The sequence below is a fragment of the Curtobacterium sp. L6-1 genome, from assembly GCF_018885305.1.
In the GTDB taxonomy this organism is placed as follows: Bacteria; Actinomycetota; Actinomycetes; order Actinomycetales; family Microbacteriaceae; genus Curtobacterium; species Curtobacterium aetherium.
This window is the reverse complement of the sequence record NZ_CP076544.1, coordinates 3268553-3325712: the sequence shown is the minus strand read 5'-3', so window position 1 is coordinate 3325712 and position 57160 is coordinate 3268553. Positions and strand designations below refer to the sequence as shown.

General features: G+C 71.7%; 50 protein-coding genes and 1 tRNA gene (1 of these 51 only partly in view). 20 read left to right on the top strand and 31 right to left on the bottom strand.

Going from position 1 to position 57160, the window contains the following annotated elements:
• Window positions 1–189 precede the first annotated feature (189 nt).
• The 5 genes from KM842_RS15410 to KM842_RS15390 form a co-directional block, all read right to left on the bottom strand.
• Window positions 190–393, bottom strand: a complete 204-nt coding sequence (locus KM842_RS15410) for a cold-shock protein (protein ID WP_056120541.1) — start codon at window positions 391–393, stop codon at window positions 190–192.
• A gap of 253 nt (window positions 394–646) precedes the next feature.
• Window positions 647–1264, bottom strand: a complete 618-nt coding sequence (locus KM842_RS15405) for a LytR C-terminal domain-containing protein (protein WP_216259713.1) — start codon at window positions 1262–1264, stop codon at window positions 647–649.
• On the bottom strand, window positions 1261–1560 hold the full coding sequence (locus tag KM842_RS15400; RefSeq protein ID WP_253206161.1) for a DUF3263 domain-containing protein: 300 nt from the start codon (window positions 1558–1560) through the stop codon (window positions 1261–1263). Before KM842_RS15400 ends, KM842_RS15405 begins: the two co-directional genes overlap by 4 nt.
• 119 nt (window positions 1561–1679) lie before the next feature.
• Window positions 1680–2780 (bottom strand): DUF2332 family protein, encoded by a 1101-nt coding sequence (locus KM842_RS15395; RefSeq protein WP_216259709.1) that lies wholly within the window; start codon window positions 2778–2780, stop codon window positions 1680–1682.
• Window positions 2780–3256, bottom strand: coding sequence for a GNAT family N-acetyltransferase (locus tag KM842_RS15390; RefSeq protein ID WP_216259707.1), 477 nt, complete (start codon window positions 3254–3256; stop codon window positions 2780–2782). The genes KM842_RS15395 and KM842_RS15390 overlap by 1 nt, the downstream gene beginning before the upstream one ends.
• A gap of 73 nt (window positions 3257–3329) precedes the next feature.
• Here KM842_RS15390 and msrB point away from each other — a divergent pair, with 73 nt between their 5' ends.
• Both msrB and KM842_RS15380 read left to right on the top strand, forming a co-directional pair.
• Window positions 3330–3731 carry a peptide-methionine (R)-S-oxide reductase MsrB gene (msrB, locus tag KM842_RS15385; protein WP_216259705.1) on the top strand — a complete coding sequence of 134 codons (402 nt, stop codon included), beginning with the start codon at window positions 3330–3332 and terminating at the stop codon, window positions 3729–3731.
• A gap of 72 nt (window positions 3732–3803) precedes the next feature.
• A tRNA-Thr gene (locus KM842_RS15380) sits at window positions 3804–3876 on the top strand.
• A 57-nt stretch (window positions 3877–3933) separates the two neighbouring features.
• On the opposite strand, the gene KM842_RS15375 is transcribed toward KM842_RS15380, so the two are convergent.
• Window positions 3934–4965, bottom strand: coding sequence for an aldo/keto reductase (locus KM842_RS15375; protein ID WP_216259703.1), 1032 nt, complete (start codon window positions 4963–4965; stop codon window positions 3934–3936).
• A 54-nt stretch (window positions 4966–5019) separates the two neighbouring features.
• Window positions 5020–5805, bottom strand: coding sequence for an alpha/beta fold hydrolase (locus tag KM842_RS15370; protein ID WP_216259701.1), 786 nt, complete (start codon window positions 5803–5805; stop codon window positions 5020–5022).
• 35 nt (window positions 5806–5840) lie between these two features.
• On the opposite strand from KM842_RS15370, the gene KM842_RS15365 reads away from it, so the two are divergent.
• A complete protein-coding gene (locus tag KM842_RS15365) occupies window positions 5841–6608 on the top strand; it encodes an NAD(P)H-hydrate epimerase (protein ID WP_216259699.1) in 768 nt (255 codons plus the stop codon).
• 31 nt (window positions 6609–6639) lie between these two features.
• Here KM842_RS15365 and KM842_RS15360 read toward each other — a convergent pair whose 3' ends face one another.
• Window positions 6640–7782 carry a glycerol dehydrogenase gene (locus KM842_RS15360; RefSeq protein ID WP_216259698.1) on the bottom strand — a complete coding sequence of 381 codons (1143 nt, stop codon included), beginning with the start codon at window positions 7780–7782 and terminating at the stop codon, window positions 6640–6642.
• A 94-nt stretch (window positions 7783–7876) separates the two neighbouring features.
• Window positions 7877–8818 carry a 2-deoxy-5-keto-D-gluconate 6-phosphate aldolase domain-containing protein gene (locus KM842_RS15355; RefSeq protein WP_216259697.1) on the bottom strand — a complete coding sequence of 314 codons (942 nt, stop codon included), beginning with the start codon at window positions 8816–8818 and terminating at the stop codon, window positions 7877–7879.
• Between the two features lie 89 nt (window positions 8819–8907).
• Here KM842_RS15355 and ypfJ point away from each other — a divergent pair, with 89 nt between their 5' ends.
• Window positions 8908–9801 carry a KPN_02809 family neutral zinc metallopeptidase gene (ypfJ, locus tag KM842_RS15350; protein ID WP_216259696.1) on the top strand — a complete coding sequence of 298 codons (894 nt, stop codon included), beginning with the start codon at window positions 8908–8910 and terminating at the stop codon, window positions 9799–9801.
• 30 nt (window positions 9802–9831) lie between these two features.
• Here the strand turns inward: ypfJ and KM842_RS15345 are convergent, their stop codons facing one another.
• A complete protein-coding gene (locus tag KM842_RS15345; RefSeq protein WP_216259695.1) occupies window positions 9832–10788 on the bottom strand; it encodes a DsbA family protein in 957 nt (318 codons plus the stop codon).
• Window positions 10789–11051: 263 nt separating this feature from the next.
• On the opposite strand from KM842_RS15345, the gene KM842_RS15340 reads away from it, so the two are divergent.
• Together KM842_RS15340 and KM842_RS15335 are read left to right on the top strand one after the other, a co-directional pair.
• On the top strand, window positions 11052–12152 hold the full coding sequence (locus KM842_RS15340) for an ABC transporter ATP-binding protein (RefSeq protein ID WP_216259694.1): 1101 nt from the start codon (window positions 11052–11054) through the stop codon (window positions 12150–12152).
• Window positions 12153–12297: 145 nt separating this feature from the next.
• Window positions 12298–13590, top strand: a complete 1293-nt coding sequence (locus KM842_RS15335) for a DUF4032 domain-containing protein (RefSeq protein WP_216259693.1) — start codon at window positions 12298–12300, stop codon at window positions 13588–13590.
• Between the two features lie 622 nt (window positions 13591–14212).
• Here KM842_RS15335 and rlmB read toward each other — a convergent pair.
• From rlmB to KM842_RS15315, 4 genes are all read right to left on the bottom strand, one after another.
• The gene (gene rlmB / locus KM842_RS15330) at window positions 14213–15232 is read right to left on the bottom strand and encodes a 23S rRNA (guanosine(2251)-2'-O)-methyltransferase RlmB (protein WP_216259691.1); all 1020 of its coding nucleotides are present in this window, start codon (window positions 15230–15232) and stop codon (window positions 14213–14215) included.
• 28 nt (window positions 15233–15260) lie between these two features.
• Complete coding sequence (cysS, locus tag KM842_RS15325) at window positions 15261–16670, bottom strand: cysteine--tRNA ligase (RefSeq protein ID WP_216259689.1); 1410 nt, start codon at window positions 16668–16670, stop codon at window positions 15261–15263.
• Between the two features lie 103 nt (window positions 16671–16773).
• Complete coding sequence (gene ispF, locus KM842_RS15320; protein ID WP_253206391.1) at window positions 16774–18012, bottom strand: 2-C-methyl-D-erythritol 2,4-cyclodiphosphate synthase; 1239 nt, start codon at window positions 18010–18012, stop codon at window positions 16774–16776.
• 55 nt (window positions 18013–18067) lie between these two features.
• Window positions 18068–18550, bottom strand: a complete 483-nt coding sequence (locus KM842_RS15315; protein WP_017888066.1) for a CarD family transcriptional regulator — start codon at window positions 18548–18550, stop codon at window positions 18068–18070.
• A 188-nt stretch (window positions 18551–18738) separates the two neighbouring features.
• Here KM842_RS15315 and KM842_RS15310 point away from each other — a divergent pair, with 188 nt between their 5' ends.
• Window positions 18739–19326, top strand: a complete 588-nt coding sequence (locus tag KM842_RS15310; RefSeq protein WP_216259686.1) for a hypothetical protein — start codon at window positions 18739–18741, stop codon at window positions 19324–19326.
• Between the two features lie 145 nt (window positions 19327–19471).
• On the opposite strand, the gene KM842_RS15305 is transcribed toward KM842_RS15310, so the two are convergent.
• Both KM842_RS15305 and KM842_RS15300 read right to left on the bottom strand, forming a co-directional pair.
• Window positions 19472–20152, bottom strand: a complete 681-nt coding sequence (locus KM842_RS15305; protein ID WP_216259684.1) for a response regulator — start codon at window positions 20150–20152, stop codon at window positions 19472–19474.
• Window positions 20149–21315: a sensor histidine kinase gene (locus KM842_RS15300; RefSeq protein WP_216259682.1), complete on the bottom strand. Its 1167-nt coding sequence runs from the start codon at window positions 21313–21315 to the stop codon at window positions 20149–20151. Before KM842_RS15300 ends, KM842_RS15305 begins: the two co-directional genes overlap by 4 nt.
• A 146-nt stretch (window positions 21316–21461) precedes the next feature.
• On the opposite strand from KM842_RS15300, the gene phoU reads away from it, so the two are divergent.
• The 3 genes from phoU to KM842_RS15285 all read left to right on the top strand — a co-directional run bounded on the left by phoU (window position 21462) and on the right by KM842_RS15285 (window position 23348).
• Window positions 21462–22133, top strand: a complete 672-nt coding sequence (gene phoU, locus KM842_RS15295) for a phosphate signaling complex protein PhoU (RefSeq protein WP_216259680.1) — start codon at window positions 21462–21464, stop codon at window positions 22131–22133.
• Between the two features lie 115 nt (window positions 22134–22248).
• Complete coding sequence (locus tag KM842_RS15290; protein ID WP_216259679.1) at window positions 22249–22791, top strand: P-loop nucleotide/nucleoside kinase family protein; 543 nt, start codon at window positions 22249–22251, stop codon at window positions 22789–22791.
• A gap of 167 nt (window positions 22792–22958) precedes the next feature.
• Window positions 22959–23348, top strand: coding sequence for a hypothetical protein (locus tag KM842_RS15285; protein WP_216259677.1), 390 nt, complete (start codon window positions 22959–22961; stop codon window positions 23346–23348).
• Between the two features lie 63 nt (window positions 23349–23411).
• Here the strand turns inward: KM842_RS15285 and KM842_RS15280 are convergent, their stop codons facing one another.
• Window positions 23412–24158 (bottom strand): phosphoglyceromutase, encoded by a 747-nt coding sequence (locus tag KM842_RS15280; RefSeq protein ID WP_216259675.1) that lies wholly within the window; start codon window positions 24156–24158, stop codon window positions 23412–23414.
• A gap of 44 nt (window positions 24159–24202) precedes the next feature.
• Between KM842_RS15280 and KM842_RS15275 the strand changes: the two genes are divergently transcribed.
• Window positions 24203–24991: a class I SAM-dependent methyltransferase gene (locus KM842_RS15275; protein ID WP_216259673.1), complete on the top strand. Its 789-nt coding sequence runs from the start codon at window positions 24203–24205 to the stop codon at window positions 24989–24991.
• 96 nt (window positions 24992–25087) lie between these two features.
• On the opposite strand, the gene ygfZ is transcribed toward KM842_RS15275, so the two are convergent.
• From ygfZ to KM842_RS15260, 3 genes are all read right to left on the bottom strand, one after another.
• Window positions 25088–26164, bottom strand: a complete 1077-nt coding sequence (gene ygfZ, locus KM842_RS15270; protein WP_216259672.1) for a CAF17-like 4Fe-4S cluster assembly/insertion protein YgfZ — start codon at window positions 26162–26164, stop codon at window positions 25088–25090.
• Window positions 26164–26766 (bottom strand): heme-binding beta-barrel domain-containing protein, encoded by a 603-nt coding sequence (locus KM842_RS15265; protein WP_111079868.1) that lies wholly within the window; start codon window positions 26764–26766, stop codon window positions 26164–26166. Before KM842_RS15265 ends, ygfZ begins: the two co-directional genes overlap by 1 nt.
• Before the next feature lie 154 nt (window positions 26767–26920).
• A complete protein-coding gene (locus tag KM842_RS15260) occupies window positions 26921–27226 on the bottom strand; it encodes a hypothetical protein (RefSeq protein ID WP_216259671.1) in 306 nt (101 codons plus the stop codon).
• Between the two features lie 99 nt (window positions 27227–27325).
• Here KM842_RS15260 and KM842_RS15915 point away from each other — a divergent pair, with 99 nt between their 5' ends.
• The 3 genes from KM842_RS15915 to KM842_RS15250 are packed head-to-tail and all read left to right on the top strand — an operon-like array spanning window position 27326 to window position 30997.
• Window positions 27326–28006: a response regulator transcription factor gene (locus KM842_RS15915; protein ID WP_253206160.1), complete on the top strand. Its 681-nt coding sequence runs from the start codon at window positions 27326–27328 to the stop codon at window positions 28004–28006.
• A complete protein-coding gene (gene mshD, locus KM842_RS15255; protein ID WP_253206159.1) occupies window positions 28006–28830 on the top strand; it encodes a mycothiol synthase in 825 nt (274 codons plus the stop codon). The genes KM842_RS15915 and mshD overlap by 1 nt, the downstream gene beginning before the upstream one ends.
• 49 nt (window positions 28831–28879) lie before the next feature.
• Window positions 28880–30997, top strand: coding sequence for a serine/threonine-protein kinase (locus KM842_RS15250; protein WP_216259670.1), 2118 nt, complete (start codon window positions 28880–28882; stop codon window positions 30995–30997).
• 243 nt (window positions 30998–31240) lie between these two features.
• Here KM842_RS15250 and KM842_RS15245 read toward each other — a convergent pair whose 3' ends face one another.
• The 9 genes from KM842_RS15245 to KM842_RS15205 all read right to left on the bottom strand — a co-directional run bounded on the left by KM842_RS15245 (window position 31241) and on the right by KM842_RS15205 (window position 48198).
• Window positions 31241–35527 (bottom strand): type VII secretion EssC family protein, encoded by a 4287-nt coding sequence (locus tag KM842_RS15245; protein ID WP_216259669.1) that lies wholly within the window; start codon window positions 35525–35527, stop codon window positions 31241–31243.
• A 155-nt stretch (window positions 35528–35682) separates the two neighbouring features.
• The gene (locus KM842_RS15240; RefSeq protein ID WP_216259668.1) at window positions 35683–37041 is read right to left on the bottom strand and encodes a type 1 periplasmic-binding domain-containing protein; all 1359 of its coding nucleotides are present in this window, start codon (window positions 37039–37041) and stop codon (window positions 35683–35685) included.
• Entirely contained in the window at window positions 37038–39809 is a 2772-nt protein-coding gene (locus KM842_RS15235) for a hypothetical protein (protein ID WP_216259666.1), read from the bottom strand. The genes KM842_RS15240 and KM842_RS15235 overlap by 4 nt, the downstream gene beginning before the upstream one ends.
• A 425-nt stretch (window positions 39810–40234) precedes the next feature.
• A complete protein-coding gene (locus KM842_RS15230; protein WP_216259665.1) occupies window positions 40235–40942 on the bottom strand; it encodes a hypothetical protein in 708 nt (235 codons plus the stop codon).
• A gap of 71 nt (window positions 40943–41013) precedes the next feature.
• A complete protein-coding gene (locus tag KM842_RS15225; RefSeq protein ID WP_216259664.1) occupies window positions 41014–41217 on the bottom strand; it encodes a hypothetical protein in 204 nt (67 codons plus the stop codon).
• Between the two features lie 92 nt (window positions 41218–41309).
• Window positions 41310–41612: a hypothetical protein gene (locus KM842_RS15220; RefSeq protein WP_216259662.1), complete on the bottom strand. Its 303-nt coding sequence runs from the start codon at window positions 41610–41612 to the stop codon at window positions 41310–41312.
• 365 nt (window positions 41613–41977) lie between these two features.
• Window positions 41978–42430 carry a hypothetical protein gene (locus KM842_RS15215; protein ID WP_216259660.1) on the bottom strand — a complete coding sequence of 151 codons (453 nt, stop codon included), beginning with the start codon at window positions 42428–42430 and terminating at the stop codon, window positions 41978–41980.
• A 29-nt stretch (window positions 42431–42459) separates the two neighbouring features.
• Entirely contained in the window at window positions 42460–47808 is a 5349-nt protein-coding gene (locus tag KM842_RS15210; RefSeq protein ID WP_216259658.1) for a DUF6531 domain-containing protein, read from the bottom strand.
• A 108-nt stretch (window positions 47809–47916) separates the two neighbouring features.
• Window positions 47917–48198, bottom strand: a complete 282-nt coding sequence (locus KM842_RS15205) for a pyrophosphorylase (RefSeq protein WP_110824133.1) — start codon at window positions 48196–48198, stop codon at window positions 47917–47919.
• Between the two features lie 210 nt (window positions 48199–48408).
• Between KM842_RS15205 and KM842_RS15200 the strand changes: the two genes are divergently transcribed.
• From KM842_RS15200 to pstB, 6 genes are all read left to right on the top strand, one after another.
• Entirely contained in the window at window positions 48409–50574 is a 2166-nt protein-coding gene (locus KM842_RS15200) for an RNA degradosome polyphosphate kinase (protein WP_216259656.1), read from the top strand.
• On the top strand, window positions 50571–51518 hold the full coding sequence (locus KM842_RS15195) for an NUDIX hydrolase (protein ID WP_216259654.1): 948 nt from the start codon (window positions 50571–50573) through the stop codon (window positions 51516–51518). Before KM842_RS15200 ends, KM842_RS15195 begins: the two co-directional genes overlap by 4 nt.
• A 320-nt stretch (window positions 51519–51838) precedes the next feature.
• Window positions 51839–52948, top strand: a complete 1110-nt coding sequence (locus KM842_RS15190) for a phosphate ABC transporter substrate-binding protein PstS (protein WP_216259652.1) — start codon at window positions 51839–51841, stop codon at window positions 52946–52948.
• Window positions 52949–53108: 160 nt separating this feature from the next.
• Entirely contained in the window at window positions 53109–54059 is a 951-nt protein-coding gene (gene pstC, locus KM842_RS15185; protein WP_216259651.1) for a phosphate ABC transporter permease subunit PstC, read from the top strand.
• Between the two features lie 20 nt (window positions 54060–54079).
• Window positions 54080–55159 (top strand): phosphate ABC transporter permease PstA, encoded by a 1080-nt coding sequence (gene pstA / locus KM842_RS15180; protein WP_216259649.1) that lies wholly within the window; start codon window positions 54080–54082, stop codon window positions 55157–55159.
• A 77-nt stretch (window positions 55160–55236) separates the two neighbouring features.
• The gene (gene pstB / locus KM842_RS15175; protein WP_216259647.1) at window positions 55237–56016 is read left to right on the top strand and encodes a phosphate ABC transporter ATP-binding protein PstB; all 780 of its coding nucleotides are present in this window, start codon (window positions 55237–55239) and stop codon (window positions 56014–56016) included.
• A gap of 170 nt (window positions 56017–56186) precedes the next feature.
• On the opposite strand, the gene KM842_RS15170 is transcribed toward pstB, so the two are convergent.
• Both KM842_RS15170 and KM842_RS15165 read right to left on the bottom strand, forming a co-directional pair.
• Entirely contained in the window at window positions 56187–57053 is an 867-nt protein-coding gene (locus tag KM842_RS15170; RefSeq protein WP_216259646.1) for an anti-sigma factor, read from the bottom strand.
• On the bottom strand, window positions 57050–57160 hold the 3' end of the coding sequence (locus KM842_RS15165) for a sigma-70 family RNA polymerase sigma factor (protein WP_216259645.1). Its footprint extends 489 nt past the window's final position; the window shows 111 of its 600 coding nt (coding positions 490–600); its start codon lies off the right edge, out of view — the gene reads right to left on this strand; the stop codon is at window positions 57050–57052. The genes KM842_RS15170 and KM842_RS15165 overlap by 4 nt, the downstream gene beginning before the upstream one ends.

Below are 57160 nucleotides of genomic sequence, written 5' to 3'. Positions count from 1 at the left end.
CTGGCACTCGCCACCCGAGAGTGCAACACAGTCCGGAGGCTCTCCCCCACTCCACAGGTCGGGTCACCACCCCGAGGGGAACGAACCGCGGGACCGCGCGCACTCCGAACCGCCGGCGCACGAACGGTCGGGGAACGACGAACGCGCCGCCCCCGACGGGACGGCGCGTTCGCGAGTGGTTCGTGACGACTAGGCGGGACGGACCGACTCGGCCTGCGGGCCCTTCGACCCGGTGCCGACGTCGAACGTCACTGCCTGGCCCTCCTCGAGGACCTTGTAGCCGTTCATGTCGATGGCCGAGTAGTGCACGAACACGTCCTGGCCCCCTCCATCCACGGTGATGAAGCCGAAGCCCTTCTCGGCGTTGAACCACTTCACGGTTCCGTTGGCCATGTTCCTTGCTCCCTGCGGTACTGCTGTTGCGAACGACGGCGCCATCGCACGTGGCGTCCCTCGGGTCCGAGCGCGTGTCGACTCACCCGGGCCGCGGCGACGGTCCTCGGGTCGAGGCATCGTCACGATCACGGGGTGACCACCGCTGACTCTGACGGACAGTCAGCATTTCGGCAAGAGGTGTGACCCGCATTTCACGCCGCGGGCCCCGATCTGCAACGTGCCGGAAACACGGGACCCGCGATCGGGCCGATCAGCCGCTGTAGTCCGCCCCGAGCACGACCGACACGTCGGCGTTCGGGAAGGCGGACGACTGCTGCACGGCGGTGACGCCGAGCGACTGCGCGATGCCCTGCGCGAGGGCCGCCTGCGACGCCTGCTGGTAGTAGACGATCGTCTGCGTCGACCCGGTGGTGCCGGCGTCCCCGGTCGAGGTCACGGTCCACCCGGCACCCGCGAGCTTCGCCGACGCGTTCGCCGCCAGGCCCGAGGTGGAGGTCCCGTTCAGCACGACGAGCGTCGTCGCACCCTGGTCGGCGGGCGCGGCACCGGTGGGCGCGGACGGGGACTGCGTCGGCGCGGCGGCACCGTCACCCGGAGCGGGAGCGTCGGAGGCGGAGCCACCGGTCGACGCGCTCGGCGTGGGCGTCGACGAGGCCGACGGCTTCGTGCTGCCGCCGCCCTCCGGGAACTGGACGCTGCCGTTGAGGAGGTTGAGCACGAGCACACCGACGCCGACCAGCACGCCGGTCGCGAGCGCGGCCCAGGCGAAGACGACCCAGCCGCCGCCACGTCGGGCAGCACCGCGGTGCGCGCCGATCCGGGGCCCCTCGGGGACGTCGTCGAACCGGTCTCGCGGGAATCTCGTCATCGTTCCTCTTCACGTCCTTCGTGGTCGGCCGCGGGCGCGACGAAGCTGCGGGCAGCCCGGGCGCTCGTCCGGGCGTGGCGGAGACGCTGCAGCCGGGTGACGAGCTGCGGGTCGTGTGCGAGGGCCGCCGGGGTGTCGATGACCTGGTTGAGCACCTGGTAGTACCGCGTCGGCGACATGTCGAACTCGACCCGGATCTCGGCTTCCTTCGTCCGGTCGTGCCGCGCGCGCTCGTGCTCGAACGCGAGCACGTGCTTGGCGAGCTCGGTGAGCTCGTCGGCGGGCAGCGCGGTCACTCGGGCTCCGATCACGGACGGGTTGCAGGTCTCGCACATCGTAGGGGCGTCCGGCAGGTCGACCCTGGCACGGCGCTGGACTGTCGCAGAACCCGCTCAGCCCCGGCCGCGCGTGCCGGTCAGGCGGTCGTCGACGGGAACCAGCGGACGCGGGTGCCGAACGGATCGGACACGGCGAGCGCCCGGCCGTCGAGCGAGAGCGTCGCGAAGGCGTCCGGGTCCGCCGCGTCGACGTCGTCGGGCAGCGTCGCCGCCACCTCCGTCAGGACGCCGGTGCGCTCGAGCGCCACCCACCGCACGTCGCGCTCGCGCAGCCGATCGACCAGCCGCTGCCGTCCGGCACCCGGCACGTAGACGAGCGTGCCGGTGGTGAGGACGACGGGCTCGCAGCCGTCCGGCACGGCGTCGAGCGCCCGGTCCAGGTCGTCCGGCACGATGCCGCGGATCCGGACGGGAGGCTCCACCAGCGTCGCCCGCAACGCGTCCCGCATCAGGGCGGTCCGGTCCGTCGCCTCGGGCGGGACCGCCTCGGCCAGGCGGTCGAGCGCTCCCGGTGCCGCGGGGTCGATCGGGTTCGGGTCGAGCGCGATCCGCGCTCCGATCCGGATCGACGTGGCGGCGGGGGCCGGTGGGTCACCGGTGACCTCCGCGACGAGGTGCACGGCCGGCCCGGCGACCGCGGTGTGCACCCGCACGAGGCGCGTCCCGGCGATCCCGGACCCGGCACCCTCGACTCCGGCCCCGGACCCGGCGCACTCCGACCCGGCATCCCCGGACGCAACCTGGCCGAGCACGACACGGTGGTCGCGCACGACACGATGGTCGAGCGTGACCCGGTCCGGGATCGAGCACAGTCCGGCGGCGGCGCCCACGTCGACCAGCCCGAGCGGCCGGTCCGAGGCCGCCGACAGCGCGGCGAGGACCGGGACCACCGGGGCGAGCCGTCGCGGGTCGTTGGCCTGCACCGTGGCGGTGGTGAGGGCCGCGACCAGCGCGGGGCGGGCCTCCCGTCCGAGGGCGCGGAGCGCTGCCGGGTCGGACGGGTCGGCGCCGAGCCGTCGGGCGACCGCGAAGAGCAGTTCCGGTTGGCGCTTCGTCGGGGGCACCGCGTCGAGGAGGGCGACGAGGGCGTCGTCGACCGAGCGCGCCCACGCGGCGTAGGTCGGCGAGACGGACGCGACCCGCTCGGCGTAGGCGCGGTAGCGCTCCCGTGTGTCCATCAGGAGCCGGCGCGGTACATGCCGACGTGGGTGATGCCGGCCTCGTCGTAGGGGGCGCCGAAGCGGACGAACCCGTGGCGCTCGTACAGGCCGGCGACGTACTGCTGGGCGTGCAGGACCATCGCGCCGTGCCCGTGGGCCTCGACCGCCGCCGCGACCAGGCGACCGGCGATGCCCTGCCCGCGGTGGTCCGGGTGGGTGGCGACACGGCCGATCACCCGGGTGGGGTCGGCGGTGTCGGCCGGGTGCGGCTCGCCGTCCGCCGGCCGGACCAGACGGAGGTACCCGACGGTCCCGGCGTCGGCGCGCGAGACCCACCAGTGCTCGGTGTCGGGCTCGCGGTCGCGGCCGTCGAAGTCCTCGGCGGAGACGCGCTGCTCGAGCGCGAACACCCGGTTGCGCAGCCGGACGACGTCGTAGAGCTCGTCGGTCGTCAGGTCGCCCCAGCGGGCACGGCGGACGGAATGCTCGGACATCGCTCGGAGTTTACTGGTGTGACGCACGATCACCGGCGGTCACGAGCCCCGGTCGGAACCAGGAGGTACGCACATGGCATACAACGTCGACAAGTCCGACGCCCAGTGGCGCGAGGAGCTCTCCCCGGACCAGTACGCCGTGCTGCGCCAGGCCGGGACGGAGCGCCCGTGGACCGGCGAGCTCCTCGACGAGGAGCGTGCCGGCGTCTACACGTGTGCAGCGTGTGGTGCGGAACTGTTCAAGAGCGGCACGAAGTTCGACTCGGGCTGCGGCTGGCCGTCGTTCTACGAGTCGGTCGAGCCGGAGGCCGTCCAGCTCATCGAGGACAAGTCCCTCGGCATGGTCCGCACCGAGGTCCGGTGCGCCAACTGCGGCGGACACCTCGGCCACGTCTTCCCGGACGGCTTCGGCACGCCCACGGGTGACCGCTACTGCATGAACTCGATCTCGCTGAACTTCTCCGCGGAGCAGTGACGCGGACGACGACGGCGCCCGGGCTGAGCCCGGGCGCCGTCGTCGTGTCCGCCCGGTACGATGGGCGGGTCAGCCGGCATGGCGCAATTGGTAGCGCACCGTACTTGTAATACGGGGGTTGCGGGTTCAAGTCCCGCTGCCGGCCCTCAGGAGGCCCGCGGCCGGCCCGGTCAGCGGCCGACCCGGTCAGCGGCCGACCCGGTCAGCGGCCGCCGGTGATCTTCCGCTCGCGCTGGGCCACACCCGCCGTGCCGTACGGGTAGTCGTCGACGCGGGGTGCGCTGGCCTCGGTGAGCGTCCGTAGTTCGGCCTCGTCGAGCACGAGGTCGGCCGCGCCCAGGTTGTCCTGCAGCTGCTCGACGGTCCGGACGCCCAGGATGACGCTCGTGACGGCCGGTCGTGCGAGGAGCCAGGCCAGGGCGACCTGCGACTTCGACGCACCGTGGGCGTCGGCCACCGCGGCGACCGCGTCGAGCACCTGCCACGTGCGCTCGTCGGCGTTCCGGGCCTCCCACGCCTCCATGCCGCGCCCCGGGTCCTCGCCCAGGCGGGTCGAGCCGGTCGGGGCCTCGTCGCGCTGGTACTTGCCGGACAGCCAGCCGCCGGCGAGCGGGGACCACGGGAGCAGTCCGATGCCCGCGTCGAGGCAGGCGGGCACGACCTCGTGCTCGATGTCGCGGACGAGCAGGTTGTACTGCGGCTGGAGGGTCACCGGCGGGGCCCACCCGTGCGCCTTCGCCTCGTACACGGCCTTCGTCACCTGATAGCCGAGGTAGTTCGAGAAGCCGTACGACCCGATCTTGCCGGCGGACACGGCGTCGTCGAGGAACCGGAGCGTCTCCTCGACCGGGGTCAGGGCGTCCCACGCGTGCATCTGGTACAGGTCGATGTGGTCGACGCCGAGGCGGTCGAGGGACGCGTCGAGGGCGCGGCGGAGGTGGCGGCGCGACAGTCCGAGGTCGTTCGGGCCCTCCCCCTGCGGGAAGCGGCCCTTGGTGGCGAGCACGACCTGCTGCGCCTCGGTCGGGTGGTCGCGGAGCCACCGGCCGATGATGCGCTCGGACTCGTTGCCCGAGTACACGTCGGCCGTGTCGACGAGCGTGCCGCCGGCGGCGACGAACGCGTCGAGGACGGCGTGGGAGGTGGGTTCGTCGGCTTCGCTGCCGAACGTCATGGTGCCGAGGGTCAGCGAGGACACCGCTGTCCCGCTGGAGCCGAGGAGTCTGTAGTCCATGCGGCGGACGCTACGCCCGGCCGCCTCCGCGGCGGGAGGGCCCACGAGTACCCGTCAGCGGCCCGCGGACAGGAACGCGATCGCCGCCTCCCGGAACTGCCTGGACGTCGGGGCGTTGAAGTGGTTGCGCCCCGGGATCTCGAGGAACGTCGCGTCCGGCGCGGTCGCCGCGAGCCGCACCGCGCTGTCCTTGATCCCGTCCTCGGACCCCGCGGCGAGGAGCAGCGGTTGCGTCGGCGCGTTCGCCGGCGTCGGCTCGACGCTGTCGCGCATGCCCTCGACCATCGCCACGAGGGCGCGCAGGTCGTTGCCCTCGACGTTCGCCGCCATCGTGAGGTAGCCGTTCGTGACGCGGTCCTCGACCGGGGTGCCGTCGCTGATGTACGCCCACGCCTGGTCGACCCGGACGCGGCGCATCGGGTCGGCGTCCGGGATCCCGCCGAGCACGGCGCGCGAGACCCGGTCCGTCATGCGCTCCGCCGCGTGCCACCCGACCCGGGCGCCGAGCGAGTACCCGAGGAAGGCCACGTCGTCGAGCAGGTACGTGTCGATGACCGCGGTGACGTCGTCGACGAGCAGGTCCATCGAGTAGCCGTGCGGCGAGTGGGGCTTCCCGCTGGCGCCGTGTCCGCGCTGGTCGAGGGCGACGACGCGGTGTCCGGCGCGGACGAGGTCGCGCGTCCACCCGGAGGCGTGCCAGTTGAGGACGGCGCCCGAGGCGAACCCGTGCACGGCGAGGACGGCCGGCGCGTCGGGGTCGCCGAAGTCGTAGGTGGCGAGCGGCAGGCCGTCGGGCGACATGACGACGCGGGGACGGGGCGCTTCGGGGACGAGTGACATGGCCCGTCCAGGGTAGTGCGGCCACAGTGGCAGGCATGGACGGCTACGGCGGCGACCAGATCCGGGCGGCGGAACGCCCCCACCTCGAGGCGGGGGAACCCCTCATGCAGCGCGCGGCGGACGGGCTCGCCGCGGTGGTCGGCGACCTCCTCGACGACCCGGCGGTCCGCCCCGGGGACGGGCCCGGCTCGGCCCTCGTCCTGGCGGGGAGCGGCGACAACGGCGGCGACGCACTGTTCGCGGCAGCGCGCCTGGCGGCGGCCGGGAGGCACGTCGCCGTCCTGCGCGTCGGCGCACGCGTCCACGAGGCGGGCCTGGCAGCAGCCCTGGAGGCGGGGGCGCGCCTCCTGGACGACCCTGCGGACGACGGGTCGGTCGCTTCCTCGACGGCGGGCGCCGCCGACATCGTGCAGGCCGCGGTGCCGCCGAGCGGCGAGCGCGCGACACGGATCGCGCGCGAGGCCGGGCTCGACGCGGACCTGGTGCTCGACGGCATCCTCGGCATCGGCGGGGGCGGTCCGCTGCGGTCGCCCGCGCGCGAGGTGGTGGCGGCCCTCCGCGAGCTCGCCCGCGACCAGCGGGCACCGTTCGTGGTGGCGGTCGACGTGCCGAGCGGCATCGACGTGGACAGTGGCGGCATCGCGGACGATCACGTCCTGCACGCCGACGTGACGGTGACGTTCGGCGGTGTGAAGGCGGGACTGCTCCGGGGTCCCGCGGCGACGCTGGCCGGGCGGATCGAGCTGGTCGACGTCGGGATCGGTGCGGACCTGGCGACCGTGGAGCCGCTGGTCCGCACCTGACCCGCTGGTCCGTCCCCGTCCGGGGCGGTGCCTAGTGGTGCTCGTACCGGACGGGCTCGGGCAGACCGTGCTCGGCGCGGATGCCGCGGGAGATGCCCTCGAGCGCGACCAGGGCGTCCACGACGATCTCCGGCGTGACCGGGAACGGCATGTTGTGGATCGTCTCGGACTCGACCGTGGCGGCGTCGGCGACGGCGCGGAGCACGTCGGTGTCGTCGACGGTCAGCCCGATCTCGGTGAGGGTGTTCGGCAGCCCGACCTTCGTGGTGAAGACGACGAAGTCCTCGATCTCCTCGGCCGGGGCGCCCTCCATGACGAGCTGGGCGAGCGTGCCGACGTTGACCTTCTGCCCGTGGGCGAGGCCGTGCGCCTGCGGTGCGGCGGTGAGGCCGTTGTGGATCGCGTGCGCGGCGGCCAGGCCACCGGACTCGAAGCCGAGCCCGGAGAGCAGCGTGTTCGCCTCGACGACCTTCTCGAGCGCGGGCGTGACGACCTTCGCGCGCACGGCCTCGATCGCCTGCAGGGCGTTGTCGTGCAGCAGCGTCCACGAGAGTTCGGCGAGCGCGACACCGGCGGCGGTCTGCAGGCCACCGGCCATGGTGTCGGCGTGCGCACGGGCAGCCGCGCGGGCCTCGACCCAGGTGGCGAGCGCGTCCCCGATGCCGGCGACGAGGAACTGCACGGGGGCGTTCGCGACGAGCCTCGTGTCGATGAGCACGAGGTCCGGGTTGTGCGGGAAGAACCGGTACTCGATGAACTCGCCCTCGTCGGTGTAGACGACGGCGAGGGCCGAGGTCGGGGCGTCGGTGCTCGCCGCCGTCGGGACGCTCGCCCAGCGGATGCCGGCGAGGTGCCCGGCGGCCTTGGCGGCGTCGATCGCGGACCCGCCGCCGACGCCGACGACCACGTCCGCGTCGCGCTCACGGATGGCGGTGACGAGGTCGTCGATCGCCGTGGGGGTGGCGAACCGGCCGAACCCGACGCGCTCCACGGGCAGGTCGGCCTCGGCGAAGCTCGTCTCGACGGCCTGCTGCACGATCCCCCACACGACGTCGTCGGCGACGATCAGGGGACGCTTGCCGATGGGCGCGACGAACTCGCCGACGCGGGTGATGGCGTCCTTGCCCTGGACGTAGCGGGCGGGGCTCATCACGGTCTGGATGGGGGTGGCCATGGGGCGGTGTCCTTCCGTTGTGCGACAGGTGTCGTTCGTTCCGACACCGCCGACGGTACGCGGGCCGCCTCCGCGCGCGGTGACCGCCCGGACGTCAGACCGCGCCGGCGTCCACCCCGTGGTCGACGCCGCCACGGGCCTCCAGCCAGGTGTCGACGAAGTGCCGGTAGTTCGCCGCGACGAGCTGCTCGGCGGCCTCGGTGTCCAGGTGCTCGCGGACGACGTCCTCGAGCGGCTCCTCCCAGTTGCTGCGGCCGATCGCGAAGCCGACGAACCCGTCGACCGAGGCGGCCGTGCGCAGCCAGCCGTCGAGCTGCTCCTGCGGGGCGTCCCGGCCGAGGACGATGCACTGCACGGCGTCGCGGCCGTCCCGGCGGGCGGTGGCGACGACGCGCTCGGCGTCCTCGCGGCGGTCGAGTCCCTCGAGCTTCCACACGTCGGCCTCGACACCGTGGTCCTGCAGGTACTCGAGCACCTGCACGACGAGGTCGGGGCGGAGATCGCGGTCGTAGTCCTCGACCGAGGCCTGCTGCTCGTCGGTCCCGGGCACGAGCAGTTCGACCAGGAAGGGGCGACCGGCGTCGTGCAGGGTGCGCGCGACGGCGGCCAGGTCGGACGCCTGCTGCGCGCGACGGTCCGCGTCGAAGGCCGGGTTGTCGCGGACCAGGACCTTCACCCAGTCCGGGTCGAACGCGTCCACGTGCGCGACCCAGTCGTCGCCGTACTCGAGCTCGAACCACTCGCGGCCCGACCGCTCCACCGGCATCGCGAGCTGGAGCCCCGCCTCCTTGGCGAGCCGGGCGACGTCCGCGCCGTACCGCTCGTCGACCAGGACACCGGTGTGCTCGCGCGCCGCCCCCGCCGCGAGGGCGTTGAGCACCCCGCGGTAGACGAGCTGCTTGCCGGCACGGACCCGCTGCGCCTCGGCCTCGTCGGCGGGCTCGCCGGAGTCCTCGTCGTAGGTGTGCTCGAGGAGCGAGGACCGCTGGTCCATCGCGAACAGGAAGAGGGGGTGGGTCTCGTCGAGGATCGGCATGCGCCCCGGTCTACTCCGGGGAACGCACGGTGTCACCGGCGGGCACCCGGTCGTGTGCGTGTCCCGGAGCGCGTCCGTAGGTTCGGTGCATGACGTTCAACGACGACTCGCAGCTCAGCGGCGGCAAGGTCAAGCGGCGCGGTCGCACCACGGCGATCGGCGGTGGCGCGGTCGGTGTCGGCGCGATCGTCGTGTTCCTCATCGCGCAGTTCACCGGCGTCGACCTCACCGGGCTGGTCGGCGGCGGGGACGGGCTGACCACGATCCAGGACGGCGGTCAGCAGGCCGAGCCCGTCCAGGAGTGCCGCACCGGCCGCGACGCGAACGCCGACGTCTCGTGTCGCATGGAGGGCGCCGCCGAGTCGCTCGACGCGTACTGGACGACGGAGGCCCGGGCGCTCGGGACGTCGTACACGACGCCGGACTTCTACCTGTTCACCGGGTCGACCGACACCGGGTGCGGAGCGGCCTCGGCGGCGACGGGACCGTTCTACTGCCCGCCGGACCGCGCGATCTACCTGGACACCGACTTCTACGACGACCTGCAGCGCACCTACGGGGCGTCCGGTGGGCCGCTCGCGCAGATGTACGTCGTCGCGCACGAGTGGGGGCACCACGTGCAGCAGCTGCAGGGCACGTTCGCCGAGACCGACCGCAGCGGTGGCGGCGCCGCGTCGGACAGCGTCCGGGTCGAGCTGCAGGCGGACTGTTACGCGGGTGCCTGGGTCGGGGACGCGGCCACAACGGAGTCCGCGAACGGCACGACCTTCTTCGAGCCGATCACGCAGGCCCAGGTCGCCGACGCCCTGTCCGCGGCGAGCGCCGTCGGTGACGACAGCATCCAGGAGCGGGCCACCGGCCGGGTGGACCCCGACTCGTTCACGCACGGCACGAGCGAGCAGCGGCAGCGCTGGTTCGAGCGGGGTTACGAGCAGGGCGCGTCGCGCTGCGACACCCTCAGCGTCTCCGGCTCGCAGCTCTGACCGGCGCGCCTCGGGCGTCCCCGCGGGCGGTCAGCGGGCGCTGGCCGAGGGGGACGGCGTCGGCGTGCGGGTCGGGCGGGCGGAGCGGGTCGGCGTGCTGCTCGGCGTCGGGGTCGGCGTCGCCTCGGTGGCACCGGCGGCGCTGACCACGAACGTGCGGAACTCGTCGTTGGTGGACGCCGTCGAGTACGGGTACTGCTGCCCGTTCACGAGCACGAGCGGCGTCCCCGGGAACTCGGTCAGGTCGGAGCCCGGGATGTCGCCGCCGGTCACCGCGGTGGTCTGCTCGTCCACCCACTTGCCGTAGCGCTGGTCCTCGATGCACGACTCGATCGTGGAGCCCTTGCGGACCCCGGGGACGCTCGTCACCACGTCGGCGAGCTGCTGGTCGGTGAGCCCGGGCGTGCCCTCCTCCGGCTGCTTCGCGAACAGGGCGCGGTTCACGGCGAAGAACGAGTCCGGCGACTCCTCGGCGACGCAGGCCGCGGCGTTCGCGGCGCGGAGCGAGTACTTCGTGCCCTGCGAGCGGTTCGACAGGATCGCGATCGGGTGGATGTCGAGGGTCGCGGCGCCCGAGGTCACGAGCCCCTCGAGGTAGTCGCTGTTCGTCTGCTCGAAGGCACCGCAGATCGGGCAGAGGTAGTCGACGTAGAGCGTGATGCGCACGGCGTCCGCCGAGCCGGTCGCACTCGGGGACGGCGACGAGGACGCTGCCGGGTCGACGGCCTTCAGCCCCGTGCCGATCGTGATCCCGCCGTCCGTCATCGACTGCGGGCCGGGGCCGGCGGGTCGGGAGGAGTTGACCAGCACGAGCGTCACGATGGTGGCCGCCGCGACCAGGACCACGCCGAGCCCGACCTGCAGTCCGATGCGGGCTCCCCGCTGTCGACGCTTCTGCTGGGTACGGGTGCGCTGGGCGCGCTCGCGGGCAGCGGCACGGCGTGCGTTCCGCTCGTCGCGGGCGGAGCCTTCGGGGCGGTTGGTCATCGTGCGGTCGTCCTCCTGGTCGGTGTCCGCTCGGCCTCCCCCCGGTCGGCGGACGGACCCGGCGATTGTAGTGGCGGCCGATGGGAACCAGCCAACCAGCAGGCAACCGGTGGACGACCAGCAGGGAACCAGTGGCGCGGACCCGAGAACTCGTGTTGTATGAACAGCGATGGTCGACGGCGACCATCCGCCGGCCCTCGCGGGTCGCCGCTTCACAACGGATCGTCCGGCACGTACCTGCCGGTGGAGAGGACCGAACGCTCATGGCGTCCGTCACCTATGACAAGGCAACCCGTCTGTACCCGGGGGGCAACCGCCCCGCGGTGGACTCCCTCGACCTGGACGTCGCCGACGGCGAGTTCCTCGTCCTCGTCGGCCCCTCGGGCTGCGGCAAGTCCACGTCCCTGCGCATGCTCGCCGGCCTCGAAGAGGTCAACTCCGGCGCCATCCGCATCGGCGACCGCGACGTCACCGACGTCCCGCCGAAGGACCGCGACATCGCGATGGTGTTCCAGAACTACGCGCTGTACCCGCACATGACCGTCGCCGAGAACATGGGCTTCGCGCTCAAGATCGCCGGCGTCGGCAAGGAAGAGCGCGCCACCCGCGTGCAGGAGGCCGCCAAGCTCCTCGACCTCGAGCAGTACCTCGGCCGCAAGCCGAAGGCCCTCTCCGGTGGTCAGCGTCAGCGCGTCGCCATGGGCCGCGCCATCGTCCGTCAGCCGCAGGTGTTCCTCATGGACGAGCCGCTGTCGAACCTCGACGCCAAGCTCCGCGTCCAGACCCGTACGCAGATCGCGTCGCTGCAGCGTCGCCTCGGCGTCACCACGGTCTACGTCACGCACGACCAGACCGAGGCCCTGACCATGGGTGACCGCATCGCGGTGCTCAAGGACGGCATCCTGCAGCAGGTCGGCACGCCGCGCGACCTCTACGAGAAGCCGAACAACGTGTTCGTCGCCGGCTTCATCGGCTCGCCGGCCATGAACCTCCTGCCGGCCTCCGTGGTCGAGGGCGGCATCACCTTCGGGTCGCTCAACCACCCGATCGACCGCGACACCCTGTCGAACGCCCGCTCGGGCGCCGTCACGGTGGGCGTCCGCCCCGAGGACATCATCGTGTCCCAGTCGGGCGAGGGCCTGCCCGTCACGGTCGACGTCGTCGAGGAGCTCGGCGCCGACGGCTACCTCTACGGTCACGCCGACGTGAACGGCACGCGCACGGACATCGTCACGCGCGTCGACGGTCGCAACCACCCCTCGATCGGCGACACCATCGTCGTGAGCCCGAAGCAGGGCCACGTGCACGTGTTCGACGCCGAGTCGGGCGACCGCCTCGACGACAAGGCCGTCGTCAGCGCCTGACCAGCACCACCGGGAGCCCGCCAGCCGCCGCACCAGGCGGGTGGCGGGCTCCCGCCGTTCCACCTGTCGGACGGGAGGCGCGTCCACGACCCGTGCCGCGCCTCCCGTCCGGCAGACCCACCGCCGAGCACCCGAGGACCCAGTCGTGCCCGACTCCATGACCATCACCGCCGCCACCGTCGACCCCGGCCTGCTCGACCTGCCGTGGGACCTGCCCCTCGACGCGTGGCCCGACGAGACGATCGTCGCGCTGCCGAAGGGCATCTCGCGGCACCTCGTGCGGTTCGTGCACCTCTCCGGGTACGTCGTGGCGGTCAAGGAGACCAGCGCCGAGCTCGCGCGGTCCGAGTACGACATGCTCCGCACCCTGCAGCGCACGGACGTGCCCTGCGTCGACCCCGTCGCGGTCATCACGAACCGCATCGGACGCGAGGGCGAGGAGCTCCAGCCCGTCCTCGTCACGCGGCACCTGCGCTTCTCGCTCCCCTACCGTGCGCTGTACTCGCAGACGCTGCGGCCCGACACGGCCACGCGCCTGGTCGACGCCCTCGCGCTGCTGCTCGTCCGCCTGCACGTCATCGGCTTCTACTGGGGCGACGTCTCGCTGTCGAACACGCTGTTCCGGCGCGACGCGGGCTCCTTCGCCGCGTACCTGGTCGACGCCGAGACCGGCAAGCTCTACCCGGGCGGCCTGTCGAACGGGCAGCGCGAGAACGACCTCGAGGTGGCGCGCGTCAACATCGCCGGGGAGCTGCTCGACCTCGAGGCGGGCGGCCGACTCGACGAGAACGCCGACCCCGTGGACGTGTCCAACCGCATCGTCGCCCAGTACCGCACGCTCTGGAAGGAGCTGACCGGCACCGAGCAGTTCGACGCCGCCGAGCGCTGGCGCATCAACGACCGCGTCGAGCGGCTGAACGCCCTCGGCTTCGACATCGAGGAGCTGTCGATCCGCACGGCCGAGTCCGGCGCGCAGGTCCGCATCCAGCCGAAGGTCGTCGACGCCGGCCACCACCAGCGACGCCTGCTGCGCCTGACCGGCCTCGACGCCGAGGAGAACCAGGCGCGACGGCTGCTCAACGACCTCGACGCCTACCGGGCGCGGAACGGGCGCGAGGAGCTCGACGAGGAGATGGTCGCGCACGAGTGGGTCTCCCGCGTGTTCGAACCCGTCGTGCGGGCGATCCCCCGGGACCTGCGCGGCCGGCTCGAGCCCGCCGAGGTGTTCCACGAGTTGCTCGAGCACCGCTGGTTCATGTCGCAGCAGGAGGAGCGGTCCGTCTCGCTGCCCGAGGCCACGACCGCGTACATCAACGACGTGCTGCGGCACCGCCGGGACGAGCGGACGCTGATCAACCCGCCGACGTCGTCCATCGCGCTGCCGATCGACGGGGCGGACGACGACGACGACGTCGACGACTGGCGCGCTTCGGTCTGACGTCCGCTGGGCCGCGGGGCGCGGGGCGCGGGGCGGTTGGGCGCGCGCGGCGCGCGGCGCGCGCGGCGGGGCGGGGCCCTGCGCGGGGCGGGGCCCGGGGCAGGGCCCGGCGCGGGGCGCGCGGCGCGCGGCGGGGCGCGGCCGGGCCCGGCGCGGGCCGAAGTCGCACAACACGCCGCAGGCCAGCCGCCGACGTCGCACGAACCGCCACCCCCGACCCGGCCAACCGACCGAACGTGCGACCTCGGCGAACGCGAGCGGCAGGTCCTGCGACCCCGCCCACGACGGCCACCGCACCACCACACGCCCGCACGCAGGCGCCGACGTCGCGCAACACACCGCGGGCGGGCCGCCGACGTCGCACGAACCGCCACCCCCGACCCGGCCAATCGACCGACCGTGCAACCTCGGCGGACGCGAGCGGCGTGTTGTGCGACCCCGGCGGACGCGACCGGCCGAACGCGCGACCTCGGCGGACGCGACCGGCCGAACGCGCGACCCCGGCTGACGCGACCAGCAGGGCGTGCGACCCCGGCGCGTGCGCCGGACCGCGGACAGACGGGAGGCCCGGCACCGGTCCCGTGGACCGGCACCGGGCCTCCCCTGGCTGGCTCCGCCCTCGCTACGCCGAGCGACGGCGCCGCGCGACCTCCCACAGGGTGACACTCGCCGCGATGCCCGCGTTGAGCGACTCGGTCGCGCTCGAGATCGGGATCGACACGATCGCGTCGCAGGTCTCGGTCACGAGGCGGGACAGCCCCTTGCCCTCGGACCCGACGACGATGACGATCGGACGGTCGGCGAGCTCGAGGCCGTCGAGCTCGACGTCCCCGTCCCCGTCCAGACCGAGCACGAAGAGCCCCATCGACTTGAGCGACTTGAGCGTCTGGGTCAGGTTCGGCGCCATCGCGACCGGGGTCCGAGCAGCGGCACCGGCCGAGGTCTTCCACGCCGACGCGGTCACACCGACCGAGCGACGCTGCGGCACGACGACGCCGTGGCCGCCGAACGCCGCGGTCGACCGGATGATCGCACCGAGGTTGCGCGGGTCGGTGATGCCGTCGAGCGCGACGAGCAGCGGGACCTGGTCGCGCGAGAACGCACGCTCGACGATGTCCTCGGCGACGGCGTACTCGTACGCCGGCACCTTGAGCGCGACGCCCTGGTGCACGCTGTCGTGCCCCGTGATGCGGTCGAGCTCCGGACGCATGATCTCCATGATCGGCACGCCGCGGTGGTTGGCGAGCGCAAGGATCTCCTTGACGCGGTCGTCGACCTCGATCCGGGCCGCGATGTAGAGCGTCGTCGACGGGGTCTTCGTGCGCAGCGCCTCGAGCACCGAGTTGCGGCCGGTCACGAGCTCGCTGTCGTCGGTCTTCCGTGTCGGCGGACGGCCGGTGCGGGTCTGCGGCGACGACGAGGCCCCGCTGCCACCACGACGGTTGCGCGCCGCCTCGAAGCGTTCCTTGGCCGCCTTGCGCTTGCCGGCGGGGTGGTACGGACGGTCCTCGGCCTTCGGCGTCGGCTTGCGGCCCTCGAGCGCCTGCGCGCCCTGGCCACCCGAGCCGACCTGCTTGTTGCCCTTGCGGCCGGTGCGGACGGCGCCCGGACGACCCTTCTTGCTCCCCGAGACGTTCTTCATGCAGTTCTCCTGTTCGGCACTGCCGTGGTCAGGCGATGCTCCAGCGTGTTCCGGACGGTGTGTCCTCGATCGTGATGCCCGCGCCTGCGAGGTCGTCCCGGACGCGGTCGGCCGTGGCGAAGTCCCTGGCGGCCCTGGCGTCGGCGCGCTCCTGTACGAGGCGTTCGACGAGGGCGGCGAGCGGTGCTGCCGAGGTGTCGTGTGCGCCGCCCGACCAGTGCGGTGCCCGCGGGTCGATGCCGAGCACCTCGACCATCGCGGCCACCTGATGGTACGCGACACCGAGCGCTTCCGCATCGTCGGCGTCGAGCGCCGCGTTCCCGGCCCGGACGGTCTCGTGCAGGACGGCGAGGGCCTGCGGCACCGCGAGGTCGTCGTCCATCGCGTCGGCGAAGCCCTGCGGCACGGCCGGGGCGTCCGACAGCGGGACCCCCTCGAGCCGCTCGGCTGCGCGGGCGAGGAAGCCCTCGATGCGGTCGAGTGCGGCCTCGGCCTCGGCCAGGGAGCCGTCGTGGTGGTCGATCGTGGACCGGTAGTGGGCGGCGCCGAGGAAGTACCGGACCACCACGGGACGGGCCGCGGCGAGGAAGTCGGCGGCGAAGATCGAGTTGCCGAGCGACTTCGACATCTTCTGGCCGCCGACGGAGACGAGTCCGTTGTGCAGCCAGTACGAGGCGAAGGCGTCCCCTGCCGCGGTGGACTGCGCGAGCTCGTTCTCGTGGTGCGGGAAGCGCAGGTCGAGGCCGCCGCCGTGGATGTCGAACGCGGGGCCGAGGTAGCGCCGGGACATCGCCGAGCACTCGATGTGCCACCCGGGCCGTCCGGCGCCCCAGGGCGAGTCCCAGCTGGCCGTCGACGGTTCGCTGGCCTTCGCGCCCTTCCAGAGCGCGAAGTCGCGTGCGTCCCGCTTGCCGCGGGGGTCGGCGTCGGTGGCGTCGACCATGTCGTCGCGGCGCTGCCGGGTGAGGGCACCGTACCCGGGCCAGCTCGCGGTGTCGAAGTACACGTCCCCGCTGCCGTCGGCGGCCGGGTAGGCGTGCCCGTTCTCGACGAGCCGCGTGATGATGTCCTGCATCTGCGGGATGCTCGCGGTCGCTCGGGGCTCGTACGTCGGCGGCAGGATGCCGAGCGCCGTGTACGCGGCGGTGAACTCGAGTTCGACGCGGTACGCCCGCGCCCACCAGGGCTCGTCGGTGCCGGCGGCGAGGTCGAGCACCTTGTCGTCGATGTCCGTGACGTTCCGCACCAGGGTCACGCGGTACCCGCGGTGGCTCAGCCAGCGACGCCAGATGTCGTAGACCAGTGCGGAGCGGAGGTGCCCGATGTGCGGCGACGACTGCACCGTCGGCCCGCAGACGTAGATGCTGACCTGTCCGTCGACCAGGGGGACGAGGTCGACGACGTCTGCGGCGCGGGAGTCGTACAGGCGAACGGTCACGGGACAAGCCTAGAGCCAGACCCTGCTCCGGGGTCGGGACCGCAGCCGGGAGGCGCGTGGCCGGTCGCGCGGACCGCTCCCGTCCGCGGACCGACCGGTTCCGTCAGCGCGGACGGACGAGCGCGGTCGCGATCGCGGCGAGCCCGTCGCCGCGCCCGGTCGCCCCGAGGCCGTCCGTGGTGGTGCCGGACACCGCGACCGGCGCCCCGACCGCTGCGGCGAGGGCGTCCTCCATCTCGCCGCGTCGGGCGCCGATCCGCGGGCGGTTCCCGATGACCTGCACGGTCACGCGGACGGGGACGAGACCCGCGTCCAGCAACAGCCCGACGGCGCCGCGGACGAAGACGTCCCCGGCAGCTCCGGCGTACCGCGGGTCGGCGGTGCCGAAGCGCCCGCCGATGTCGCCGAGCCCGCCGGCCGAGAGCAGTGCGTCGCACACCGCGTGGGCGACGGCGTCACCATCGCTGTGCCCGGACAGCCCGGGCTCCCCGGGGAAGTCGAGCATGCCGACGCGGCACGGCACGTCGGGGTCGAAGGCGTGCACGTCGATGCCCAGTCCGATGCGGACGTCCGGCAGGACCGACCCGGCAGCGCCCGCACCCGCAGCGAGTGCGGCCCGCTCCGCGACGAGGGCCTCGGCACGCCCGAGGTCCCACCGCGTGGTGATCTTGAACGCGTCGGCGTCACCGGCCACGGTCCGGACCGTCCCACCAGCCGCCTGGAACACCCCGGCGTCGTCCGTCTCGGCCTGCTCCGCGAGCGCGTACGCCCGTCGGAGTCCGGCGAGCGGGAAGCCCTGTGGCGTCTGCACCCCGACCAGAGCCGACCGGTCGACCGTCCCCACGACCCGGTCGCCCTCGACCCGCTTGACCGTGTCGACGACGGGCAACGCCGGCACCACGCCGACCCCGAGACCGTCGGCGTCCGCACGGCCGTCCGGCAGCGCGCCCACCGACCCGCTCGCGACCGCGGCGAACACCCGCTCGAACTGGGAGGCCGGCGTCAGGCAGCGAGCGGCGTCGTGCACGAGCACGGCCTGGACGGAGTCCGGCAGCACTGCCAGCCCGGCCTGGACCGACGCGTGGCGATCCGCGCCTCCCGGCACGACCGCCGTGTACCCGACCGCAGCCCCGGCGACGGCGGCGACCAGCGCGCGGCACTCGTCGAGCCGGTCGGCCGGCGCGACGACGACGACGGTCGTCGGCTCGGCCAGCGTGAACAGCGTCCGGAGGGCTCGCGCGAGCATCAGCTCGCCGGCCACGGGGACGAACGCCTTCGCCGTCCCGATGCCGAGCCGCGTGCCGGAACCCGCTGCGACGACGACGACCGCACGGGCTGCCAGAGCGGGGCTCTGCGCCGGTGCGGTCGTCGTGGTGTCGCTGGTGGTCAAGCGGTGGTCAGGACGCGAGGACCTCGTCGAGGACGGTCGAAGCCTTGTCCTCGTCGGTCTTCTCGGCCAGGGCCAGCTCGGAGATGAGGATCTGGCGCGCCTTGGCAAGCATCCGCTTCTCGCCCGCGGAGAGCCCGCGGTCCTGGTCGCGGCGCCAGAGGTCGCGGACGACCTCGGACACCTTGATGACGTCACCCGAAGCGAGCTTCTCGAGGTTCGCCTTGTAGCGACGCGACCAGTTGGTCGGCTCCTCGGTGAACGGGGCCCGGAGGACCTCGAACACCTTGTCGAGCCCTTCCTTGCCGATCACGTCGCGGACGCCGACCAGGTCGACGTTGTCCGCGGGGACCTCGATCGTCAGATCGCCCTGCGTGACGCGGAGCTTCAGGTAGACCTTTTCCTCGCCCTTGATGACGCGAGTCTTGACTTCAGAGATGGTTGCCGCCCCGTGATGGGGGTAGACGACGGTCTCACCGACCTCGAATTGCATGTATCAGGCTCCGTTCCCAGACCTCCAGTTTACCACAAGGGTGGTACGGGTAAGGGGACCCTGACCGCACTGCCGGCAGCGCAGCCCGGGCCACGGCCGACCCGCCTGACGACGGCCCCCGCCGGGGGCTGGGTAGGATGATCGCCAGGGCCGCACGGTCCGCCATCGTTGACTTCCGGAGGAACCTCTTGCGAGCTCGGGTACTCGTTTCCGTCGCCGTCGCCGCGTCGATCGCCCTCGGCGCGACCGGCTGCGAGTTCTTGTCGCCGGCGCGCACCAAGGAGATCCGCCAGATCACCGACGGTGTGGACGTGACGACGGGCTCCGTCGACGTGCGGAACGCACTGCTCATCTCGGACACCGGTGAGGACGCCCGCTTCGTCGGCACCCTCGTGAACACCGGCGACGAGGAGCGCACCGTCACGCTCGAGGTCGACGGCAACGACCAGACCGTCGTGGTCCCCAGCAACGCCACCGTCGTCCTCGCCGACGACGCCGAGCACGACACCGTCGACTTCGACGACGTGACCGCGAAGCCGGGCTCGCTCGTCAAGATGTACTTCTCGTACCAGGGTGCCGAGGGCGCCTCCGCCACCGTGCCGGTCCTCACCAGCTCGCAGGAGGAGTACCAGAACCTCGCGCCGACCCCCACGCCGACCATGACCGAGACGTCCCCGTCGGTCAGCGGCACGCAGCCCACCGGCGACGCCTCGGCGCCCGGCACGCAGCAGGGTTCGCAGACCGACTCGTCCGAGGGCGACAACGGCACGAACTGACCGCGGTCAGCTCGCACAGGAGGCCCGGGGCCGGTTCCGCAGGACCAGCCCCGGGCCTCCTCCGCGTTCCGGCCGCCGACCCGTGGCCCGCGACCCGCGCCGGAGCGGCGGCTCCGCCGCCCCGGCGCCCGCGGGATCGACGCGACTAGGCCTCGATGCGGTACCCGAGCCCACGGACGGTCACGAGGACCTCCGGAGTGCTCGGGACGCGCTCGATCTTCGAGCGGATGCGCTTGATGTGCACGTCGAGCGTCTTCGTGTCGCCGAAGTAGTCCGACCCCCACACGCGGTCGATGAGCTGCCCGCGCGTGAGCACCCGGCCCGCGTTGCGCAGCAGCAGCTCGAGCAGCTCGAACTCCTTGAGCGGCATCGGCGTCTCGGACCCGTCGACCGACACCGTGTGCCGCTCGACGTCCATCCGGATGCCACCCACCTGCAGGATCCCGACGTCGCCCGGGTCGTCCTCGGTGCGACGACGGAGGACCGCACGGATGCGGGCCAACAGCTCCCGCGTCGAGTACGGCTTCGTCACGTAGTCGTCGGCGCCGAGCTCCAGCCCGACGACGATGTCCACCTCCGAGTCCTTCGCGGTGAGCATGATGATCGGCACGTTCGACCGGGTCCGGATCTGCCGGCACACCTCGGTACCGGACAGCCCCGGCAGCATGAGGTCCAGCAGGACGAGGTCGGGGTTCTCCGTGTCGAACTTCGACAGGGCGGTGACGCCGTCGGCAGCGACGGAGGTGTCGTACCCCTCGCGCTGCAGCAGGAACTCCAGGGGTTCGCTCAGGGCCGGCTCGTCGTCGACGATGAGGATCTTGGTCACGATGGCTGCTCTTCCAGTTGCTCTTCGAGTGCTGTGGTCAGTTCGGGGTCCGCCTCGGGGAGACGGATCGTGAAGGTGGAACCCTTGCCGGGCTGCGACCAGACGCGGACGTCGCCACCGTGGTTGCTCACGATGTGCTTGACGATCGCCAGGCCGAGGCCCGTTCCCCCGGTCGCCCGGGACCGTGCCGGATCGACGCGGTAGAACCGCTCGAACACACGGTCGAGGTCGGCCTCGGGGATGCCGACGCCCTGGTCGGTGACCGCGATCTCGACGAAGCCCTTCACGGCGCGCACGCCGACACCGACCCGGGTGTTGTCCGGCGAGTACTTGACCGCGTTCGCGATGAGGTTCGACACCGCGACCTGCAGCAGCCCCGGGTCGCCGATGACCCGACGCTTCGACTTCTTCGCACGGACCAGCTCGATGCCCCGGGCGCGGGCGACGACCTCGTTGCCGTCGACCGCTGCCTGCACGACCTTGTCGACCGAGGTCTCCTCGCTGGCCTCGAGCGCGTCGACGGACTGCAGCCGGGACAGTTCGATGATGTCCTTCGTCAGGGCGCCGAGGCGCTCGGACTCGGTGACCAGCTGCGCGGCGAACTTGCGCACGTGCACGGGGTCGTCCGCGGCCACCACGAGGGTCTCGGACAGCAGGCCGATGGCGCCGATCGGGGTCTTCAGCTCGTGGGAGATGTTCGCGACGAAGTCCCGCCGGACCTCGTCGATCCGCCGGGTCTCGGTGAGGTCGTCGGCTGTGACCAGGACGTAGCGGTTGCCGAGCTGCGCTGCCCGGAAGCTCAGGTAGCCCATGACGTCGCCCCGGCCGCCGCGTGGGAGTTCGAGGTCCTCGGAGCCCATCTCGCCGCTGTGCCGCACCCGGTCGACCAGCGCCGCGAGGTCGGCGTGCACGAGCTTGCGCCGCACGACCAGCCCGACCGCGAGGGCCTGCGGCGACGCCGCGACGACGGTGTTCGACGGGTCGACGACCACGGCCGGGTTGTGCATGGTGGCGATCACGGCCGCGACCCCGTCCGGCAGCGCACGGTCCGCCACGTCGGCAGCCCGGGCCGTCCGCTCGGCGGTGATGATCAGCACCACGACGCCCGCGCCGAACACACCGCCGAGGAGCATCGACAGTGGCACGAGCCACGCGTTGTCCATGCCGCCAGTGTAGGAGTCGTCACATGCGGTTCGGACGCCGTTCACCGCTCCCCGCAGGCCGGATCGCGAACCGTTCAGCCGCACGTCACCGATCGTTCACCTGGGCTGACGACACTCGTCCGGTACGCAGAGAGAGGCCCTCCCCCATGCGCGAAGTGTTCCAGCAGGAGCTCCAGGACGTCCAAGAGCGTCTGACCGAGATCGCCGGGCTCGTCGAGTCCGCCATCACCCGAGCCACCGAGGCGTTCAGCGAGTCCGACGTCGCCCTCGCCGAGGAGGTCATCGCCGACGACGCGAAGATCGACGCCGCGGCATCCGCCCTCGACGAGGTGGCCATCGACATCCTCGCCCGCCAGGCCCCCGTCGCCCGCGACCTCCGCGTCGTGGTCACCGCCCTCCGTGTGAGCTCCTCGCTCGAGCGCATGGGCGACATGGCCGAGCACATCGCGCAGCTCGCCCGGCAGCGCTTCCCGGAGAAGGTCGTGCCGAAGGGCCTCCGCGGCACGTTCAAGCAGATGGGCGCGCACGACGTCGCGATGGCGCAGAAGCTCACGCGACTGCTCGCGACCGAGGACATCGCCCTGGCCGCCGAGATCCGCGACGAGGACGACGCCGTCGACGAGCTGCACGCCAGCGTCTTCGACTTCGTGCTCGGTGAGGCCTGGAAGGGCGGGCCGGTCGACACGGTCGACGCCACGCTGGCCTCCCGCTACCACGAGCGCTTCGCCGACCACGCGGTCTCGATCGCCAAGAAGGTCGAGTACCTGGCGACCGGCGACTGGGCCGGCGCCGCGAACGTCACGACCTCGCCGGCCTGACGCCGGTCGCTCGCGGTCCCGCGAGCCCCACGTGGGCGGTCGCCCGCAGCGGTCCTCCGTCGCGCGCGACCGCCCTCGTCGTTCCCCGGCCCGGCAGACCTGGGAGGATCGGGGCATGGCCCAGGTCGCGATCATCGTCAACGGCATGCCCGGTTCCGGCAAGAGCACGGTGGGTGCCGCCCTCGCCGAGGTGCTCGGCTGCCCCTTCCTCTCCAAGGACCTCATCAAGGAGCCACTCGCGGACCTGGCCGGCCCGATGATCGCCCCGTCGGCGCTCGGCGGCATCGCGATGGACACGATGTGGTCGATGGCGGGGGCCGTCGAGAACGGGGTCGTCCTCGACGCCGTCTGGCTGCCGTCCCGTGACCGGGCCTTCCTGGAGGCGGGGATCGCCTCCGCCGGCTCGCCTCGCGTCGTCGAGGTGTGGTGCGACGTCGACCGCGCCACCGCCGAGGAGCGGCTGCGGGACCGCTACGACCCGGGCACCGTGCCGGTGCGCCACGAGGTGCACGGCGACCTGGCGGAGCTCCTCGCCTTCTGGGAGGAGCACGGCGCGACCGCGGAGCCCGTGGGACTGTCCCCGGTCGTGCGGGTCGACACCGCGCGCCGACCGGACGTCGGGGCGCTCGTGCAGGAGATCGCGTCGCACTTCGCCTGACGCCGGCGCAGGCGCGGATGCGGGTGCGGATGCGGATGCGGATGCGGCCGGTCCTGCTCGACATCACACTCCGTGTGTTGCGTGCCACTGCGTGTGAGGGTGTCCTCCGGCCCGAGGCCCGCGGGCGAACGCACCGCCCGCCTCCGCCGCGGGCCGAAGGCGGCCCCATGCGCACACGCACCCGTCTCGTCACCGCCACCACCGCGGCACTCGTCGCCGGCGGCATCGCCCTCGGTGGCGCCACCGCCGCGAACGCGGCGACGACCACCCTGCAGCACGCCCCGACCGCGGCCTCGGCGTCGGCGTCGTCGGCGTACGGCACGGCGACCGTCTCCGGCGTCGTCCACGAGGACGGCCGCAAGGACCTGGTCGGCCACGTTGAGGGCGCCGGCGGGGTGCTCGTCGGCACCAGCCGGTTCGGCGGCTTCATCGCCTCCGCGGACCAGGACGGCGACTGGAAGGCCGACCTGACCACCGCCGGCGTCACCCCCGGCACCGTGCTCGAGATCCGCACCCACTTCCGGGCGCCGGCGGTGTCGTACCTGTTCGCAGGCTGACACCCCCGACGCACGTGTGGCCCGGGGTGCGGTGCACCCCGGGCCACACGTGCGTCGGTCGAGCTACTTCTTGGCGCCCTGGGCGGCGACGGCCGCGGCACCGGCGGCAGCGGCCTCCGGGTCGAGGTAGTACGCCGGCTTCGTGGGACGGAACTCGTCGTCGAGCTCGTACACGAGGGGGATGCCGGTCGGGATGTTGAGGCCCGCGATGTCGTCGTCCGAGATGCCGTCGAGGTGCTTCACGAGCGCCCGCAGCGAGTTGCCGTGCGCGGTGACGAGGACGGTCTTCCCCGCAGCGAGGTCCGTCGTGATGTCGGACTCCCAGTAGGGCAGCAGCCGGTCGATGACCAGCTTGAGGGACTCCGTGCGGGGCAGCTGGTCGCCGAGCTCGGCGTAGCGGCGGTCGCCGGCCTGCGACCACTCGGCGTCGTCGGCGATCGGGGGCGGCGGGACGTCGAACGACCGTCGCCACTCCATGAACTGCTGCTCGCCGTACTGCTCGAGCGTCTGGGCCTTGTCCTTGCCCTGCAGGTCGCCGTAGTGGCGCTCGTTGAGGCGCCAGTCGCGCTTCACCGGCAGCCAGGCGAGGTCGGCCTCGAGCAGCGCGATGTCGGCGGTCTGGATCGCGCGGGTCAGGAGCGAGGTGTACAGGACGTCGGGGACGATGCCGGACTCGGCGATGAGGGAGCCGGCACGCTTCGCCTCCTTCTCCCCCAGCTCGCTGAGTCGGACGTCGACCCAACCGGTGAACAGGTTCTTCTGGTTCCAGTCACTGTTGCCGTGACGCAGCAGGACGAGCGTGGAGGTCATGCACCCGAGTCTACCGAGCGACGCCCTCCCCGTACCCTGGTCACATGCCCGGGAACGCCTCGCCGATCGGCACCGTCACACGCGGGACGACCGGGCACAACCGTCTCCGCCGGGTCGACCGGTGGATCGCCGCGCTCCCGGTGCTCCGCCGGACCGACGACCCGCTCGTGGCCGACGTCGGCTACGGTGCGAGCCCGACCACCACGCTCGAGCTCCGCGACCGGCTGGCCCGCGTCCGCCCCGACGTCGAGGTCACCGGCATCGAGATCGAACCGTCGCGTGTGGCCCTGGCGAACGCCGACACCCGGGACGGCGTGACCTTCCGGCTCGGCGGCTTCGAGACCCCCACCCCGGACCGCCGGCAGCCGGCCGTGATCCGGGCGTTCAACGTGCTGCGGCAGTACGACGAGTCCGCGGTCGTCGGGTCGTGGCGCATCATGCAGGACCGCTTGCAACCGGGCGGGCAGCTCGTCGAGGGCACCTGCAACGAGGTCGGCCGCGTCGCGTCGTGGGTGACGCTCGACGCGGTCGCCCCGCACACATTCAGCGTCGCCCTGCGCCTGGCGGACCTCGACGTCCCGAGCATCGTCGCCGAACGCCTGCCCAAGGCGCTCATCCACCGGAACGTCCCCGGCGAGCGGGTCCACGCGTTCCTGCGCGACCTCGACCTGGCGTGGGCCGTGGCGGCGCCGCTCGGCACGTACGGCCCACGGCAACGGTGGATCGCGACGGTACGCGGCATGCGCGACCGGGGGTGGCCGGTGCTGCACGGCGTGACGCGCTGGCGACTCGGGGAGCTCAGCGTCCCGTGGTCGGCGGTCGCCCCGGCCTGAGCGACGCCGAACGCGCCGTGCGTCGCGCCCCCGGCCGCTCATCGCGCCCCGTCGGGACGGGGCGCGATGAGCGGAACGGGGCGCGACCCCGGCCGGTCAGCCGCGGCGGACGGCCCCGAGGCGCGGGAGCCGTGGCACGTCGGCCGTCGCACCGGCCCCGGGCGGCACGACGACCTCCTGCGCGGCGGTCACCACGACGTCGTCGGCCAGGAGCGTCAGCACCGCCGACGGGTCCAGGGAGCGCTTGACCACGGCGAGCCCCACCGGCCCGAGCTCGTGGTGGGTGGCGGACGCGACGAGCCGCCCGACCTCAGTGCCGTCGAGCGTGACGGAGGTGCCCGGTGCAGGGACGACGCCGTCCGAACCGTCGAGGTGCAGCATCACGAGGCGCCGCGGCGGGCGTCCGAGGTTGTGCACCTTCGCGACCGTCTCCTGGCCCCGGTAGCAGCCCTTCGACAGGTGCACCGCGGACCGGAGCCAGTCGAGCTCGTGGGGGATGGTGCGCTCGTCGACGTCGGACAGCGCGGGGCGCCAGGCGGCGATCCGCAGGGCCTCGAGTGCGAGGAGGCCGGCGACCGGCACATCCGAGGCCGCGACGGCAGCGGCGGTGTCGGGGGTGACCACGGCGATGCGGAGGGTCCAGTCGGAGCCGGGGTGGGCCTCCAGGTCGGCGTAGCCCCAACCGCCCGGCGTGACGGACGACCACGGGTCGACCCACGTCGCGAGGGGCGCGGCACCGTCGAGCGGGTCCGCACCCGCGAACCAGCCGAGCGTCGCGAGGTCCGACGAGCGGTCGGTGACCTCGACGCGGAGCATGAAGCGCATGGACGTCAGCCACGCGGCGAGCGGCGCGGCGTCGGCCGGCTCGGTGACGAGCCACGTCGTCTCGCCGTCGTCGACCACGCGGGCGGCGTGCTCGACGCGACCGGAGGCGTCGAGCACGAGCGTCTCGGTGCTCACCCCCGGCGCGAGGCCGAGCAGCAGCTGGGACGTGATCGAGTTGAGCCAGGACAGCCGGTCTGGGCCGGTGACCGTCACGACGCCGAGGCCGAGCTCGACCACCGCGCGACCGCGGGCGAGCAGACGCTGCTCACCGATCGGGTTGCCGAAGTGCGCAGCCGGACCGGACCCGGACGCGACGAACCCGTCGCGCACGCCGAACGGCGACGGCATCAGTCGACCTTCGCGAGCTGCCCCGAGGCGTGCGAGGTGAGTTCACGACCGAGCGCGGCGATGTCCCACGCCCAGAAGAGCTTGCCCTCGACCAGGCCGTACATGCGCGTCGCCGCCGAGTACTCCTTGGCGTTCGCGGAGCGCATCACGGCGTCGGTGGCCAGGTCGATCCGGCCCTGCTTCACGCGGCCCACGTAGAGCTCGTTGACGCCCGTGGGGTGGATGATCGCCGCTTCGACGTCGAACCCGTCGGTCTGGTTGCGCAGCGTCTCGACGCTCTGCGTGGTCGAGAACGGCACCGGGCCGTCGCCGAGCAGCATCGCCGGCCCGCGATCACCGGGCTCGGACGGACGGTCGAGCCGCCAGTAGCCCATCTCCGCCGCGAGCGGGGTGTGCTCGTCGTCGAGCAGCCACGTCGTCGAGGAGTAGTTGAGGTACGGCAGGCCGTCGTGGCTGAAGCTCACGCGCTGGCCGAACTCGTAGGTGCGGACGGTGTCGTCCTCGCCCACGGGGTACTCGACGACGCCGGTGCCCTCCCAGACGCCGACCAGCCACGACAGCGGGACGAGCTCGGCCGACAGGCCCTCCGGCAGCTCGATCACCGCTGGCCCTTGAAGAGCTTGACGACGACCGTCACCGAGATGAACGCGATGGCGAGCGACGCCAGGCCGAGCAGACCGACGTAGAAGAGCTCGAGCGCAAGCAGCGAATCCATGCCGCAACTCTACGCGGCCGGGACCGACAGGACGGGACGGCTCAGCGAGCCAGCAGGATCAGCGCCGTCACGAGGACCACGACGAAGGACCCCGACGAGGCGATGCTGATCCGCTCCACCAAGCCGTCCTTCGTCTGCGTCGCGAGCTGCAGCACGAAGCTGACGAACACCGCGGCGACGAACACGAGGAGCAGCCAGGCGAAGGAGTCCTTCTCGGTCAGGGTCAGCACGAGGACCGCCCCGACGACCGCGAGCGCCCACACCGGCACGACCGACGCCAGGCGCAGTCGGCGCTGGCTCGGCCCGACCGCCGGCTCCGACCCCACGGGGTCCGTCGTCTCGCTCACGCCCCCATCATGACAGTCGCGCGCTGCACCGTCCGTCCGGGTGGGCCGCGCGGGGCTCACTAGGATGGCGCAACGACGTCTTCTCCCTCTGGAGGTCCTGTGGCACAGCTCCTGGTACTCACCTCGGCCGCGCCCGGCGACGTCCTCCCGAGCCTCGGCCTGCTGAGCCACCGGATCCGCCACGTGCCCGCCGAGGCCGCGCAGCTGGTCAACGCGCCGCAGAGCGACCTCATGTTCGTGGACGCCCGCACCGACCTGGTGAGCGCGAAGGCCCTCTGCAAGATCCTCGCCACGAGCGGCTCGACGACACCCGTCGTGCTGGTCGTCACCGAGGGCGGGCTCACGGCGGTCACGACCGAGTGGAACATCGACGACGTCGTGCTCGAGTCCGCCGGTCCCGCCGAGGTCGACGCGCGCATCCGCCTGAACGCCGGCCGGGCCGCGAAGAACCCGACCGGATCGAAGATCCAGGCCTCCGGCGTCGTCATCGACGAGGCCAGCTACTCCGCCAAGGTCCGCGGTCGGCCGCTCGACCTGACGTTCAAGGAGTTCGAGCTGCTCCGCTTCTTCGCGTCCCACCCCGCCCGCGTGTTCACCCGCGAGCAGCTCCTCAGCGAGGTCTGGGGCTACGACTACTTCGGCGGCACCCGCACGGTCGACGTGCACGTCCGCCGCCTCCGCGCCAAGCTCGGCGACCTCGAGTCCCTCATCGGTACCGTCCGCAACGTCGGGTACCGCTTCAACGTCCACGACGACGACGACCGTCTGCAGGGCCAGTAGTGCTCGCCGTCGTCGAACAGCTCGCCCACGCCGCGGTCGCGGCGGGCGAGGCTCCCCCGTTCTCCGACCAGACGCTCGTCGACCTCCGCGCGGGTCGGGCCCGCGTGCTCGGCGACGACTCCGGGGTCGCGGTCGTCCGCGACGGCGAGGTCGAGATCGTGGTCGGCCGGGAGGCCCGTGGTCGCGGCATCGGGTCCCGTCTCGTCGAGCAGGTGCTCGCGCTCGGCGACGACGCCCCCGTCCGCGCGTGGGCGCACGGTGACCACCCGGCCGCACGCGCCCTCGCGGCCCGGCAGGGCTGGTCCGCGGAGCGGACGCTGCTGCAGCTGCGCGCCCCGGTGCCGACGACGGCGGCCGACCCGGGCCTCCCGGACGGCTACCGACTCGACGCGTTCCGTGCCGGGTCGGCCGAGGACGAGACCGACTGGCTCGCGCTCAACGCCTCCGCCTTCGCGTCGCACCCCGAGCAGGGACGGATGACGCTCGACGACCTGCGTGCGCGGGAGTCCGACGCCTGGTTCTCCGGGGACGACCTCGTCCTGCTGCGGGACGCGGACGGACGCCTGGCGGGGTCGTGCTGGCTCAAGGTCGAGGACGGTGTCGGCGAGTACTACGCCGTCGCCGTGCGGCCCGACCTGCAGGGACACGGCCTGGGCGGTGTGCTCATGCGCGCCGGGGCGGCCCGTCTCGTGGACCGTGGACTCGACGCCGTCGCGCTCTACGTCGAGGGCGACAACGCCCCCGCACTCGCGCTCTACCGGCGGCAGGGCTTCGTCGACCACACCATCGACGTCCAGTACGCGGCCCCGGTGTCCGGCCGGTAACATGGGGCGGTCGGCGTCGCGCCGGTGACCGGGGGTTCGGGGGAGTTCAGTGGCGCAGGACGGACAGCACGCGCAGTACGGCCGTGGGGAGCCGCTCGGTGCGTCCTACCGCCTGGTCGAGCTCCTCGGGACGGGTGCGTCCGGCGAGGTGTGGCGGGCCGAGCACACCGCGACCGGTGAGCAGTTCGCCGCCAAGCTCCTGCGGGCCGAACTCGCCGCGGAACCCGACGTCGTCGAACGCTTCGTCCGGGAACGCTCGGTGCTCCTCGCCCTCGACCACCCGTCGATCGTGCGCGTGCGCGACCTCGTCGTCGAGGGTGACCGGCTCGCGATCGTCATGGACCTGGTCGGGGGCGGTTCGGCGCGGGACCTGCTGCTCGCCGTCGGCACGCTCCCCCCGGCCGACGCGCTGACGATCACCGCGGAGACGCTCGACGCCCTCGCCGCCGCGCACGAGCGGGACGTCAGCCACCGCGACGTGAAGCCGGACAACGTGCTCCTCGACCACGCGTGGACCGCCGGCAGCACGGGCGACGTCCGGGTGTCCGACTTCGGCATCGCGTCGGTCGTGGCCGAGCGCGAGCGCACGACGACCGGGCTCCTCGGCACGCCGCAGTACATGGCGCCGGAGTCGATCAGCCAGGGGCGCTCCGGTCCGGCCTCGGACGTGTACGGCGCCGGCGTGATGCTCTACGAGCTCCTCGCCGGACGGACGCCCTTCGCCGGCCCGGGGACCGACTTCGCCGTGGCCTACCGGCACGTCACCTCGACGCCCCCGCGACTCGACGTCCCCGACGCGTTGTGGGCCGCGCTGTCGTCGCTCCTGGCGAAGGACCCCGCCGCCCGACCGTCCGCGGTCGACGCCGCCGCCACGCTGCGGCGACTCGTGCGGTCGGTGCGCGACGCCCCGGCGCTCGCCCGGGTGGAGGACCCGGACGCGTTCGACGAGGTCGAGCGGCCGGCGACCGTCGTCCGCGGGGCTGGTGCTGCCGGCGGTCCCGGCACGGCCGGCGGAGCCGGCTCCGGCACGGACCTCGTCGCCGCCGACGAGGCCGCCGGTCCCGCGCCCGAACTCGGCCCGGCCGGCTCCCAGACCGTCATCCGCCCCCTCGCCCGGCCACCCGTCGCGGTCGCTCCGGCCGAGGTCGAGGCACCCCGTCGACGGTTCCGGCGCCCGGACTGGCTGACGAACAAGATGCTCGCGCTCGGTGCCGTCGCCGTCGTCCTCGTCGCGGTGCTCGTCGTGGCGGCGGTCGTGTGGCTGCCCGGTGCCGGTCGGAAGAAGCCCGGCTCCGGACCGACGGGAGCGCAGGCCGCCAGCGCCTACGAGCAGGACCGGCCGCTGCCGACCGGCCTGACGACCACCCGCAAGGCCGTCGTCGACCCCGAGGCCGGCACCGTCGAGGTCTCGGTGACCTACTCCGCACAGACCGCCCCGCTCAGCGGTGCCCTGCTCGAGGTCGTGCCCGGTGCGGACGAGGACGCCGAGTGCCCCGTCGTCACGTGGACCGGCGACGGGGTCACCGGGAAGCGGAACCAGCCGTCGCTGACCGGTGTCGACACGGCGTGCGCGTGGAGCCTGTCGGGCGTCGAGATCGGTGCGGGCGAGTCGGTGACCGTGCAGGCCTCGGTGCCGATCGACGCGATCGGGTCGGGCGCTGCGGGGTCCGGGTCGGGCGATTCCGGGTCGGGCGGTTCCGGCTCGGGCGGTTCCGGGTCGGGCGGCGCGGCCTCCGGGCAGGGACTGCAGGAGTGGCTCGACGGGGTCGGTGCGGCGACGACCGCGGCGGTCACCGACCAGTCCGTGACCGGCACCGCCTACCCCGTGCAGCGGCTGCAGGGCATCGACGTCCGCACGCCGGACCGCACGGTCAGCCAGACCACGCTGCCCGTCACCCTCGTGCCCGTCTGGCCGAGCGGCACCGACGAGCTCAACCCGCTCTACCGCAGCCCCAGCACCGGGAAGCCGTCCGAGATGCTCGTCGACGTCGCCGGCGGGGAGTCCGGGGTGCGGTTCGCCGACGGGTGCTCCGGGGCGCTCGCGGTGTCGTCGGACGGGCTCGTCGTCACCGCGTTGTCCGTGGCGCCGTCGTGCACGGTGCGGGCGACGGTCGGGAACTTCACGAACCTCGAGAGCGAGCCGTTCGGGGTCACCACGCGCGACTGACCGGTCGGCGGGCCGCCGGGCCGCGGCGGCGGCAGCCGTCCGGTCGGGCGACGGAGCTGTCGGGACGGGCGTCGGGAGCCGTCCGGGTGGGCGACTGGAGCCGTCCGGGCGGGCGAGGGGAGCGCCGGAGCGACAGATCGCCACGGCTGTTCAGCAGCGCTCTGTCGCTTCGGCGGCTGGATCCGACGGCAGGTCAGAGGACCGGAGGACCGACGGAGGGCTGTCGGCGGGTGCGGGAGCCGGTCAGCTGTCGGCGGAAGCCGTCTGCACGAGCCGCACCGCGCCTCCCGAGGCGGCGTAGCCACGGCCCACCGTCAGCGCGACCGGCGAGCGTCGGGGCAGGGTGACGCCGAGGAGCTCGCCGTCGTAGTCCACGTCGGGCTGCAGGAGGACGCCGCAGCGAGACTTCCGTACCGCACGGGTCCAGTGGCTGTACATCGATCGGAGGTCGGCCGAGCGTCCGGCAGCGACCACGCACAGTCCGGGGCGCTCGGTCGCGAGGAGCGAGGCGATGCTCTGGTCGCCGTCCTCGAACCGTTCGGCGTCGTCGATCAGCAGGAGCACCGGACCACGCTCGAGCCGGATGCCCGCCAGGAGCGCCGGGACCTCGTCCGCACCGACGGCGAGACGGTCGACCGTGCCGCTGTCGAGTGCCGTGGCGAGCGGGGAACGCCGATCGCAGATGCCCCACACGGCGGGCCGGACACCGTCGACAGCCCGTGCGGCCTCGGCGAGCGCGAGGAGCACCGACGACTTGCCGGAACGGGCGGGTCCGGCGACGAGGACGTGCTCGCCGTCGTACACCTCGAGCAGTGCCGTCCCAAGGTCGTCCTCGGCGATGCCGACCGGCAGCTGCCAGGGGTCGGTGTCGAACCGGGCAGGCAGGCCCAGGTCGGTGACCGCGACCGAGCCCGGGAGGCGACCGACGGCGCTGGCCTTCGGCGCCACGGCACCCCACTGCTCACGCACGGCTGCGACGGCCTCGGTCAGGGTGCCGGTCGGGGTGCCCACGTGCGACTGGAGCTTGGCCGTCGAGTCGATGAACCGTCCGGGCACGGGCGGCGGGACGTCCTTCGGGCGGACGCCGATGGTCGCGTAGTCGTACGGGTCGGCGAGGCGGAAGAGCCACTTCTGGGTCGTGACCTCGTCCATCGCGGACGGGACCGCCTTGGCGCGGGTCGTCGAGACGGCGAACGAGATGCCGAGCGCGGGCCCCTCGGCGTACACGCGGTAGAGGGCGTCGAGGAGCTGCTGCCCCTCGAAGTCCTGGTACTCGTCACGGAGCGCGGCGAGACCGTCGAGGAGCACGACGGCACGACGACCACCCGGCGCAGCACGACGGCGGTCGAGCTCGGTGCGGAGGTGTCGGAGCATGCGGGTCTGCAGCTCGGCAGCGCCGGCACCCGACCCGACGTAGGCACTCGTGTGCGGGAGATCGGCCAGCGGCGCGAGGTCGCCGGCCCCCATGTCGAGGACGAGGAGGTCGAGGTCGTCCGGGTCGGTGGTCCGGGCGAGCTGCAGGGCGATCGAGGCGAGGCCCGTGCTCGTCCCGCTGCCGGGGATGCCCATGAGCATGAGGTTGCCCTCGGCGAGGTCCCAACCGGCGCGGACCTGACGCTGGTTGTCCGGGTCGTCGGCGAGGGCGACCGGCACGAGCGTCGTCGGTGCACCGGCCGGCGCAGCTGCACCCGCGGGCAGGAGCGTGTCGAGCGGGACCGAGGCTCCGAGGGCCTCGGGCCAGATCGGTCGCGGCGGGGCGTACCCGGCCTCGTCGTTGGCCGTGCGGATCGCGTCGATGAGGACGTCGAGGTCGGTGAGGTCGTTCGACGCGGGTGCGGAGAACGCCACGGGCGCGGGGACGCCGAAGACGTCCGTCGGGCGCACGGTCACCGGCTGCTCGGCGCGGAGGTCGCGGGCGCGACCGGTGACGAGGGCGGTCTGCACGGGCGTGATGTCGTCCTGGCCGAGCTTCACGTAGGCGCGGCCGGTCTGCTGACGCCCGATGCCGGCGGCAGACGGCACACCGATGACGTTCGTCGAGTCCTCACGGCTCTGCACACGGAGCGCCACGCGCATGTTCGTGTTCGCGAGGATGTCCTCGCTGACGACACCGGCCGGGCGCTGGGTCGCGAGGACCATGTGCACGCCGAGGGTACGACCGACCGCGGCGATCGCGACGAGGGACGTCAGGACGTCCGGGAAGTCCTTCGCCAGCATCGCGAACTCGTCGACCACGAAGAGCAGACGGGGCATCGGCTCGGACGGCTTCGTCGCCAGGTAGGCGTCGAGGTTGTCGATGTCGGCGCCCGCCGCGGCGAACACGCGCTGGCGTCGCCCGAGCTCGGCCTCGAGGGCGCGGATGGCGCGGTCGGCCAGTTGCTCGTCGAGGTTCGAGATCGTGCCGATCGTGTGCGGCAGACGCTCGCACGCGGCGAACGCGGCGCCGCCCTTGAAGTCCACGAGCAGGAAGTTCAGGCGCGTCGGGTCGTTCCGGGCGGCGAGGCCCGCGACGAACGACCGCAGGAACTCGCTCTTGCCGGAACCGGTCGTCCCACCGACCAGGCCGTGCGGCCCGTCGCGCACCAGGTCGATCTCGAGGACGCCGCTCTCCGACGAGCCGATCGGCGTCGAGAAGCCGGTGGGGGCCTCCCAGGCGGCTCGGATCGCGGCGGAGCCGCTCGCGTCGCCGGAGGCGGACGCGGCGTTCGCGAGCAGGTCCGGGAGGCGCACCAGCGACGGCAGTGAGGCTCCCGGCACCAGGAGCTCCGGGTCGTCGAAGTGCGAGACGTGGCGGGCGCAGAGCTCGGCGTCCCGGGGGCTCAGGCCCGCGAGCACGACGTCCTCGACGCGTGTCCGGTCCTCGGGTCGGTAGACGGTCGCCGCCGCGTCGGCGCCGACGGTGACGATCGTCGTGCAGGCTGCGGGGAGCTGCTGCTCGTTCGTGGCGATGACGATGCCGCTCACGCGCCGCGGACGCTCCCCCGGGCGGCGGACCTGCCCGAGTGCCGCTCGACCGTGGCCGAGCAGGCTCCGCGCGGGGGCGTCGCGGCCCTCGGTGAGGACCTCGGAGTCGATGAGCACCAGCAGCTCCGGCGTGGGCAGCTCGTCGATGGACTCGCGCAGGCCGCGGAGGACCGCGGCGCCCTGGTCGCGCTGCGCCGACATCCACCGCTGTCCGGTGCTGCTCCCCGCCACGCGGGTGTGCGGCAGCCAGGAGGCCCAGGACCAGTCGTCCTCGCGGCCCCGGTCACAGAACACGCCGACGGTCAGGTCGGCAGGCCCGCAGTGCACGGTCGCCTGGACGAGGAGGCTCCGGGCAAGTGCGAGGGCACCCTCACGGTCGCCGACGATGCCGACGACACCGGCATCGCTGAGGTCGGCGACGACCGGTGCAGCGGTCAGCTTGCTCTCCTCGATCGCGGCCTTCGCCGCGTCCTCGAGCTTCGACTGCGTCGCCCGGGAGTCGAGCTGCGGGCGCCAGGGCGCATCGCCCGTCCCGGCGTGCAGGCTGAGGAAGTCGACGTCGTCGGCCCGACGCTGCCAGAGCGTCGTCGCGGGCAGCAGTGCGCGGCGCACCACGGTCGCCGGGTCGGGGACGAGTTCCTGCCTGCGAGCTGCCTCGATCGCGGCGGCGGCGGCGATCTCGCCGCTGAAGTCGCGGACCGCCTCGGCGAAGCGCTCGTCCTCCTCCTTGAGGTTCTTGGACCGACGGTGCTTCTGCTCGAACCACATACCGATCGCCGTCACCGGGCTGAGCAGCGCGAAGAGCGCGAACCGGGCGTCCCCGAGCAGGGCGACCATCGCGCCCGCGAGGACCAGCGGGGCGGCCACGGTGATCCAGCTGAACTTCGACGCGGGCGGTACGTCCCGCTTCGCCGGCGGCGACACCGGCTCGACGGCCAGGTCGCGACCGGGCCGCGGCGGACGGTTGAACGGGGCCGTCGCGGCGGGGGTCAGGTTCGGCAGGGACCCGGGTGCCGGCACCGGGGTCTCTCGGAGATCGGGTCGGACGAGCAGGACCGCGCCACCGACGATGATGCTCGTGCCGACCTCGACCAGGACGCCGTCCTCGTCGATCCGCTCCCCCGCCACCACGGTGCCGTTCGTCGATCCGGCGTCGCGGATCCGGACGCCGTCGTCCTCCCGCTCCAGCGTGCAGTGCTCCCACGAGGCGCTCTCGGTGGGCAGGACCAGGTCGGCCTGCGGGGCGCGGCCGACCACGAGCCTCCTGGACCGTGGGATCGGCACGACCGTTCCGGTGTCGAGCCCGCCCGCCAGGGTGACCGTCCACCCGTCCACCAGCTGCGGGCGTTCCTCGGGGGTGCGCGCGATGCGGGACCCCTCGAGCAGCACGAGGTCGCGCAGGGGGGTGTCGACGCTCGTCCGGTGGCCGTCGACCGCCAGGGTCGTGCCGGCCTCGAGCGGGATGCCGGTCGCGGACTGCACGAGTTCGCCCAGGCACGAGGAGGCGGCCCAGCCGTCGACCTCGACCGCTTCACGTCGGTCGTCGAGCTCGATCAACAGTCGCATGCTCGCGCTCCTCCTGGTCCGTGCGGTGGGTGGGTGCCGCCGTCTGCGGGCGGTGGTGGTGCGGCGCTGCCACGGCGCCGTGCGGCGGGTGGTTCGGGCTCGCCGAGCCCGTGACGCGGCAGCTCCGGGGCCGGCGTGTGCGCCGACCCCGTCGGTCAGCGTGCGGTGGAGTCCTGGAACCAGACGAGTGACGCGGTCGGTTCCGCGGACGCCGGCCGGAGCCCGAGCCGTTGCGCCGAGGCTGCGAGGACCGTCGCGTCCGCCCGCAGGGCCTGTTGCTGGCGGAAGTCGAGTGCCGGTCCGGCGATCCCGTCGCCGGCGTCGAGGCGCAGCGCCGACAGGGCGTCGGACACCTCGGCCGGGGCGTCGCTCCGCGCTGCGCCGACGGCCCGCACGAGGGCCACGACCGCGTCGTGGCTGCGGGAGTCAGCCGCCCAGGCGACCGCCGAGAACGGCTGGTCGTCGGTCAGGTTCTGTGCGTCCGCGTCGTCGGCGAGGACCCGGACGCCGCCGAGGAACGCCGACATCGCGCGCCCCTGCTCGTCCGAGGTCAGCGCGCGGGCGTCGTCCGTCGCCACGCCCGCGGACACGAACGTGCCGGAGAGGCTGCCGTTCGCGTCGGCGAGGGCGGTACCGAAGGCCGGGCTCGTCGCCTGTGGGGTGAGGACCACCGGCACGGTGACGTCCGCGGACTGCAGGGCCGCGACGAAGGCGCCCTGGCGTGCAGCGGGGCCGCTGACGACGACGGCGTCCGAGTCGACCGGAGCGGGGGCTTCCTCCGGCTCCGCACCGGCGGCCGGGGTGGCGGAGGCTGCAGCGGTGGCGGCGCCGGTCCGCTCGGCGACGGTGGTCGCCAGGGCGATGTCGTCGGCGGCGTCGTCCGCGGTGATGACGTGCGCGACCTCGAGACCGGAGGGTGCTCCGCCGCCCAGGTCGACCAGCAGCGGGGACGTCGCACCTCGGAGGGCCTGCTCCATCGCCGCGGTCATCGAGGCCGAGGACGGTGCGGTCGACCAGGAGTCGCTCCCGCTCGGTGCGTACGGCAGGACGACCGGCACGCCGGCGTCCGCGGCGGCCTCGAGTGCGCCGGAGACGTGAGCACCGGACGAGGCGACGACGATGCCGGAGACGCCGCTGTCGACGAGTGCCTGGACGGCACGCTCCCCACCACCGGCGCTGCCGCCGTCGTTGCGCGTCACGATCTCGACGTCCGTGCCGCCCAGTGTGAGACGACGTTCCGCGACGAGGGCTCCCTGCGCGGCCTCGTCCCACTCGGAGCCCTCGCCGTCGCCGAGCGTCACCACGACGCCGATCTTCGTGCCGTCGGGGACGTGCGCGACGCGGATCGGGACCGGCACCGTGGCCGGCACGGCTTCGGCCGCGGGGGTGTTCCGGTCGATGACGAACACCACGACGGCCAGGACGGCCGCGATGACGAGCACCGCGATCGCGACGATGACGAGCGGTTGGCGAGGACGACGGGCGTCCTGCGTGTCGTCGACGGCGTGCGTCATCGTGCGTCCCCGATGGTGAAGGTGTACAGCGTGGTCGCGGTCGCGCCCTTCGGCACGTCCATCCGGAAGGCCGGCAGGGCCGTCGCTGCGTCGAGGGAGGCGCGGAACTGCTCCTGCTGCAGGAGGATGCCGGCGACGTCCTCCGCCCGGACGTTGGCATAGCCGGCGGCGTTCTGCGAGGCGAGGGCGAGCTGGTAGTCGGCGGAGTCGGACTTCGCCGCGCTCGTCGCCATCGCGCCGAGGATGCCGGAGCCGTTGACCTTGCGGTCGCCGAGGTCGAGCATCACGCGGTTGAGGTCGCCGGTCAGGAGCGTGCTCGCACCCTCGACGTCGCGGGTGGACGCCGTGGTGCTGGCGTTGATCCGCTCGAGGCTCTGCTTCGTCTGGGTGTCGACCGCGCTCGCGAGGGCGGCGTTCTCCCGTTCGAGCTTGCCCTTCTGCTCGTCGATCGTCCCCTTGGCTCCGGCTGTCACGTCCTTCGAGGTGGTGCGGAGACCGGCGATGGACTGGTCGAACGCTTTGATGACGGAGGCGTTGCTCGTGTTCGCCTGCTTCGAGACGTCGCGGACCTGCTGGTCGATGAGGGCGTCGATCTTCTTCGCAGTTGCTTCGTTCGCGTCGGCGAAGGCGTCCTTGACCTTCTGCGCCAGGGCTTCCTGGTCGGTCTTGACGGTGTCGAGCTTGCCCTTGAGTTCGTCACCTGCTGCGTTCGCACCGGCAGCAGCGTCCTTGAGCTGCTGCAGGGCGCCCGACACCGTGCCCTGACCGGTGGTCACACGATCCTGGAGTGCTGCGCGGGCGTCGTCGACGTCCCGCAGCGTCCGGCGCAACGTGTCGATGGCCGCGCCGAGGCCCTTCGAGGTGTCGTCGAGGTCGGTCTGCACGATGACGTCGTCCCATCGCACCGACTGGTCAGCCAAGCGGGCGTCCATCGGCTGCTGGAACGGGAACGGGGCGGAGAGCTCCCGGCCGTCGCCGTCATCGACGCACGGGGTGGTGGTCAGGTACGAGCGGAGTTCGTCCGCCTGCCGTTCGGACAGCCCGGGGAGTGTCGGCAGGACGTCCGGCCCGTCCGGGTTGGACGTCGGACTGACCAGTTCGCAGATGCGCTTCGCGAGCGCGGCGTTCTGCGCCTGCATCGACCCTGAGAGCCGGGAGTCTCCGACGTTGCCGATGACGTCCCGGGCGCCCTCTGCCTGGCTGTGCACCGCTCGGATCTGCTCGGTGACCGGGTTGACGCTCTGGCGTCCGTCGCGGACCAGCTCTTCGAGCCGCTGCAGTGCCAGGAGCGTGTCACCGTTGCCCGAACCGGAGTTCTGCTCCAGGTCGGCGAGGATCGTGTCGATGCCCGCGAGCTGTTGGTCGAGCCTGCCGTAGCTGTCGATGGCGTCCTGCGCGAGCTGCGGCTTCAACGAGTCGGCGAGCTTGTCGCCGGTGTCGACGAGGCCGGTCAGCGCCTGTGTGATCGTCGTCGAGGAAGCGAAGAGCGCGCAGGTCAGGGAGTTGCGCGCCGTCTCGACGGCGCACTTCTCCGCCGTCGGGTCGCTCGGCCCGACGGACGCCGCGAGCTGTGTGCTGACCTGCTGCTTGCAGGCCTCGCTCGCCTCGGCGTACCCGGCGAGCTGCGCCGAGACACGGAGGAGGTTGCCGTAGACGCTGGCGCCGCCCGTGGCCGGCTGCGGCTCCGCGGCGCAGCCGTTGCCGTCGATCGCCGGCGTCGGCACGGTGGCCGAGGTGTCGCCGAGCAGCGAGTCGAGGCTGGTGGTGGTCTCCTGCAGCTGCTGCAGGACCGTCGACTGGGTCGCACCGACCGTCGCCCCGAGGTCGGAGTTCAACGACCCGAGCTGCCCGGACAGCGACTTCATCGTGCTCGCCAGGGAGGTGCTGCTCTCCTTCAGCCGCTCGGCCGTGCGGACGCCGAGCGTCGCCGAGGTGGTCTCGAGGTTGGAGCGGACCTCGGTGATCGTGCTGCCCGCGCGCGCCAGGACCTCGTTCACCTGCGAGATGAGGTCGATCGTCCGGCGCTGCAGGGCGAGCTCCGAGTCGGTGTCGGACCCGAACGCCGCGTCCATCACGCCGGTGGAGGACAGGTCGGTGGAGACGCCCGGCTGTGCCGCGAGGTCGAACGACGGCGCGGCGAAGTCCTCGACGTTCGCGACGAGGTGCAGCGTGCTGCTCGCACCGGACGTCGGCGGCGCCAGCAGCCGACCCCACTGCACGACGGCGTCCCCGTCGCCGTTCGCGCTGACGACGCCGTCGGTCGCCGTGCCCGCGTCGGCGCTGTCGGTGACGACCCGGTTCGGCGCCGTCCCCGTCAGCACGGTCGAGGCGGCGATGCTGAAGGGTGCGCCGACGAGCGCCGGGGTCGTCCTGGAGGCGCCCGCCACGTCGTAGGTCAGGTTCCGTGACCGGACGGTCAGGTTCTCGACGGTCAGGTCGATCTCGACCCGGCCCGAGTAGCCCGCCAGGTCGGCGAGGTCGGTGCCGCTCTTCTTCGACGTCGTGTACTGCGTCGTGACGCGCAACGGGAGGTCCCGCGCTGCCTTCGCTGCCTCGTGCTGCGTGACGGAGGACGATGAGTCGTCCTTGCCCACGGAGATCGCGGTGTCGGAGATCGTGGTGATCGATCCGTCCGCGGCGAGACGCGTGTCGACGGTCTGCAGAACGCGGGACGGGTTCTCCACCGCCCGGTCGGATGAGGTGCACCCCGCCAGGACCATCGCAGCAGCACCCGCCATCGCGACCGCGGCGAGCGCGCGACCGTTCATCGTTCGAACCCCTGGATGCTGCGTGCGCAATGACATTGACGACCGTCCCCCTCAAGAACCGACAAGCGCCTTGATCCTAACGGGGCTGCACGGCGGAGGGACGACTGTCCACAGGCACCCGAGTCCCCCGTTCGGGCGACACGACCAACGGCGACGACCCGCGGGCCGTTCGGCGTGCAGTGCAGCGGTCAACGAGACCGGGCCACGCCGACTGCGCCAGAGCCCGGGCGAGGACCGTCCACTCAGGAAGGATCCGCCCGGCGGAAGCAGCGTCCTCAGTGCACCGTTGGCCCGAGCCGTGGATCACGGTCAGGCAGGGCCATCTTGTTCCGTCCGGTGAGGCACACGGAGCGCTGATGACCGATCCGCCGTGTAGCACGCCTCGCTCTCGGGAACGCGATGTGATCACCAGCTGCAGGCCCTCGTCACGGTTCCTCCGAGAAACCGAAGACGATCACTTCCTCGCGCAGACGAACAAGGGCCTCCCGGTACCGGAACGACGCTTCGCCGATCTGGAACCGAGTCGAGCCTCCTGCTTCGAGCTTCGCAGCGATCGCATCCTTGTTGTCTGCTGTCACCCCTCGACGGAGGATGAGCGGACCACACTCCTTCGTCATGATCGCCACCTGGTCGAATGAGGATCCGATTCCCTTGCCGGAAGTGCTCGATCCGATGTCTCCTTCGGCACCCGTCACGGTGCACGTGACGGAGATCACGTGCGCGCGGTCGTAGGCCTTCCATGCCCACGAACCGCCGAGGATCACCACGGTGACGAGCGCCATCGCGCTCAACATCAAGATGACCAGCACGTTCCCGCGGCGCCGTTGCGCTCCCACCCCTGGTGTCGTTCTGCGCTGGCCGCGTTGCTGTCCGATCATGGCGCCGACGAACCACCCCGCCAGGACGGACAAGAACCAGCCGGCTCTCGCAAGAGGGAAGTCCGTCAGCCCGGCCATGTCGAGAAGAGGAACGCCAACCGCAACGAGCATGAGCACGCCCAGGAGCCACCCGCGCCCGAATGCTGCGAACACGGCGCCGACGACGAACGGGAGCACGACGCTCGAAAGCGTCCGGTCGATCGGTGTGGCACCGCGCAGCGCAGCGGCAAGTGCCAGGGCGAGGAAGACAACCACGATTCCTGAGTTCCAGATCACCGTCGTCCGGGACATCGGCCTCAACTTGTGTCGACGCGGTCCGGGTTCAGTCATTGACCATCGATCTCGACGTCGTAGCGCTCACCGATTTCGACCTCGTCCGCCTTCTTCTCGGCCGCCTCGGTGGTCAGCCCTCCGCTCATCACGAGCGAGCCACAATCTGGCGAACGGTGCTCGACCTGGTTCGCGGACGTGCCGACTCCGGTCGACGATCGACTGAAGTGGCACCGGCGCAAGCCGCTGTCAACTTGCAACCGATCGTCGTTCTCTGCGCGCTGTCGTAGTTCTTGAAATCGTGGGTCCCAACAAGACGAGAAGCAGCACGAAGGCGAAGAGCGCGGAGACATCAGCGCCTCTTCGCGCCTCGAGTACGAAGAAATCTGAGATGCCCTCCGAGCACTGCGCTGCCGAAAGCACTCAGGATGTAGCTGGGGATGAGGAGCAGCCAAATCCCGCCGATCTGGCGACTGACGAACATGAGAGCAAGCATCGAGATCACCAGCACCGGTGTACCGATGCTGGCGCGGCAGAGACAGAAGACCCCTCCGATGAGAATCACCCCGCCAGCGGCACCGATCAGCGCGACGGGGAGAGCGCCGCCAACGCGATCGCCGACGGAAAGGACGGGGAAGATGACTGCCGTCAGCACCGAAACAGATCCCAACACGAGCGAACTTGGCTGCTGGAAAGTACCAGATTCAACCGTCCTACTCACTGTGCCGTTCCAATCCCGGACGCATCATGAACTGAGCCTCGTCACGGATCCTCCGAGAAACCGAAGACGATCACTTCCTCGCGCAGACGCACAAGAGCTTCCCTGTACCGGACCGAGGATTCGCCGATGTCGATCCGAGTCGAGCCTCGCGGCGATCGCCTTGTTGTCTGCTGTCACCCCTCGCCGGAGGATGAGCGGACCGCACTCCTTCGTCGTGATCGCGACCTGACCGAACGGCGATCCAATTTCCCTACCGGAAGTGCTCGACCCAACGTTTCCTCCAGCACCCGTCACCGGGTTCACGCTCGTCGGAAGTCCTTCACGAAGACAGCCTGGCGAATGGTGTTCAAGAACGGGTGCAGCCGGTACGAACCTGCACCGACATCGAACTTCCACGTCGTCCCGGGCGCGAACCCGTCAGCGATTGATTCTTTGTTGTCCCTCGTCACGCCCCAGCGCAACGTCAACGTCCCGCAGTCAGAAGTCTCGATCACGACCTGATTGGTCGACGAACCGATGCCCTTGACTGAGTGCGACGAACCAACGCCCGTTCGTGCGGAAAGCACTTCGCACGACACCTCGACCCGGTGGGAAGCGTCGTAGGCCTTCAACGTGATCGGACCGACGAAGATGACGAGCACTGGGACCAGGACCACCAGTACGAGGATCCCGATCGCGACGAAACGGTCACGTCGCTTCGAGCGCCTCGGCTTCGCACTGGCATCGGTCTTCGTGGATGCGGCCATGGTCATTCCCATCATCGTTCGGATCAGCGGCGGACTCAGTGCAGCGGAACTGTTGGTCCGCTCGCACCGGAGATCGCGCCGTTGATCCCGTCCTGCAGATAGTCTCCTGGATCCTTACCGACGAGGACGTCGTTCACCACGCTGCCCACCCCTCCCGCGACGTGGTCGACTACCCCATCGACCGCGGTGTTCCACCGGGCGACGTTCGGAGCCATGGCGTGATCGCCGATGTCGACGTGTCGTCCGGTAGGGAATCGAGGCTCGATGCCGAGCCGGTCCATGACTGCACCGCTCGCTCTGCCTGAGCCGAGGCTGAAGGCCGCTCCAGTACCGAAGCCGGTCGCCGCGTTCTGGATGTATCCGCCGACCGTCTGGTTCTTGCCGTTGAAGGCGTAGTCGGTCATGTTGGAAGCCGCACCGGATGTCCCGGCAGCGACCGCTGATCGTCCCGCCGACGAGAACACCGGCGTGACCGCACGTTGCACCGCCGTTCCGCCGAGATTGCCGGCAGCCGGCGCGAGCTTCGACAGCCCGAGGGCGGCACCTCCTCCGGCTGCCCCTCCCACTGCCCCGATCACCGTGTCGACTCCGGCTTTGCCCCAGTCGACAGAACCGGACTGCGCTTTCTGGCTCGCGACCGACACTCCGCCGGAGATCAGTGCGCCAGAAGCCGCCATGAGGGCGATGCCTGCCGGCCCGCCGACGCCCGTGAACATGAGAGCCACGCCGACGACCAACGCTGCCCCCGCGATCACGTACGCATGCTCATCCGCCCACGTCTTGAGCGAACCCTGGTGCGCATCCCGGTACGCCTGCAGGTCCTTGTCCGTCGCCGGCCGCAGCCCCAGCGGGTCGACCGCGTGCAGCGGGTCGTTCCCCGCGTACGAGTAGGGGTTTCCCGACCACCCAGCTCCGACGACCGGCGCGAGCGGGTCCGTCGAGAGGAAGCCCTTCGCCACGGGGTCGTACACCCGTGCCCCGAGCCACTCCATCCCCCCGATGCTCAGGCTTCCGCCCGGAGTCAGCCCGACACCGGACGGCAGCGCAGGTCCGCCGCCGATCCCGTTGGTCGATGCGAGGAGAGCCCAGGGATCGGTCGCATCTGTCGCACGCGCCCCGCGCCAGTTCGCTGCTGTCCAGCTCCCGTCGACGGCGAGGATCCCGCCCGGGGCCTCCAGCACCGGCGTCGCGCCGACCGAGGTCAGGACCGGGACATCCGCGGCGGTGTCCCACCAGGTGTCGACTCCTCCGACTTCCGCGACCTCACCGAGGGCGTCGGTCCACACGTCGAGTCGGCCGGTCTCGTCGTACAGCGGGTCCCGCTCGACGACACCGGCGAGGAATCCGAGGTCCGACCACGCGTACTCGGTGGTCGAACCGTCCGGAGCAGTCCGCCGGACGCGCCGTCCGAGTCCGTCGTGCACGTACTCGGTCCGCGCACCGTCAGCGCCGGTGGTGGCGACGAGTTGCCCGGCGGCGTCGTACTCGTGCCGGAGTTCGGCACCGTCGACGGTCTCGGCGACGAGGCGCCCGGCCGCGTCGTACCGCCAGGTCCGACCACGGCCGCTGTCGTCGAGGGCGCTGACGAGCTGCGCGGCGGCGTCGTGGACGTAGGTCCTGCGGCCGTCCGCGCCGGTGATCGCCGCGATGCGGTCGTCCTCGTCGTGGTCGATGCGGGTCGTCGTGCCGCCCTCCGGCGTGGTCACGGTGTGCTCGACGAGCGTCCCGCGCTCGTACGACCACGACTGGACGACGTCACCGGTCAAAGCCTGGACGACGCGCCCGAGGGCGTCCAGGGTGAACGTGGCGGGCGCGAGCCCTTCCCGCTCGACGCCGACGACGCGGCCGGCGGCGTCCCTGCGCCAGGTCGTGCGGTTGCCGTCGGGGTCCGTACGGGCAGCACGACGGCCGTCCACGTCGTGCTCCCACGACATCGCCCGCCCACCACGGCTCCGCCGGACGAGCAGCCCCCGCCGGTCGAAGCACAGCTCGTGCTCGATGTCCCGCCCGGGGCCACGCGTGTGGTCGGTGACGACGACGGTCCGTCGCGCCCTGTCGTGCGTGGTCTCCGCCACGAGGACGCCGTCCACCGAGAGCCGCTGTTCACGTCCTGCTGCGTCGTACGCCCACTCGACCACCCCGCCGTCGGGGTCCGTCTGCTGGATGCGACGGCCGGCGGCGTCGAGTCGTGCGGTGGTCGTCCTGCCCAGCGGGTCCGTGATGCCGATCAGCCGTCCGGCAGCGTCGTAGGCGTACCGGGTGACACCACCCACCGGGTCGGTCGCGCTGGTCACGCGCCCGTCGGCGTCGTACGCGTAGGCGGTCACTCCGCCCAGGCCGTTCTCGGCCTCGATGAGCTGACCCGCTGCGTCGTAGCGGAACCGACGTCGGCCGTGACGTGCGTCGTGGACGGAGACGAGCCTCCCGGCTGCGTCCCAGCGGTAGCGAGCCGTTCCGTCTCCCGGTGTGGTCCGCGCGACGACGCGCCCGACGACGTCGTACTCGATGCGCTCGACGTCACCCGTCGGCAGGGTCCGCGCGACGACCCGTGAGTCTGCGTCGTAGGTGATCGTCGTCCGGGCGCCGAGGTGGTCGGTGGCGGCCGACGGCCGGCCGCAGGCGTCGTACTCGTAGGTCGTCCGGCCACCGCTCGGTGACACGATGGCGCTGATCCGACCGCTCATGTCTCGCTCGATGCGGGTGAGGCCTCCCTCACCGTCCACCAGCTCGACCGGTCGGCCACACGCGTCGTACGTGACGAGTTCGGAACCGGTCTCGTCGGACGTCACCTCGACGGGGCGTCCGAACTCGTCGGACCGGACCGTGGTCGTCGCGAACGCGTCCGACAACGTGGAGATGCCGGTGGCCGGGTCGTCCGAGAACTCCTTGCGGACGCCGGTGGGGTCGGTGACGGCGCGCAGGTCGCCGTTGACCCCGTACTCCCGGCGCCACACTGCGCCGGTGGGGTCGACGACGGACTGGAGGCGCGACAAGGCGTCGTGCGCGAAGGTCCAGGATGCACCGCTCGGCAGGGTGACCTGCAGCGGGTTGGCCTGGTCGTCGTACGTCCGACGAGTGGTCCGTCCGAGCGCGTCGGTCGTGGAGGCGAGTTCGCCGTCCGGGCTGTAGGCGAGGACGGTCCGCGCACCGATCGGGTCGGTGACGGCGCTGACGCGCCCACCCGCGCTGTACTCGACCGACCACGTCGCGCCGTCGGGGTCTCGGCGAGCGACGACCTGACCGTCGGCTCCGTAGCGGTACTCCGTGCGGGCGCCGGTGGGGCTGATGGTCGCGACGGCGTGACCGGCGGCGTCCCGCTCGATCCGTGCGACGTCCCCGGCGGCGTTCGTCACGGCGACGAGCTCGCCCCACGCGTCGTGGTCGAGGCTGAGCGTGACACCGGTGGGGTCGACGACCCGTACGAGCAGGCCGCGGTCCCAGGTGAGTTCGGTCCGGCCGCCCATCGGGTCGGTGACGACCGCCGGGTCACGCTCGTCACCCTCGTACTCGTACGTGACGACGCTGCCGCTCTCCGTGACGACGGTCGTGACTCGGTCGGCGTCGTCGTAGCCGTACGTGAGGTCACCCCCGGTCGGCGTGACCGTCCTCGTACGGCGGCCCCGTGCGTCGTAGGCGTGCACGGTGACCGAACCGTCGCGTTCCGTCGCCGACACGAGGTTGCCGTGCTGGTCGTAGCTCATCGACTGTCGACGGTCGTCCGAGTCGATGACCCCGACGAGTCGACCCTTCGGGTCGGCGATCCAGGAGTCGGAACGCGTTCCGTCCTGGTCGGAGACCACGGTCACGCGGCCGGGGAGGTAGGCGAACCGGACCCGACGGCCGTGGGGGCTGGTCTGCTCGACGACACGACGCTGCGCGTCGTACACGTTGTCGACCTCGCGCACGCCGTCGGCACTCGTGACCGTCACGATGAGGTCGTCGTCGTCCCAGCCGTACGTCCTGGTCCCGTGCGGGGTCGCGGCCGAGACCAGACGCCCGCGGTCGTCGTACTCGTACTCCACCCGGCGCCCGTCGGAGGCCCGCAGGACGGCGACACGACCGTGGACGTACTCGACGTCCACGGAGCGACCGCGTTCGTGCCGGAGACGCACGACCGCACCGGCAGCGTCGCGTTCCACCGACACGGCGGTGCCGGGTCCGGCACTCTCGCCGACCCAGAGACCAGCCGGGGTGAAGTCGATGCGGCCACCCTCGTTGTCCCGTACGACCAGGAGCTCGCCCTCCGCCGCGAGCCACCGGTTCTCACCGACACCGCGCGCCCAACCGGTGCCGGACCGGGGGAAGCGGACGAGCCGGCCGTCGGCGCCGACGAAGGACGCGCCCTCGTCATCGAGGAGCAGCCGGGTCTCGAGGACGGACGCCCACCCGGGACCGAACACCCCGACGCGACGGTCGAGGGAGTTGTACATGCGCGAGATCCGGAGGGACGCGGCTGCACCGTCGAAGGAGAGATCGAGCTCCGGCTCGAGGAAGTTGCCGGTCGTCGTGTTGACCGGGTCCATCGAGTAGCCGGTCGTCGGCTGCGCGCCGTAGGCGGTGGGCGGGTCGATCTGCAGGTCGGTCCGGTTGGCCGAAACGCCCGCAGCCTGCAGGGCTGCGCCGAGCGCAGCGTCGGACACGGTCGAGACCGAGCCCTCGCCCCCGGCGGCGGCGAAGGCGTCGGCGATGGTCTTCGCCCAGGCGACGTCCTGGTCGTTGGCCGCCAGCCACCGCTCGAAGCCGGTGACGAGCCCGTCGGCGTTGATCGTGCCCCACGAGCAGCGGGACGCGAAGTCGGACAGCTTGCCGCGGAGCACCCCGGGCTTGCCGGACAACTCGGTGTTCAACGTCGCTGAGCCGGTCGCGAAGGACCGGAGGTCCTCGGGCTTCGCCGAGGACGTTCCCCCTCCTCCCGAGCCGGAGCCCGGTGACGGAGTCTGGCGCGGCTTCGGCTGCGCATCCGCAGAGGGGAAGGACGGAGCGTCCTCGTTCTCGATGTCGGGAGGGTTCCCCGTCCCGAAGAAGTCGTCCCGCCACTTCTCGAAGCCGTTGCGGTCTGCCTGCTGCTCTTCCCACTCGCGAGCCTTGCGGCGGCGTTCGCGTTCCTCCGCGGCAGCCTGCTTCATCTCGTCGACCCAACCCGCGACCGTGCGCATCATGTCCGAGATGGTGGAGGCATCACTCTTCGCGATGCTCGCGTTCGCGGTGAAGAGCTGCGAGAAGTGGCCGCGGAACTCCATCGAGGCCGTCGACACGTACGACTGGCGACTCCCGAGCTGGCCGTCGATCGCACTCGCCGCGCTGCGCATCGCGCTGGCGAGCGCGTCGGCGGTGGCGTTGTCGAACTCGATCGGATCGGTGTTGGCGTGCAGCTGTCCTGACACGGTTGTCGTCCCCCCGGAAGAAGTGGTGCTGGTCGTGATGGTCCGCGTCGGACGCGGGAACCCGGGCCGCCGATGCTCATCGGCGACCCGGGCGCTGCGTGTGTGGTGTTACGCGCCGCCACCCGCGGTGAAGATGTCCTGCGAGATCTTGTCGAGCTGCGTCCGGAGTTGCTCGAGCTCGGTCTTCGCCTTGTCGAGCGCAGCCTTGGTCTCCGGCCACGTCGAACCACGGAAGTTCGACGCCAGCGGGCCGTCCCACACGTTCGAGTCGGACAGGATGCGCCCCTGGGCGTCGAGCTGCGAGATCTGGTCCGTGAACCCACCGTTCACGATGGACTGGATCTGGCGGATGGCGGTCTTCGCCTGTTCGGTCGAAAGCACACGCGACATGGTGAACCCCTCTTCTCTTCGTACCTGCACCCCCGCGCAGAAGATCCCCCCGGAGGCTCTGACGCGCACCACCATACCCACCTGTCCACCCGTTCGTCACCGGTTGTGGACGACCGGCTCTTCCTCCACACCCCCGCCCGTTCACCCGCTGTCTCCACAGGGGAAACCTCGGGCGCTCGTGGCGCAGGGTGCTGGTGGCAGGATGTGGCCATGGACACCGAACCGCAGCTGGACGGCGACTCCGTCGCGAACGACCTCGACGACTTCGACGAGGTCGTGGAGGTCGAGCACGAGTCGCTGCCCTCGGACCGGTACTTCGACCGTGAGCTCAGCTGGCTCCGCTTCAACCAGCGCGTGCTCGAGCTCGGCGAGGACCGGACACAGCCGCTGCTCGAACGCGCGAACTTCCTCGCGATCTTCGCCTCGAACCTCGACGAGTTCTTCATGGTCCGCGTCGCCGGGCTGAAGCGCCGCATCGACACCGGCATCGCGGTCCCCACCAACGTCGGTCGGGCGCCGAGCGACGTCCTCCGCGACATCGCGATGAAGGCCCACGAGCTGCAGGAGCGCCACGCGAGGGCGTTCATCGGCTCGCTCAAGCCGGACCTCGACGCCGCCGGCATCCACGTCGAACACTGGTCGGACCTCGGCGAGGACGACCGCCTGCGCATGCGCGAGTACTTCAGCGAGCAGATCTTCCCGGTGCTCATGCCACTCGCGGTCGACCCGGCCCACCCGTTCCCGTACATCTCGGGTCTGTCGCTGAACCTCGCCGTCCGGGTGCGGAACCCGAAGTCGCAGCGGCAGGAGTTCGCGCGCCTCAAGGTGCCGCAGAACTACCCGCGGTTCATCAAGCTCCCGGACGACAACTCCGGCCGTCTGCGGTACATCCCGCTCGAGGACCTCATCGCGAACCACCTGCCCGATCTGTTCCCGGGCATGGAGGTGCTCGAGCACCACGTCTTCCGCATCACCCGCAACGAGGACGTCGAGATCGAGGAGGACGAGGCCGAGAACCTGATCCAGGCGCTCGAACGGGAACTGCTGCGCCGTCGCTTCGGTCCGCCCATCCGACTCGAGATCACCGAGGACATGGACCCGGTGACGCTCGACCTGCTGGTGCGCGAGCTCGACATCACCGAGCAGGAGGTCTACCGACTGCCGTCGCCGCTCGACCTCGGCGGCCTGTTCGAGATCGCGAAGCTCGCTCGCCCCGATCTGCACTACCCGCGGCACGTGCCGACGACGCCGGTGCAGTTCCAGCCGGGCGAGCCGAACACGAAGCCCGACCTCTTCCGGGCGATCGCCTCGCGCGACGTCCTGGTCCACCACCCGTACGAGTCCTTCGCGACGAGTGTGCAGGCGTTCCTCGAGCAGGCGGCCGCCGACCCGAACGTGCTCGCGATCAAGCAGACGCTCTACCGCACCTCCGGGGACTCTCCGATCGTCGAGGCGCTGATCGACGCGGCCGCTGCGGGCAAGCAGGTCCTCGCGCTGGTCGAGATCAAGGCACGCTTCGACGAGCAGAACAACATCACCTGGGCACGGAAGCTCGAGAAGGCCGGCGTGCACGTCGTCTACGGCCTGGTCGGGCTGAAGACCCACTCCAAGCTGGTGCTCGTCATCCGGCAGGAGGGCGGCACCCTCAAGCACTACAGCCACATCGGCACGGGCAACTACAACCCGAAGACCTCGCGCATCTACGAGGACATGGGCCTGTTCACCGCGGACGACACCGTCGGCAAGGACCTCACGCGCCTGTTCAACGAGCTGTCCGGGTACGCGATCGAGAAGAAGTTCAAGCGGCTCCTCGTCGCCCCGCTGCACCTGCGGAAGGGCCTGGTGAAGCGCATCCAGTCGGAGGCGCAGAACGCCCGCGACGGCAAGCCCTCGGGCATCCGCATCAAGGTCAACTCGATGGTCGACGAGCAGATCATCGACGCGCTGTACCTCGCGAGCCAGGCCGGGGTGCCGATCGACGTCTGGGTCCGTGGGATCTGCTCGCTCAAGCCCGGCCTCGAAGGCGTCAGCGAGACGATCCGGGTCCGCAGCGTGGTCGGCCGGTACCTCGAGCACTCGCGTGCGTTCGCGTTCCACAACGACGGCGACCCGATGGTCTTCATCGGCAGCGCCGACATGATGCACCGCAACCTCGACCGCCGTGTGGAGGCCCTGGTCCGGCTCACGACGCCGGCCCACATCAACGAGGTGCAGGAGATGTTCGACCTGGCCATGGCCGAGACGACGAGCTCCTGGCACCTCGAGTCGGACGGCGAGTGGACCCGACGCTCGACGGACGAGGACGGCAAGCCGCTCGCCGACGTGCAGAATGTGCTCATGCGGACGATCTCGGCACGGAAGCGCTCCACTCGGTGAGCGGTGGTCGGTCTGGTCCGGTCGTCGCCGCGGGCGCCGTGGTGTGGCGAGAGCAGGACGGTCAGCCGTTCGTCCTGCTGATCCACCGCGAGCACCACAAGGACGTCTCCTTCCCCAAGGGCAAGGTCGACCCGGGCGAGAGCGTGCCCGAGGCCGCGGTGCGTGAGATCGACGAGGAGACCGGGTACCGCGTGCACCTCGGCGCTCCGCTCGGGTTGGCCGAGTACGTGCTTCCGAGCGGGCGCGACAAGGTCGTGCACTACTGGTCGGCCCGGGTCTCCCGCAAGGAGTCCGAACGTGCAGGTGCCTTCCGTCCGAACGACGAGGTCGCCGCCGTCGAGTGGGTCGCGATCGACGATGCCCGCGGGCGGCTGACGTACGAGCGGGACGTCGAGATCCTGGAGCGCTTCGCCGAGCGCGCAGCGGCGAACGAGCACCACACGTTCGCCCTCATCGCGCTCCGGCACGCCAAGACCGTGCCGGGCTCGCACTGGGACGGCCCGGACGCCACCCGGCCCCTGCTGCCCGTCGGCCGGTCACAGGCGAAGTCGCTCGCAGCGCCCGTCGCCGCCTTCGGCCCGAAGAAGATCGTCAGCAGCACGGCCGCCCGGTGCCTCGCGACGGTCGAGCCCCTGTCCGCCAGGACGAAGCTCGGGGTGTCGGACACGCCGGACATCAGCCAGGACGCCTACGAGCACGGGACCGCTGACGTCTCGAGGGTCGTCCGCAAGCGCCTGGACAAGGCCAAGTCCGCGGTCCTCTGCTCGCACGGCCCGGTGCTGCCGGACATCGTCGCGCGGATCGCATCGGACACCGCCGACGACCACTCGCGGTTCGACCTGCGCCGGGCGGCGATGCTGTCGGTCGGTGACTTCGCCGTACTGCACATCGCCGGGCGCAAGCTCGTGGCGGTCGAGACGCACCGCAACGCAGTCAGCGCCTGACCGGGAGCGGTCGTCGCCGGCGGTGACCCTGGCCCGCTGGACCGCACCGCGCCTCCTGGCAGCGCCCAGCACGCGAACCCACCGAGGGTGCGCGAGCGCGTCCCCGCCAGCAGCGCCGCCGGGTGGGCAGCGTGCCCCGATCCTGCTCCCGGACGGCACGCGTGTCCGCCGACCCGCACCGGGTGAACCCCGCGTTCACCTCCCGTTCACCGGAGAGCGTCATCCCGGTCACCTCTCGTCCCTACAGTCACTCCCGGGTCAGCACCGGCCCCGGGACCACACAGCGGTCCCACTGCACTTACATTCCCGAAGGGACCCCTGTGAACATCAAGCGAATCGGCTCGGTCGCGGCAATCGCGATCGCCGGCGCCGTCGTGCTCTCCTCCTGCGCGGCGAACGAGGACAACGCGGGCAGCAACTCGTCGTCCTCCTCCTCCACGGGTGACATGTCGAGCCTCTCCGGCACCCTGACCGGCTCGGGCTCCTCCGCTCAGCAGACCGCCGAGGCCACCTGGGCCGCCGGCTTCCAGGAGCAGGCTTCCGGCGTCACGGTGAACTACACGCCCGACGGCTCCGGCGCGGGTCGCGAGAACTTCATGTCCGGTGCCGCTGACTTCGCCGGCTCCGACGCCGCGCTGAAGGACGAGGAGCTCTCCGGCGAGTTCAAGAACTGCGCCGCGGACTCCAAGGGCATCGACATCCCCGTCTACATCTCCCCGATCGCCATCGCCTACAAGGTCGACGGCGTCTCGGACCTGACCCTCGACGCGAAGAGCATCGCGGGCATCTTCTCGGGCAAGATCACCAAGTGGAACGACGACGAGATCGCCGCCCTCAACGACGGTGTCGACCTGCCCTCCTCGAACATCACGGTCGTCCACCGTTCGGACGACTCGGGCACCACGCAGAACTTCTCGGAGTACGTCGCGGCGAACGCCCCCGACGTGTGGACCGAGGAGCCGAGCCAGACCTTCCCGTTCCAGGTCGGCGACAGCGCGAAGGGCACCTCGGGTGTGGCCTCGGCCATGCAGGGCGCCTCGAACGCCATCACCTACATCGACGACTCCGGCGCCGGTGACCTCGACAAGGCGAAGCTCATGGTCGGAGACAAGGCCACCGAGCTCTCCGCCGAGGGTGCTGCCCAGGTCGTGGCCGACTCCGACGTGGCCTCGGGCCGCGAGGAGAACGACCTCGCCATCTCGATCGACCGCAAGGACACGGCTGAGGGAGCCTGGCCGCTCGTGCTCGTCTCCTACGCGATCGCGTGCCAGGAGTACGAGGACAAGGACAAGGCCGACCTCGTGAAGGCGTACCTCGGCTACGTCGTGTCCGAGGACGCGCAGAAGGCCGCCGCGACGGAGGCCAAGTCGGCCGCCCTGTCGTCCGAGCTGTCGGAGAAGGCCGCAGCCGCGGTCGCGTCCATCAAGTAAGTCCCGACAGCGCCCGGACGCCGGTCCCACCCACCTGACCGGCGTCCGGGCTCTCGTCCGTCCCGACGCGAGCTGCCACCGCGCCCGTCCGGACCCGCACGAACCATCTCTCCCCCGAACCCCTCGCGTTCACCCGGCGCGATCCTCCGACAGGAGCCCCATGACGACCGCACCGGTCCGAGACCAGGACACCGCCACCCCGTCGAAGCCCAAGGCCGTCGTGCGCATCGGCGATCGCGTGTTCTCCACCGCCTCCGTCGTGGCGGGCAGTCTCATCCTCTTCGTCCTCGCGCTCGTCGCGGCGTTCCTCGTGTGGCAGAGCATCCCCGCCTTCTCGGCGAAGGTCGGCGACCTGCCGAACGACGCGGCGAACTTCTGGGACTACGTCGGCCCGCTCGTCTTCGGCACCGTGTGGTCGGCGTTCCTGGCCCTCGTCATGGCCGTGCCGCTGTCGCTCGGAATCGCGCTCTTCATCTCGCACTACGCGCCCCGCCGCCTGGCGCCGGTGCTCGGGTACGTCATCGACCTGCTCGCCGCGGTCCCGTCGGTCGTCTACGGCCTCTGGGGCATCGTGGTCCTGGCACGCTTCGTCCGCCCGTTCTACGAGTTCCTGAACGAGCACTTCGGCTGGATCCCGCTGTTCTCCGGACAGGTCTCCGGGACCGGACGCACGATCCTCACCGCGTCGATCGTCCTCGCGGTCATGGCGATCCCGATCATGACCGCCGTCATGCGCGAGATCTTCCTGCAGGCGCCGACCCTCAACGAGGAGGCCGCGCTCGCCCTCGGCGCGACGCGCTGGGAGATGATCCGGATGTCGGTCCTGCCGTTCGCCAAGTCCGGCATCGTGTCCGCGATCATGCTCGGGCTCGGCCGCGCACTCGGCGAGACGATGGCGATCGCGCTCGTCCTGTCGGTGTCGACCAACATCACCTTCAACCTGGTCGGGTCGCTCAACCCGTCGACCATCGCCGCGAACATCGCCCTGCAGTTCGCCGAGGCCTCCGGGACGGCACTCAACGCCCTGGTCGCCTCCGGCCTGATCCTCTTCGTCATCACCCTGGTCATCAACATGCTCGCGCGGTACATCGTCCGCAAGCGAGTCTCCTGACGGGAAAGGTCGCTCCCCCGATGTCCCTCGCACTCCGTCAGCCCGCCGGCAACGTCTTCGCCAGCGGGAAGCTCCACAAGTCCGTCCCGTGGCTGCTCCTCGTCGGCAGCTGGGTCGCCCTCGGCCTGGTGTTCGCCCTGCTCGCCGCCGGCGGCGCCACGAAGGACTTCAACATCGTGGCCGCGGTCTTCCTCGGCACGGTCCTGTTCGACGTCCTCATCGTCGTCGTCTCCCGCATCGTCGAGGGTGGGCGGAAGGCCGTCGACCGGTTGATCACCTCCCTGGTCGTCACCGCCTTCGTGATCGCCGTCCTGCCGCTGGTCTCGCTGCTCTACACGGTGCTCGCCAGGGGCCTGGCCCGCTTCGACGCCCAGTACTTCTCGTACTCGATGCGTGGAGTCATCTCGGAGGGCGGCGGCGCGGTCCACGCCCTCATCGGGACCCTGGAGATCACGCTCTTCGCGGCGCTCGTCAGCGTGCCGATCGGTCTCCTGACCTCCATCTACCTGGTCGAGTACGGCAGGGGCCCCCTCGCCCGGGGCATCACGTTCTTCGTCGACGTCATGACGGGCATCCCGTCGATCGTCGCCGGCCTCTTCGCCTACTCGCTCTTCGCGTTGATCCTCGGTCCGGGCTCGCGCTTCGGTCTGGTCGGTTCGATCGCTCTCGCGGTCCTGATGATCCCGATCGTCGTGCGCTCCACCGAGGAGGTCCTGAAGATCGTGCCGATGGAGCTCCGCGAGGCGTCGTACGCCCTGGGTGTGCCGAAGTGGCTCACGATCGTCAAGGTCGTCCTGCCGACCAGCCTCGCCGGCATCACGACGGGTGTCATGCTCTCGATCGCCCGCGTCATCGGCGAGACCGCTCCCCTGCTCGTCACCGCCGGGTTCACGTCGAGCATGAACTACGACCTGTTCAAGGACCCGATGATGACGCTGCCGGTGTTCGCGTACACGCAGTACTCGCAGCAGGGCGCCAACCCGGTGCCGTTCGTCGACCGGGCCTGGACGGCAGCGCTGCTCCTCATCCTCATCGTGATGCTGCTCAACCTGCTCGCCCGCTTCATCACCCGCCTCTTCGCCCCGAAGCTCCCGCGCTAGCGCGGGACACCCGGCGAGCACCCCTCCACCCGACTTCCCGCCCCAGCGGTTCGACCACCCAACCCAGAAGGATCCACGTGTCCAAGCGCATCGAGGTCGACGGCCTCAACGTCTACTACTCGAAGTTCAAGGCCGTCGAGGGCGTCGACATGACGATCGAGCCCCGCACCGTCACCGCCTTCATCGGCCCGTCCGGCTGCGGCAAGTCCACCTTCCTCCGCACCCTGAACCGCATGCACGAGGTCATCCCCGGGGCCTACGTCGAGGGCTCGGTGAAGATCGACGGCGACGACCTGTACGCCCCCGGCGTCGACCCGGTCATCGTGCGTCGTCAGGTCGGCATGGTCTTCCAGCGGCCCAATCCCTTCCCGACCATGTCCATCAAGGACAACGTCCTGGCCGGCGTGAAGCTCAACAACAAGCGCATCTCACGCTCCGAGGCCGACGACATCGTCGAGCGCTCCCTGCAGGGCGCCAACCTGTGGAACGAGGTCAAGGACCGCCTCGAGAAGCCCGGCATGGGCCTCTCCGGCGGGCAGCAGCAGCGTCTCTGCATCGCGCGCGCGATCGCCGTGCAGCCCGACGTGCTCCTCATGGACGAGCCGTGCTCCGCGCTCGACCCGATCTCGACCCTCGCCATCGAGGACCTCATCGAGGACCTGAAGAAGGAGTTCACGATCGTCATCGTGACCCACAACATGCAGCAGGCATCCCGCGTGAGCGACAAGACGGCGTTCTTCAACATCGCCGGCACCGGCCAGCCCGGTCACCTCATCGAGTACGCCGACACCGCGACGATCTTCTCCAACCCGTCCGTCAAGTCCACCGAGGACTACGTCTCGGGCCGCTTCGGATGATCAGCCGTCGGCCCGTCGCCTGACGGCCCCTGCCTGGAGGCCCGGTGCACGTCCGCCATGGACGGCACCGGGCCTCCGTCGTCCGTGGCGGCCAGGCCTCCCCCTGATCCGACGGACGACGCCCCCGTGACCGTGGTCACGGGGGCGTCGAGTGGGTGTGCGAGTGCCGGTCAGGCCTCGGAGGTCGGGACGGCCACGACCGGTTCGGACGTCGGCTGCTCCGAGCCGCCGCGCGGTTCGACCGTGATGCCGATCGTGTCGCCGGCGCCCATCGTGCCGTGCAGGACTGCCGAGCGGACTCCGCCGTCGACGTCGTTCATGAGGCCGGCGGCCGTGATGGTGCCGCCTGACTCCTGCGACCCGATGTACCAGAGCTCGTAGGTCTTGTCCTCGGGAGCTGCGTCGACGCCGTCGAGGATCACCGCGGACCGACCGAGCTGCCCGGACCACACGACCGTGGCCGTGCCACCGCCCTTGACCTTGGCCGTGCTGCGCTGGAAGTCCGGGGACGCGTAGATCTGGTCGAGGCCCGAGGCGGCCTGCGTGGTCGCCGGCCCCTGGCCGCTGCCGCCGTCGAGGGCGTTGCCGACGCCGAGGCCGACGCCGAGGAACACGACCGCTCCGGCCGCCGCGACACTGAGCAGCGCCGACGGACGCTGGAACCAGCGTGCGCGGGCCGTCGAAGCCGCGCGTCCCGATCCGGAACCGAGGTCGGTGACGGGCGCGACGTCCGGGACGGACGTGGGGCGGGCCTCCTGGACGGGCTCGGGAGCCGACGTCTCGGCGCGGTCGACGGCCGGGAGCTGCGGGGTCGTGGCGATCTTGGCCATCAGCGAGCTCTTCAACGACGCCGGGGGTTCGACCGGCGAGACGGCGAAGGCGAGGGCCAGCGCGGTCTCGCGGAGGGAGTCTGCCTCGACACGGAGCTCCGCGGAGTCCTCCAGTGCCCGCTCGACCGCGGCGCGCTCGTCATCGGTCAGGGCGTCGAGAGCGTGCGAGCCGGTCATCAGCTCGGGGTCGTCGTGACGGCCGTTCATGATGTCACCCCCATCTCGTCGCGGAGTCGGATCATCCCGTCACGGAGACGGGTCTTGACGGTGCCGATCGGCACCCCGAGTCGTTCGGCCATCTCACTGTGCGAGAA

What these genes read in the sequence shown, in the direction of transcription:
- KM842_RS15410 (WP_056120541.1), bottom strand. Translation starts at nt 393, where the DNA reads ATGGCCAACGGAACCGTGAAGTGGTTCAACGCCGAGAAGGGCTTCGGC.
- KM842_RS15405 (WP_216259713.1), bottom strand. Translation starts at nt 1,264, where the DNA reads ATGACGAGATTCCCGCGAGACCGGTTCGACGACGTCCCCGAGGGGCCC.
- KM842_RS15395 (WP_216259709.1), bottom strand. Translation starts at nt 2,780, where the DNA reads ATGGACACACGGGAGCGCTACCGCGCCTACGCCGAGCGGGTCGCGTCC.
- KM842_RS15390 (WP_216259707.1), bottom strand. Translation starts at nt 3,256, where the DNA reads ATGTCCGAGCATTCCGTCCGCCGTGCCCGCTGGGGCGACCTGACGACC.
- msrB (WP_216259705.1), top strand. Translation starts at nt 3,330, where the DNA reads ATGGCATACAACGTCGACAAGTCCGACGCCCAGTGGCGCGAGGAGCTC.
- KM842_RS15375 (WP_216259703.1), bottom strand. Translation starts at nt 4,965, where the DNA reads ATGGACTACAGACTCCTCGGCTCCAGCGGGACAGCGGTGTCCTCGCTG.
- KM842_RS15370 (WP_216259701.1), bottom strand. Translation starts at nt 5,805, where the DNA reads ATGTCACTCGTCCCCGAAGCGCCCCGTCCCCGCGTCGTCATGTCGCCC.
- KM842_RS15365 (WP_216259699.1), top strand. Translation starts at nt 5,841, where the DNA reads ATGGACGGCTACGGCGGCGACCAGATCCGGGCGGCGGAACGCCCCCAC.
- KM842_RS15360 (WP_216259698.1), bottom strand. Translation starts at nt 7,782, where the DNA reads ATGGCCACCCCCATCCAGACCGTGATGAGCCCCGCCCGCTACGTCCAG.
- KM842_RS15355 (WP_216259697.1), bottom strand. Translation starts at nt 8,818, where the DNA reads ATGCCGATCCTCGACGAGACCCACCCCCTCTTCCTGTTCGCGATGGAC.
- ypfJ (WP_216259696.1), top strand. Translation starts at nt 8,908, where the DNA reads ATGACGTTCAACGACGACTCGCAGCTCAGCGGCGGCAAGGTCAAGCGG.
- KM842_RS15345 (WP_216259695.1), bottom strand. Translation starts at nt 10,788, where the DNA reads ATGACCAACCGCCCCGAAGGCTCCGCCCGCGACGAGCGGAACGCACGC.
- KM842_RS15340 (WP_216259694.1), top strand. Translation starts at nt 11,052, where the DNA reads ATGGCGTCCGTCACCTATGACAAGGCAACCCGTCTGTACCCGGGGGGC.
- rlmB (WP_216259691.1), bottom strand. Translation starts at nt 15,232, where the DNA reads ATGAAGAACGTCTCGGGGAGCAAGAAGGGTCGTCCGGGCGCCGTCCGC.
- KM842_RS15315 (WP_017888066.1), bottom strand. Translation starts at nt 18,550, where the DNA reads ATGCAATTCGAGGTCGGTGAGACCGTCGTCTACCCCCATCACGGGGCG.
- KM842_RS15300 (WP_216259682.1), bottom strand. Translation starts at nt 21,315, where the DNA reads ATGGACAACGCGTGGCTCGTGCCACTGTCGATGCTCCTCGGCGGTGTG.
- phoU (WP_216259680.1), top strand. Translation starts at nt 21,462, where the DNA reads ATGCGCGAAGTGTTCCAGCAGGAGCTCCAGGACGTCCAAGAGCGTCTG.
- KM842_RS15290 (WP_216259679.1), top strand. Translation starts at nt 22,249, where the DNA reads ATGGCCCAGGTCGCGATCATCGTCAACGGCATGCCCGGTTCCGGCAAG.
- KM842_RS15285 (WP_216259677.1), top strand. Translation starts at nt 22,959, where the DNA reads ATGCGCACACGCACCCGTCTCGTCACCGCCACCACCGCGGCACTCGTC.
- KM842_RS15280 (WP_216259675.1), bottom strand. Translation starts at nt 24,158, where the DNA reads ATGACCTCCACGCTCGTCCTGCTGCGTCACGGCAACAGTGACTGGAAC.
- KM842_RS15275 (WP_216259673.1), top strand. Translation starts at nt 24,203, where the DNA reads ATGCCCGGGAACGCCTCGCCGATCGGCACCGTCACACGCGGGACGACC.
- ygfZ (WP_216259672.1), bottom strand. Translation starts at nt 26,164, where the DNA reads ATGCCGTCGCCGTTCGGCGTGCGCGACGGGTTCGTCGCGTCCGGGTCC.
- KM842_RS15245 (WP_216259669.1), bottom strand. Translation starts at nt 35,527, where the DNA reads ATGCGACTGTTGATCGAGCTCGACGACCGACGTGAAGCGGTCGAGGTC.
- KM842_RS15240 (WP_216259668.1), bottom strand. Translation starts at nt 37,041, where the DNA reads ATGACGCACGCCGTCGACGACACGCAGGACGCCCGTCGTCCTCGCCAA.
- KM842_RS15235 (WP_216259666.1), bottom strand. Translation starts at nt 39,809, where the DNA reads ATGAACGGTCGCGCGCTCGCCGCGGTCGCGATGGCGGGTGCTGCTGCG.
- KM842_RS15215 (WP_216259660.1), bottom strand. Translation starts at nt 42,430, where the DNA reads ATGACCATGGCCGCATCCACGAAGACCGATGCCAGTGCGAAGCCGAGG.
- KM842_RS15205 (WP_110824133.1), bottom strand. Translation starts at nt 48,198, where the DNA reads ATGTCGCGTGTGCTTTCGACCGAACAGGCGAAGACCGCCATCCGCCAG.
- KM842_RS15200 (WP_216259656.1), top strand. Translation starts at nt 48,409, where the DNA reads ATGGACACCGAACCGCAGCTGGACGGCGACTCCGTCGCGAACGACCTC.
- pstC (WP_216259651.1), top strand. Translation starts at nt 53,109, where the DNA reads ATGACGACCGCACCGGTCCGAGACCAGGACACCGCCACCCCGTCGAAG.
- pstA (WP_216259649.1), top strand. Translation starts at nt 54,080, where the DNA reads ATGTCCCTCGCACTCCGTCAGCCCGCCGGCAACGTCTTCGCCAGCGGG.
- KM842_RS15170 (WP_216259646.1), bottom strand. Translation starts at nt 57,053, where the DNA reads ATGAACGGCCGTCACGACGACCCCGAGCTGATGACCGGCTCGCACGCT.